Genomic DNA, 57,671 nt, shown 5'->3' with positions numbered 1-57,671 from the left:
AGGTTGCATTGCCATCATCGTGGCAGCCGGCACACCAGTTTTCCAGGCCGGGCTTTAATACCTGCCGTCCCTGGCCCGAATCATACACCCCTCCATCCCGCCAATGAGCCTTGGCTCCAATCACGGGATCATTCGCGCCATCGAAGGCACCGCCCGGACTATGGCAGGGGTCACAGATGGTAGTTTGAGCTAATGGTAAACAATCTTTCAGCATGCCCGGGGCACCATTCGAGCAGCCATGTGCCTGGTGGCAGTCAGTACAGGTAAGATTCGCCCCACGAGGGTCTCTTGGATCCAGGGAACCACTCTTCCTCAGGTGGGTATCATGAACAGTCGCCTCAGAAGGAATATACGTGGTCAATACTCCTGCCAATAGTGCTACCAGCCCACAGGATGCATACATGACTAACATTTTTTTCATGGTTTTCATTTTCCCTTCCTTCCCACTCAAAAACCTATACATAGAGAGGATATTCGCTGATGCTGGGGCAGCTTAACATAATTCGCTTATGGATTTTTCAAGTACGATAGTTTTACCTCCTAACTCGTTAGTGCCATAAATATTGTGGTTGATAATGATAAAAATAAACCGGAAATTGATACCTTTTTTGTAGATTCTATCTCCTTTAATTTGGGATACATGTAAGATGTTTTGTCGAGAACCTCCGGGAACAGGTAATTGACCAATATACAAGCGCATATTTCTATTATTAACAATATACTAACTTTAAATAAGCGCGTCAAATTCAAAAATTCAGTTCATTATTATAGTGCAACAGAAACCTTTATACAGCATTTCATCGCCGAATTTCCTTGAATAGAGCATACATTCGTAACCTGGATAGCTATTTCTGCCGTTGTATGCTAAACTTTTTCTCTCTCGCCATAATAATAGGGGATTTCTGGAGGACAGAATTTTTCAAATCCATTATGATCGGCGGTATTTTGCAATAAAGATACGATAAATTTGATAGCTTATAAAGCTCAGGGGTAAAAAATTTTTTTCCTTAATCATCTTTGAACGGGAGAGACGATCCTAAAGGAACGTCGCGTGCACTACATTATTGAAGCGGAAAATTTGAGAAAGGCATTCGATAGTCTTGTAGCTGTTGACGGTATTTCCTTTCAGGTCTATCCTGGGGAGTGTTTCGGCATACTTGGCCCCAATGGGGCCGGAAAGACATCGACGATTCGCATGACCTATGGGTTTTCTCCCATAACCAGCGGCAGATTGAAGGTCTTCGGCCTCGACATAACCCAAAAATGGCGTGAGATCAGAGCCCGTATCGGGGTCTGCCAGCAGGAGGACAGCCTCGATCCGGACCTGAGTGTGCTGGAAAACCTGGAAACCTTTGCCCGGTATTTCAATATTCCCGGGAAGCTGGCCCGCGCCAAAGCTCTCAGTCTCCTTGAGTTTATCGCTCTCGATCACCGGCAGGACGCTGAAGTGGTCGAGCTTTCAGGTGGAATGAAGCGCAGGCTGGTTCTGGCCCGCGCCCTGATCAATGACCCGGACCTTTTAATTCTCGATGAGCCTACCACTGGCCTTGATCCTCAATCCCGTCATCAGGTTTGGGCACGGATGGAAGAGCTCAGATCAAAAGGTCTTTCCATTCTGCTGACCACCCACTATATGGAGGAAGCCTCACGCCTCTGCGACCGGCTGATTATCATGGATCATGGCCGGATCCTGGTGCAGGGCAAGCCCGGTGAGCTTATCCGCAACCACGTGGGCCATGCTGTTATCGAAGTCGATGGCCCAAGCCATGAATTGCGAACCTTTGTCCAGGCCCAGAACCTGGAACATGAAGATCTGGGCCATCGCCTGATCGTCTACAGCCAGTGCAGGGAGAGTGACAAACTGTTCCACCGGATATGCGATAATTATACCAAAGAGAACTGCATCCTGCGCATGGCTACTCTGGAAGATGTGTTTCTCAAATTGACCGGCAGGGAGTTGAGAGAATAAAATCAGAGGGCTGAAAAGAATGAGACAGAGAATGATGATGGCAGTATCACCCTTCAATATCTCAAGACGGTTTATCCGGGTCTGGCAGCGAAACTGGGACGTTTACCGAAAAACCTGGAAAGTCAGCTTCCTCCCGCCGCTTCTCGAACCGCTTTTCTACTTACTGGCCTTTGGGGTCGGATTAAGCTCATTGGTCGGAGAGGTTCCCTATCACGGCTCTCAGGTCTCGTATATCAGCTTTATTGCTCCGGCATTGATTGCAGTCAATATCATGTATAATGCCTTCTTTGAAAATACCTACACTTCTTTCGTAAGAATGTACTATCAAAAAACCTTTGACGCCATGCTGGCCACGCCTCTCTCCCTGGAAGAAATCATTACCGGAGAAATCATGTGGGGTGCGACCAAATCAGCCATCGCCACCCTGATCATGCTGACGGTAATCAGCCTGCTCGGCTTCATTCGCTATCCGCAGGGCATTCTCATCCTGCCGCTGTCCTTCTTCGGCGGCTTTGCTTTCGGATCTCTCGGCATGTTCATCACCAGTATCATACCAAATATTGAAATATTCAACATTCCCGTATTCCTGCTCATAACTCCCATGTTTCTTTTCAGTGAGACCTTCTTTCCGATCGATAATCTGCCCCGCTGGGGTCAAAGGCTTTCTCTCTTTTTTCCCCTGACCCACCTGGTGAAGCTTACGAGGTCTTTGAGCTTCGGACTGATCAGTCCCGGCCTGCTCTGGAATGTTGCCTACCTCCTGATTTTTACACTCATTTTCTTCCCTCTGGCATTGGTGAGAATGCACCGGCGACTTATCAAGTGAAAAGCAAGTGATCAATGGCCAGAAGGCAGAGTGGCCGGAAGGAGTTAAAATTCCTCGAACACCTTCTTGAGATCAATCTTCAGGCCGGGGAAAAGAGGGGATACCAGTTCCTGACATCCCTGGTAAGTTTTCAGCAGCTTCAGGCCGGTCTTTTTCATTCTGAATATCTCAACCTGATCGATAGCCGGGTCAACCAGCCAGTATTCCTCCACCCCAAACTTGCCATAGGTCTTCATTTTGATGAGCCGGTCCAGTCTCCGAGACGATTCCGACAGAATTTCAATGAGTAAATCCGGTGCTCCCTGAATATTCTGAGTTGTAATAATTCCGTAATTCTTCTTTGAGATAAAGAGAATATCAGGCTGGACAATGTTCTCGTCCGACAGAATCACATCCATCGGGGCATCAAATACTTTACCTAGATCGTGCTCTTCAACATATTGGTTAATAACGAATTCCAGGTTTCTGGAAATACTCTGGTGCCGGACATTCGGGGACGGGGCCATATAATGCTCTCCTTCAATGATTTCATGCCGCTTCCCGTCATCAGGAAAAAGGATGTAATCCTGGTAATTCAGTCTCAGACTTTTAGGCAGCATCACTGTCTCCATACTTTCCAATTTTAATAAAAGGTAAATACATCATATAAGCCATAGGAAATATCTAACTTATTATATTGCCCCTCACAGGCCGCTGTCAAGAGCGGCCTGCCTCGGATTGCCTGCCCAGAGTTTTTCGGCTTATGATCCATCCCCCAGGTGGTCTAATGCTTGAAAGCCCGCTGCCCGGTATAGACCATGGTCACCTGCGGCCTGGCCTCGTTGCAGGCCTGAATGGCTTCAAAATCCCGCAGGGATCCTCCGGGCTGCACAATGCCTGAGATTCCCTCGCGGATGGCAACATCCACACCATCCCGGAAGGGGAAGAAGGCATCGGAGACCATCACTGATCCGATCAGGTTCCCTTTTTCCGCTCTCACCTGCCGGTCAATTTCTTCCTTATCGCTGACCGGCCGCTTCCCGCCGGCAATTTCCATTTCCAGGGTTTTGTAGGGGACAGCATGCTTTTGAAAGCACAGGGCATCCGCATACTTGGTGTAGGCCTTGAAAATGGCTATTTCAGCGACTCCCACCCGGTCCTGCTCTCCGGTACCGATCCCCACGGTTACTCCATCCTTGACATAAATGACCGAGTTGGAGGTAATCCCCTGCTCCACTCCCCAGCCAAAAAGCATGTCATCATATTCCCGTTCCGTGGGCAGACGTTCGATCCGGTATTCTTTTCCCTGATACCTGGATGCGGCCGGCTTTAAGTCATCCCTGGAATAGATGATATTCAGAGGAGACTGCTGAACAATGATGCCGCCATCGATCAGACTCTTGAAGTCCACAAACCGCAGGTTCCGGTATTGTTCCAGAAGGTCGATACGGTCAAGCCGGATAATCCGCAGGTTCTTCCATTGTCTGAGGATCTCCACACTGCCCTCTTCATACTCAGGGGCTACAACCACCTCAAGGTAATTACGGCCAATCTCTTCGGCCAAGGATTTGTCAACCGGCCGGTTAAAAGCCGCACATCCGCCGAAGGCCGCGATCCGGTCAGCCATGTTGGCCCTGGCATAGGCCTCGGCAATTGTCTCTCCGTAAGCCGCACCGCTGGGATTATTATGCTTCATGATGCAGGCGGCTGGTTTCCGGTTGATATATCGCAGGATATTCAGAGCATTGTCAACATCAGTCAGGTTGGTTTTGCCGGGGTGTTTGCCGAATTGCAGCAAATTTTCCTCACTCAGCGCACTGACCAGGCCCTTTTGAGGGTCGATAAACTTGCACTCTCCGAGCACCAGATTCCCGTTGACCAATTCGTATAAGGCCGCTTCCTGGCCTGGGTTTTCTCCATAGCGCAAACCCTTTTCGATCAATTCTCCCTCGTCGAGAATCTTCCAGGTCCGTTTCTGATAAACCAGAGTCTGGTTGCCGAAAGTAATGGTCATGGTTTCAGGAAAATGATCATCCATGATAGTTCTGTAAGCTTGCCGATAATCTGCCATGCAGATAGGTACCTCCTTTCAGGATTCTGAAAACTGTTCAGGGTCCATAATAAGCAGGAAAGTTCCAGGAATATCTGGAGTAATGGCGTACCAATATCCCCTCTGGAAATACTGGTTAATTAAATATGAAATATTTTTCATAATATGTGCAATCTGCTGCATAAAATGTGCAAATATAAAAAGAATATTATATTATAACCAGTAAGCAGTCACAAGGCAATTATAATCCTCAGCCTGGCATCCTGCTGAAATTAAAGTAGTAACATACCGAGTATCTTATTTCAATAAAAGAATATCTAATAATGGAATGAATTTTGCATTAATATTACCCAAATTACTTGAAAGCAAAACCCGGCAGTAAAATAATGAGTCTCTACCATAACCAAATCCAGCCATAAAAATATGAATAAATAACCTGGAGGAGGCAGGAACGGCTGAATATTAGTTATAAGGTTGGAATAAAAATCAGGAAACTTTTTTCCAACCGAGAATAACAAAACAGTAAGTTAGAGTCAATCAAAAAGGACCCTCTGACATCGTTGTCCCATTCTTTCACCTCGGAAAGGTCCTGTCTTTATTTTTCATTATTTAAAAAACTCCTGTCCCAAAGTTTTTCCATCTAAGATCTTCAACAATTGGAATCAAGAAAAAGGATTATTCATGCGCCTGAAAATCCCCGGCGTTGTGCTTTATCTTTGTTTGACAATGTCAACCGCCTGGTGTTCGACAGAACCGGGTATCAAGATAACCGTCTCTCATGACCTTATCAGCTTCCATTTTATCAGCGGCCAGACGGGCATGATTGAACCTGATATATCAGCCGTGCGGGTTGTTCTTCAGTCAGGCACCGGAGGATGGGTTTTCAGCTATCTGGCCGGTATAGTAACCGGTCCGTCAGGGAACATAATGCCTGATCGGCTGCTGATGAAAACTCCATACACCAATGGATTTGAAAGCCTTGAGTTGCCAAGGCTTGTCGGAAAAGGTGATGGGGGAGAGCCCCCTCCTCTCGATGTGGCGGCCATACAGTTCAGGTACATGGCTACCGGCCATGAAAAACCGGGCGTTTATGAGGGGAATATCTACTCAGTCGATATGGACATGACAATCCCGACCATCCACGTAAGGTTAATTATCGATGCGCCGGTGCCAGGGGCCGAATTTGCCCCCTCCTCCAAGATGGAGGAGGTTACCAAGGAGACTATGGTCAATGTGACCTTATCATCTCAGGAGATCCATTTTTCCGGTATGCGGTCCCGGAAGGAATGCGATGCTGACAGTACCATTCTTCTTACGGTCAAATCAAAAGATGGATTTATTGTCAAGGCACATGCCACTTCCCTTGTGGGCAAGTACAGTAATATTTCCGCTGACAGGCTCTCGGTGAACCCGGGCAATGGAAATTATTACAGCCTCGAATCGGATGTGGTGATTCTCGAACAGCCATCAGGACATCAGCCTGATAATAAGGAAAAAACCGTTACCACTGAGCTTAGTTTCAGATTAAAGACCGGATTACAGGACGCGGCAGGAGACTATCGGGGGGAGATTGTTATTACCTGTATACCTGAGCTATGAAATTCTGCCCAACAAAAAGCCTTCCGTACCGGCTGAGAAAGGAGGTGGATGAGAAAGATCAAGGTTATTCAGGAATTTCAAATTTGTCATGCTGCGCGAATCAACAATAATATCAGTTTTTTAAAATAACTATCTTACCTAAGAGGAATAAACTATGAAAAAATATGTAATTGCATTACTGGCTGCAATCGTCTTAGTTGGTTTTTCGGGAATGTCAAAGGCTGTAGACCTGGATAGCAAGACAATCAATGTCACAGCTACCGTATTGGAATATGCTGAAATCACTGGTGATTTATCAGCGATGGAACTCGCTTTTTCCGGTGCGGCGAATGAATCGTTGTCCGATACGAACATCATTCATGTCGAGACAAACTGTGCGGCTACGGTATCAGTAACTGCAACTCCGCTGACCCATATGAATGGCGGTACTATTACTACAGAGGTTACTATCGATGGTACATCAAGCATTGATGTCGATGTCCAGCACAACGGGGACCATTCAGTTACCATCACGGGAACAACCGGTGCTATTTCCGCTCAGGAAGCTGGTGAATACGGCTCCGTAATTACCATAACAGTGGCCGGGTAAGATATCGACCTTGATCGATAAGGAGAGAAATACATGAAACAGGTTAAGAAAAGAGTACCGTTACTATCTCTCCTCGCTGCTGCTGTGGTAGTGACAGGAGTTGTCGTGCTTTGCGGTTCGTCTGCTTTCGCCCAGTCTGATGTGGAGAACATCATTGTTAACGGGACAGTTGCAGAGTATGCTCAAATTGATATCGTGGCCCAGCATATGAATTTCGGAGCATTTACCGGACAGGCCAACCAGACGATAGGGCCGAAAAATCATTCGATATTCAGGGTCGAAACCAACACGATAGTCAACCTTGAATTCAAAGCGGATGACCTGGCGGCATCGAATGGGCAATCGACTCTCCAGACCAAGTACCTCGTTCAGGACGAAGTCAGTGATCTTGGCTATACGAACCGGGACGATACCTGGGCACCGGTGGGAGCACTTTTCAGCAGCCAGGGAGCATGTACCGTTGAGGACTATTCGATACTTGGTTGGGCAAGGACAGGTGATCAGATTTCCGATCAGCAGGCTGGAGATTATGCCGCCGGTATTACGTTAACGGTGTCAGCACTTTAGGTAAAATTGGGATTTGAAAGGGGGGAAGGGGAAAGTTCTCCTCCCCGCTTCCTTATTTCTATTAAGGATGGAAGAATGATCTCCCGCAGAGACGCAAGAGGCGCAGAGAATGACTGAAAATAATATCCTCTGCGTCTCAGCGTCTCCGCGGGAGAAATACCACGATTTGTAAAGGTCCTTATGACAGGAAAAACTACCTTTCGGCATGCACAATACAGCCTCTATCTCCTGCTGCTTCTGTGCCTCCTTTCCCTGATATATCCTGCATTATCTCAGGCTGCGGGAAGTATCGGGGTAAAACCGCTGACTTTGGATCTTGAGCTTTCCCCGAATAAAAAGGGTGAATTCGAAATTGAAATCTATTCTACTTCGCCGAACGAAGATGCCGTTGTCCATCTCACCCTGTTCGATGCTCTGCAAAAAGAGGATGGAAGCATGGATTTTGTCGAGGTCGGCAAAAATCCCTATTCATGTGCCCAATGGATTAAACTGGCAAAATCCGAGATCACCATACCTGCTGGAGAAATTGTCCAGGTCAAAGGTGAAATTTTGGTTCCCGCCACCAGCTCGGGGAGTAAAACAGCGGCCATAATGGTTGAAACCGGCTCGGAGAAAAAGGTCAAAGGGATAACCATCCGGGTGAGGTATGCCGTTACCCTTCATCTGAAAGTCAGGGGAAAACCGGTCATAGAGCAGGCGGAACTGGATAGAATCGGGATAAAAAAGCTCGAAGACGGCTCACCTGCCATAGAAGCGGTTATGGTGAATAAATCAGAGGCTGTTTTCACGGCCACAGGACAGGTGACCCTGCAGGATGCCGCAGGCAGGATCGTCACCAGTGTCCATCTCACTACCGAATCGCTTGAGAGAAAAAAGAAAGTGAGGGAAAAGGAAGAACAGAAATCAAAGGATCTCAACCGGAAAAAAGATGAAAACCAAAAAATTTTCCCTGGTGCACGGGTGGCTTTTTTGGGGAAAGTAAATAAACCGCTCGCCCCTGGTGAATATACAGCCATGGTTGCCTTAAAATACGGCAGGCGAAGCCTTTCGGCCAGGCAAAAGATAGCCATTACCAAAGACCCGGCTTTCGCCTCCAGGGTGCCGGCTGATAATCAATCCTTCGAAGTAAGACCGACAAACATCGAGATCAAGGGTCAGGCCGGTGGGGTGAGGTCTTCAGTCTTTACCGTCACGAATCTTACCCAGGAGCCGATTACGATAACCCTCTCGGTGAAAGATCTTGGATACAGCCCTGATGGACGAACCATTGTCAAGGAGAAGGGCTCGACACCCTATTCATCTTCAAACTGGATAGCGCTGCAAGAGATGAATTATACCATCGGACCGAGGCTCTCTCAGAGTATACCGTTTACGATTACCCTGCCTGCTTCGGCCCAGCCTGGAGATAAATATTCGCTGGTTGTTATTGAAGGAACCGGAAATACCGGAGCACAGCGGATTGAAAAAAAGCAGGTTGAGGTGATTACTGCTATCCCGGGGCAGGTTGAGTCAACAGCCGAGGTAGCTACGTTCAAACGATCGAACGGCACAGGGGGGAAGGCAGAGTTTGCTCTGGAGCTCAGGAATAAAAGCCCGCTGCACCTTGTGCCAAAAGGCAGAGTCATCATCAGGGATATGTATAACCATGAGGTTGAACAGATAGATCTTAAACTTGAAGCCAGGGCCATTCTTCCGCAAACAACGGGAAGAATGACAGCAACCACAGGCAGAAAGCTCATCCCCGGAAAATACCTGGCCCTTGCCGAGACCGATTACGGCGGGAAAGAAAAAGCAACAGCCAAGATAAATTTTACCGTTAAATAATGAAAACTCTTATTGTTAGTACCATTGTTCCGTTTTTGTTGATTATTGGAGCCCGATCTGCAACCTGCGGCCAGGCATTGAATACCAGACACCTGGCGGTTACGGGTACTGTGCGGCCAATGCTGGCTGCCCACCTTACCCAGGATACCCTCCAGCTCGATACTGTCATATCTCCCGGAGTATACACCAGTACCATACCTATTATTCTGTCGGGAGAAACCAATAATCCCCCCCTAACCATAAGCTTCAGGTCAGAAACTCCTGATGGAAATCTTTCCAGCGAAGCAGCGGATTATCTTCCCACATTCTACGCCATTGCGCCCTCAGGCTCACCCCCGCCGGATATTCAAGGGCCTCGGCGGCGGTGGATGAGCGGAAAAAACCTGTGCTCCTCCGTCGAAGAAATCCAATCAAAAACGTGCGAGATGAATATCTATGTCAAGGCATACCGGCCATCGGGTAAACAACCCTCGATGAGAAAGAAGAAATATTCCACCCGGATCATAGCCACAGTCAGTGACAAAAACAGCAACAATATCAGCAGCATGGAGTTTACACTATGGACAGAAGCGGCAAATTAGGTTCTCCATTTTTCTCTCTCCCCAATACCCTGCGCATTACCTTGTACCTTTCTCTCTCCTTTATGATATCTATGATATCTCTCTCCGGTTGTGCTTATCGAAACCTTGCCGACCCCAAGTATCAATCCAGCCCGCGGTCAGTCAATTTTCAATCACGATCCAGCGGCTCTCCATCGAATGCTCACCATTCCCCGGCCCAATCCGGCGGTATTCTGAGGGGAATCTGGAGATCGAGCGACTATACGGTTTTTAAAAAAGGCAAAGAGCTGTATCAAAAGCAAAGATATGAAGAAGCCAGAGCAAAATTCCTCGAAATTACCGAAAATTATCCCAACAGCAGCCTGACTGAACTGGCCCAGAATTATATAACCAGGATTGAGGAGATTACCGGAGAAAACGATCGGCCCTCGACAACCGGAGCCCTCCCCAGGGCAGATACACCTGCATCTCAGCCGGCATCCAATACAGCAGGCTCTTCTTCCAGCACACCGGAAAAACTCCTGAGCAATGAATTTTACGATACCGACCTGCGGGAAATCATCAGAAATATCGCTACCGAGACCGGCATCAGCCTGATTACCGATGATACGGTACAGGGTTTTATTTCCGTCCGGTACAAAAACCTGCCGCTTGAGGAGGTACTCAAGATAATACTGAGCGCAGGAGGGTATACCTTCAGGAAGATGAATGGTTACTACCTCATCGGCTCGGCTGATTCCCGCAGCCCTCTATTCAATTACTTAAGCCGGACTGAATACGTCAAACCAAAGTTCCTCAAGGCCAGGGAACTGGTAAAGCTCATCTCACCATCCTTTGCTTCAGCCATTCAGGTGAATGAGGAGCGGAACGTGCTCACCATTACCGCATCCCCGGAGATGGTGGAGAGAATACTCGCCGACATCCGCAAGGTCGATACCCTGCCCAAGCAGGTAAGGCTTGAGGCCATCATTGTGGACCTTTCATCGGAAGCCAAGAAGAACCTCGGTATTGACTGGTCAGGTCAATCGGGCAAATTTTCCGGGTCCATGCAGGAGCTGGGGGTAACTTTCGGCTACCTCAATTCATCATCCGTCGTAACCGATCAGATAACGGCCAAGCTCCAGGAACTGGTTGCGAAAGGCCAGGCCACGCTCAGAGCTACACCGCACGTGACCACTATGGATGGGGAGGAGGCCACCATCAATATCGGCCTTGAGCAGTATGTGTCCCTCACCAGCGGCCCGGTCACCTATTCATATACGACGGTACAGACCATAAAGGCCGGGATCACCCTCAATATCATCCCCTTTGTTTCAGAAGACAATACCATTACCGTGAAGATAAAACCGGCCGAGGTGAGTGATTTTGTCGAGACAGGTGCCAATGGTCTTCCCCTGATTAACAAGCGCTCGGTTACTACAACCGTCGTGGTTAATGACCAGGAAACTATCACCATCGGAGGATTCCTGAAGAAACGGGAGATCGACAAGATCACCCGGGTACCGATCTTGGGTTATATACCAATTCTCAATCTTATTTTCAGCAAGAAGGATAAAATAACCGAGGACTCGGAGGTACTTATTTTAATTACCCCCCGCATAGTCAATGCAACCTTTGCCGCTCAAGGCTGATCCCTGGTAATTTTTTCCCGCCCTCCCCTTCCTGTATCCTGTCTGTTGGTTCGTAGCCGTCTGTCAGGGTTTTCAGGAAGGCAACCAGGTCTTTTTCTTCCTCTTCGCTCAGGCCGAGGTCGCCTATTTTGCTTCTATTGACATTTTCCGGCACTTCCGGAGAAGGCCACATACCCGGAATACCGGCCGTGTTGTAGAAATGGACGACCTCCTCCAGGGTCTTGAAGAGACCATTATGCCCATAGGGAGGTGCAACGGCAACGTTTCTGAGAGTCGGTACCTTGAATTTTCCATTTTCGGCAGGATCTTTCACTGTATCTCCGAGCCCGTAATCGATAAAGTTTTCTCCATCGGGGTTAAGAGAAGGAGACATGCGGTACCAGGGATTATCGGGATTCTTCGGCAGACCGAGATTATCATAGGTATAGTCGGTGAACAGGGGCTGGTCGCAGTAAGGCCCCGCCGTATTCGGATGGCAGGAGAAGCAGTTGCCTTTGGTCTCGAAGAGCAAACGACCGCGCGCCTCCTGCTCGCTTAAGGGATACCGGGCCGGATCTTTAAGGTACCAGTCATACTTTGAGCTGAAGCGGTTCGACTCAAAGGAGGACTCATAGGCGGCAATGGCATCGGCTATATAATCGTAAGCCCTGGTGAGATCATCGCAGGCATTCGGCCCATATACCTCTTTGAAGAGATCAGCATACGGGGATTGGCAGACCTTCCTGGCTACCTCTTCTCCGCTTGGGTTATTCTGCTCCACCGGGTTCAGGAACGGCCCTTTCGCCTGTTCCACAAGGTCTTTTGCCCGGCCGTCCCAGAACTGGCCTCCGATATATTCGCCTTCTTCCCTGCCAAAGTGGAACGGCGGGCTGAAGGAGGCATAAGCAGAGCTTGGGGGATTGCGAAAACCGAACCGGCCGGATACCGCACCTTCATAGACGGCGATATTGGGGTCTCCTGCGCCGTTAAAACCATTTTCCGGAAAATGGCAAGCTGAACAGGACTGTCCCTTTGGCTCAGAGAGCCGCTCATCGAAATAGATGAGCTTGCCCAGCCTTTCCTTGCTGGACAGGTCCGCGGCCACAGCAGTTCTCGCTGCCGTGCAGGCCAGGGAAAGGATACAGAGACATGCCAATAACCATAGACCGCTCATGCTCCTGCTCTTGTTATTCATAATTGCATCTACTCCTTCATCCTGCCGATCTTCAGGAAGGGAAAGGACCTTTCCCTGTTCTGCAAAAGGCAGCCTTTCCCTTCCCGGTAGTTTTTCCTGCTTTCTCCCTCTCCACATCTCTCCTGCTATCTCTGCTTTCCATATCGGGTGATTTCCGGAAAAAGGCTTACGGTGCGGACAGTAATAGTTCAGTGGAACTTGACCGCAGGGTATACAAGTCCATTTTAATCACCTTATTGCTGTGTAACGGCTTTTTTTATATTAATCCGAAATAGTAGGCAAAATGATCCCTTATTTTTATTAACCAACAACAGTACAAGTCTAAAAGGAGGATAGACAAATGAAAAAGAAGTTTCAGTTTTTCCTGGTTCTTTTCCTGACGTACAGTTTTATGTGCTGCCCGGTTTTCGGCAGGGTGTCTTATGCCGCCGAGGAGGAAGAGGGGCAAAGACCGGTCAAGGCGTTCCTGCAACAGACAATGAGTTCAATCAAGAGCACCGCGCAATTTATCATTGACAGTTTTCCCCAATGGGTTGAAGATTACTCATTCCCTACATCACTTGATGATGTAAAGGCTAACATGGAGAAAAGGAAAGGTATAAGAAACGAGATCCTTGAAAAGCTTGGCTTCCCGTTAACACGCTCAAAGTAAGACATTACTGAGCACAAAAAGGCCATCAATAACATATTGATGGCCTTTGTTTTATAAGCAGCTATTCAGGCTGTTATAGTAAACCCCCGGATAGCAAAAGAGGGAGGAACCGTGAGGAACCTCCCTCTCTCATACCTTCACCAGGAATGATTACTGTGGCCGTACATTAACTGCCTGGGATCCTTTAGGACCTTGCTGGATGTCGAATTCGACAAGCTGATTTTCCTGGAGGCTTTTGAAGCCTGACCCGGCAATCGCTGTATAATGTACAAACACATCCTTATCTTCACCTGCAATCTTGATGAAACCAAAGCCTTTCTGGTCATTGAACCATTTCACTCGTCCTTGAGCCATACTAAATATCCCTCCTTTCTTACATGTTTCTTAAGTTGGGATATCTCTGTAAAGCTCAGGAAAAGCTATAGGCCTCCAAAGTCCAGATAACCTATCCACAACTTAATGCTCTCTCAAGGGAGATAAACTTCCTCCCTGGAGTAATTCTTTGATCTATCTGGGTAAATAACTCCTTCTCGCTATCCGGAAGGATAGCAAAAATTTTATTTACAGTTAATTTCTTATTATACCCCAAAAACAAAATTGCGTCAAGGAAATTATTGCACCCCTTTTTCCACGGGTTCGGCAGTAAAGGTGATGACATCTTTGCCTACACTGTCAAGCCGAATCCCGTACGTTCCGATCACCATCTTACTCAGCTCGGAAGCAAGAAGCTCGGCTGGTACGTAAACCTCATAGAGCCCCTCGGATTGGCTTTTAATATACTCCGATTTTCTCTGAATAGCAGCAAAAAATCGATCCTTGAATTCCCCGTACAAATTGGAGCACTGCAACTGAACCCTGGCAGGAGTAAACTGATATCCCAGCTTCGTGAGCTGCTCTTTCAGGTTTTGAACATCAATCCTGGCTTCCAGAGAGAGTCGAACGTATTTTTTATCTTCCTCGATACTCAATACCTGAATGGAAGGGACAGCCCTCTGGATGTCCACCTTCTGCGGTAACTGGGGAAGATCAATGCCCCACTCTTTCATAAAGTCGTTGACGAGCTGCCGCAGCAGGATGGTCTCAGCTTCCTTTGGATAATCGATAAAATCGGTGATTTTTTGCCTTTCCTCACGCAGCTTGGCCCGTGCTTCGGCGATATTGTTCGTCAGCGAAGATCCCCTGGCCAGAGCCAGTTCATTAAACTTTTGAATGAACCCCTCCCGCTGCCAGACTGCGAGCTTAATGGTATATTTTAAAACCCTCTCGTTAATTGTCCGGGAAACGAACTGCTCGGATGGCGCAAATTCTGATGGGTGCCTGACCTTTCCCGACTGAGATGGTTTTTGTTTCACCCTGGCATCAATTTCCTGGATATCAACCATCTTCGCTGTCTTACGGGTATCATCTTTCTTATAGACGTCATCTGACTTCATCGCCTTATCGCCAGTAATTATTTTATCGGCAGTTTTCAGCTCGGCTTCGGTTGTGCGGCCAATATTGTCGGAATCCTTTCTTTCCGTATCAGGTGTCTTGACCGGCTGTATCGGCGGGGCAGGAGACGGGGGAGTGGAGGGAGGCTGCGGGGCCGGGGCGGACTGTGAAGATGAAGGAGGCACAGAAGCCGGAAGAGTCTGTGAGATCGAAGGAGGCTGTGCAGTCGGGGAGGGTGAAGACGTGGCCTGTTGGGCACTTTCAAGTAATAAACGAACATCCCTGGCCTCTGTCGCATTGGGGGCCAGCTCCAGAAATTTCTGATAACAGGCTATGGCTTTTTCAAGGTTTCCCTGCTGCAGATCGTAGATCAGGCCGAGCAGATAATACACGTCAGCGTAGTCCGGATAAGCCCGCAGTGCCTGCTCATAGGCCTCGACTGCCTTCTGAATGTCTCCCTGTTTCGAGAAGGAATCACCGGCCTGTCTGGCAGCCAGGGCTTCCCGGTTTGGACCTGCTGTATCCAGGGTAGAAAGTTTCTCCTGTCCGGATGATATGCCTGCTAAAAAGAAAACCATCGACCCGGCACACAAAGCCAGGTATACGAATTTCACGACCAAGGAACTTTTCATGGCAATCCCGTCTCTATCAGTCCTCTGATCTTCTTTACGGTGGCCACAGGATCAGGGGTGTGGAAAATTCCGGAGCCTAAGACAATGATGTTGGCTCCCGCCTGGGTCACACTCAGGCAATTATCCAGCTTGATCCCCCCATCAACCAGGATATCGACCCTGTCATCAAGCTCAGCCCGGATGATCATGTCACGCAGGGCTCTGATTTTCGAGAGTGCAAAGGGAATAAACTGCTGCCCGCCGAATCCCGGATTGACCGACATGACAACAACCTGATCAACGTCAGGCAGCACGCAATCCAGGGCATGGACAGGAGTCGATGGATTAATGGCCACCCCGGCCTTCATTCCCTTTTCTTTGATGACCTGGATGCTTCGATGCAGATGATGACACGCTTCCCAGTGAATAGTCAGGATATCAGCCCCTGCCTGCCGGAAATCTTCACAGTACGCATCCGGATGCTCGATCATGAGATGCACATCCAGCGGAATTCTGGTCACCGCTTTTAAAGATTGAACCACCGGAGGACCGATGGTAATATTCGGCACAAAGTGCCCGTCCATAACATCAATATGCAGCAGATCCGCTCCACCCTCTTCCACTTTCCGAATTTCATCAGCCAGCGATGCAAAATTGGCCGACAGCAGAGAAGGTGCAATCCGGACCGGTCGGGTCTTGTTCATCAGAATTGTTCCTCCTTTATAAAATTGTCATCCACATAGATCAGGGCCACAGCTTTTGGGGTCGCTTTTACCAGAAGCTCGATTTGATCGCCGGGATTTTTTTCCTCATGGAAGATTTCCTTCACTCCCTGATCATCCCGCAGAACGATCCGTACCCTTTTGCGGCCCGATCCCGCTGGAACCGTGTACTGGAGAACCTTATAGGTGCCAATCTCATCCTCGATGGATTTATCCTTACTGACCCTGAGATTGACCTTTTCGCCCTGGAGAACCCGATACCCATTTTCAGGAAACTGGGCAATGATCACATCCGGCTTCAATTCAGTGTGAAACTCGTAGTCAATATTTCCAATCGCCAGGTGAAGGCCCTGGATAGTCTGTTCCGCCTCGGTCAAACTCTTTCCGATCAGTTCGGGCATGCAGTAATGGACAGGCTCCTGGCCCTGGCTTACCAGAAGGCTTACCAATCCGCCCCGCCGTATCTTGTCGCCGGCAGGCGGGTCCTGACTGATGATGATATTCTCCTCAATGTTCCGGCGGTAGATCTTGGCCAGGTATCCGGTCTTGAGGTTGTTTTCCTGCAGAATGCTCTGAGCGCGCACCAGCGGCTCCCCCTTGACATCCGGGATGATGACCATCTGCGTCCCCTTGCTCAGAGCTACCTTGATATCCCGTCCGCTCTTCAGCAGTTTCCCTCCGGCAGGACTTTGAGAAATAATTGTATTGGTCGGCATTGTCTGATGAAATTCACGGCTTTCCACAACCAGATTGAGTCCCAGAGAGTTCAGTATCTCCAGCGCATCCACCACATCCTTGCCGATCAGGGGAGGAACCTTGACCTGCTCTTTTTGCATTACCAGGTTTATGGTAATCAGGGCGCTCAAGAATCCCAGAATAAAAAGCCCGCTGACAAATACCAGCAATTTCAGGAAACCCAGGAAAAACCCTCTGATTGACATTGGTTAGCGTTCCTTTATGTTCACCGTGGAATAATAGCCATTTTTTCGAGCCTATGACTGCCGCTTTTTCAATCTGGCGATAAAAAAACCATCCAGATCAGCATATCGATGCGGATAAATCCGCACATATCCATCCTCTCCTGCGGCATCACGGAGAGGCTCCGGCAGGTATGGCCGCACATCGTCCCGGATAAAGGCCGGGTGCTGGTCGAGAAACCGGTTCACCACCAGACTCGTCTCTTCGGGTTCAAGTGTGCAGGCGCTGTACAGCATAACACCCTTTTCAGCCACCAGACATGAACCCTGCTCAAGAATACCAAGTTGCAGGGAGGAAAGGCTGGCCAGGTCAGACTCAGTCCTGATCCACTTGATCTCAGGGTGCCTTCGGATAATTCCCAGCGATGAGCAGGGTACATCGAGCAAAAGCCGGTCAAATCGGCTCCGCACAGGGCTGAAGCGGGCATCAGCGCAAACCTCCCGGATAATACCGGCCCCCAGCCTGCGGCTGTTCTCCCGCAGAAGTCCCAGTTTCCGGAACGAAGGATCAAGGGCCAGCAGAAATCCCCGGTTATCCATGAGTTGAGCCAGAAAGGTCGTTTTTCCACCTCTTCCGGCGCAGGCATCCAGAACCTTCTCTTCAGGCCGGGGAGCAAGAGCCCGCACTGCCAGCATGGAGCTTAACCCCTGAATCTCGAAGTACCCTTCCCGAAAAGCGGAAGACTCGATCAGCGGCCGTGGACCCTCCAGATACCACCCTTCAGGCACTATTCCTGAAGGCTGTAAATCCTGAAGCTCCTGAGCCAGCGACAGTATTGCCTGCTCAACGGGCATTTTCAGGGTATTCAGACGGATTGTCAGACGGGGCTGCCGGTTATTGGCCTGACACAGCGCCTTGCATCCCTCACGGCCCAGGTGCTGTATCCACCGCCTTACCATCCATTCGGGATGGGCATAGACCAGGGCGATGTGCCGGACAGGATCCGTGCTCTCGGCAGGAAACCTGATCGCTGCCTTCCTCCTGTGGAGCTGGCGAAGAATGGCGTTTACGAAACCGGCCACTCCCCGCCTGCCATAGTTATAGGTCAGATTGACCGCCTCGTTGATCGCTGCCGAAGGCGGCACCCGGCTCAGGAAAAGGAGCTGATATACACCGGAGCGCAGAATGGCTTTGACCGCGGCAGGCATTTCAGCCACCGGACGGCTGGCTACCTGCTCGATCCACCAGTCCAGTTGATTCCGGTAGCGCAGGACACCATAGGTAATGGCAGTAACCAGATGTCTGTCCCGGAGAGAGAGGGAAGAACCCTTCAGTGCTTCGGCCAGCAGAATATCGAGGTAGGCGGATTCCTCATCCGCCCGGATCAGAATCCCGACCGAAAGGCCTCTGGCGGTACCGAGATTTCGGACATCACGCTCCGAGCCTTTCACCTTCGGTGATCTTCGAGCCTTGCTATGGGCTGGTTGTTGAGCTTTGAATACTGGCATAATCGTGTTAAGTTATCAGTGGTCAGTGGTCAGTGGCCAGCGGCGCAAGGCGTTAGCCTGCGCAGTGGCCGAAAAACCATATTTGTTAAGTAGATGCTAGATAAAATAATAATTTTATTCTTTATTTAACAGTTTTGCACGATGAGAAATTACAACCTGCTTGAGGAAATAATGCAATATCCTTGACAAGTACAGTAATTTTCTTTGCAAACATTGATGCGTAATATTCTGAATCTTTAGCAATGAAATCACATATTTCTTCAAGGCTATCAGCAGCCCTTGGAGACCATCTTATATTTTTAGCCATCTTTCCATCCGTTTTTCCACTTCTTCATGAGGAATCCCCTTATCTTCGTCTAGTTGTTTCAGTCCTTCATCTACCTGGTATCGAAAATATAATTCTGCCATGATATCTTCAATAGAAGTATCTTTTGGCATATTTTGAATCATTTTAATTACTTCTTCCTTAACAACCGCCATAAGTATCCTCCTTAATAAGTACCATAATTTTTTGGGGAGAATTTTTTATATTTAACTGATAATTTTTTATCCGCATCTACAAAAAGAATTAGCTTCTCAATTTCTTCAAGATCGAGAGAAACCAGATATCATAAATATATGATACCTGATTTTTAGGATATTTACCATCAGGATATCTGACTAACAGATGTTCCCTATCTTGTATGGGAGCCTCCACTATTCTCCTCCCCCTTGATGGGGGATGTTGGATGGGGGTGATGGTTATTTTCACCATCCTCATGGAGAAGAAGGAAATGGGAAACATCTATCTGGTGCCTATTATTGTCTTTTGAATAATTGTTCTCGATGATATTCAAGGTATTTTTTATGCCTATCATCAAGCTTTACTTTCATACTTTCACTAATACCTAATAGTTTTGCCTCTTTTTGAATTAGAGAGGAAATCATAATTAATCCATTATCATCAAATGTAATTAGTGCTTGATCAAAGGCGGTATCAAGATTTGGAATAAGTAAAAGGCCATTAAATAAATCCAACCGCTCGTCATTATTACAATCTTTCCAAGGCTTGATATGGGACGCTCTTAGCATCCTTTCCTCTTGACATCCAGTAACTGAGCAACGTCTTTTCCAATACTTCATTAAATCGTCTCTAAAACGGCCTTGACCTTTACGACTACGAATAAGACTTTCTTTTACCGTTTCAGAAATGAAACTATTATTTACTACCTTACTTAATTCATCAAATTCCTCATTACTATCCACTGTCTTAGCTAAAACATCAACTAATTGATTTTGGGGTGAATATCTAATAAGGTTGGGAACTTCATTAGGATGTGCGATACTTTGGTTGGATCGATGGTGCCAGAAATCCGATAAACGTATCTTACCATATTGAAGTTGCCTATTCTCTCGGCCATAAGCGATAGGAGCTTGAAGAACCCTTTTCGTTGCATCCGCATAGGATTTCCATACTCCCGGAGCTGAAATCAGCTCATTAAGATTATTGAGTGGCCAGAGGTGTGCCCAAGTTAGCGGCACATCAAAAGTCTTAGTGGATGCGACAGGCGAGAAGCTGACTCCTGAAACAGAAAAGTCAGGTCGATCGACAAGTAGCCAAATTCCCTTATCATTAGCATTAGCCCAATTGATTGCAGCTAAATAAATCCCTCCGATAACCAGACTTACCATAGATTTGTGAACGCCAAACCAGGCACGATCTGGACAATGTGTGTAGTCAAAGGCCAGGCTAAAAAAGTGGCATAGCTGTTCAGTCAAATCTGGAGAGAGTTTTTTCTTTGAGTGAGCCCATACCTGAACTTGCGATTGCCAGGAATATTGTGGATCATATGGCATTGTATAATTACCACTACCATAAAAATAAAGGCAATATTTACAAAGCTCCCTACCGAAAAATTATCCCAGATGTTCCCCCTTCTTTTATCGATGAGGAAGGTGAAAACAACCATCACCCCTACCCAACCTCCCCTGCCACAGGAGCTCCCTGCCTCAAGGGGGGAGGAGAATAGTAGAAGTTCCCATACAGGATGGGGACATCTGCCCACTTATTAATCCGAAAGGGCCTGAATGATCCTCTCGGCAAATGAATCAGCCGCATCGGGCCCGGAGGCGGTAATGATTCTGCCATCTCTTACTACCGGCTCCCTCATATAGACAGCTCCCCTCGCCTTCAGAAGCCCGATCTCCTCCGGGGAGGAGAAAACCGTTGCCTTCCGCCCCTCAAGAAGTCCTGCCTCGGCCAGGATTACCGGAGCAATGCAGATGGCAGCCACAATCCTGTTCTCCTCCAGGGCACTTCGGGCAATCCGATGAGCCTGAGCACTTTTCCAATATTCACTGCTTCCTGAACCTCCCACAAAAACCACCAGATCATACTCGCTTGTTTTCACCTGATCGATAAGCATGTCCGGCTGAACGATCATACCGAGCATGCCTTTGGCCTTTTTCAGGGACGAGGAGGCCACAGTAACCTGAACGCCTTTCTTTTCCAGAGCCTGTCGTGGCTCTGCGTACTCCTCGTCCCGGAAATTCTGATGAGCAATAATGAACAGTGCCTTTTTCCCTTTCAGCATTCTATTCTCTCCCTGTCCTTCCCTTATTTTAAAAAATCCCATTGGATTCCTCCTTCCGGAATTCGGATAATACCTTATACAAGCTCGCAGCTTCTCCTGCCTTCATTCCTTTGTGGGGGATGCCAAGGACCATGACCGTCACTGTCCGGTTCCAGAATTTCAGGGTGATCTCATCACCGATCCGGACCTCTTTGGCTGCCTTGGCAGGCTGATGGTTTACCTCCACCAGATTATGCCCGCAATATTCTTTGGCCATGTTCCGGCGTTTAATCAATCGACTCAGCTTTAAGAAAAGATCCAGGCGCATACGATTTTGGGAGAAGACAGGAATACTGAAAACCGATCACCTGCTTTTACTGGCCACTGACCACTGATCACTGACCATTTGCTTCCGGCTTCCCTGCTTTAATCTCGATGTATGACTGTTTCCGAAGCTCTTCACGCCATTGCTGATAGATCTTTTGTGCCTTTTGGCTGAGGAGCTCCGCCTTGATTTCGTTCCATAACTCCGACCCTTTGACGAGCTGGTTGGCTTTTCGGTCGGTAATCTGAATCAGATGAAAACCGAACGGGGTCCTGACCGGCTGACTGATCTGGCCGGTTTGCAGACGGGCAACTTCCTGCTGGAAAGGGAGGCTCATCTGGTCCAATCTCAGGTAGCCCAAATCCCCTCCCCGCTGTGCAGAATCCGGATCCTGCGAGTATTGCCTGGCAGCCTGGGAAAATTCCCTGCCCTTGTGCACCTCTTCCCGAACCCGCTGCGCTTCGTCCCGAATCCGGGCTACTGCTGCCGGGTCAGCATTTTCGGGCAGAGAGAACAGGATATGGCTGATGCGGATACTCTCGGTTCCCCCATTATTCTGCCGGGTAAAGTAGTCGGTAATCTCGGCATCGGAAAGCTGAACTTTCGAGCGCACAGCCCGATCCTGAAGTTTCATCAGCATAATTCCTGTCTTGATCTTTTGGCGCAGGGATTCCATAGTCATATGCTGGCTGGCGATGACTCTCTCAAGATCCTGATCGCTGTTCAATCTGTTTTTTACCCGTATCTCCCGGATACTTTCATCGATCTCTTCAGGACGAACAGTAATATCCTCCCGTTCGGCTTCCTGTAATTGCAGTCTTTCATCGATCAATGCCCACAGTGCTTCCTCTCCCATTCGGTGAGAATCGAAATTGGGATCGGCAAGAGAGGGGTATATCTCGGTGCGGAACGACTCTATCATGGACTGAAGCTCTTTTTGGGTCAAAATTTCCTGATTGACAATAGCTACAATCTGATTGCAGATTTCTCCCCGGGCTTGCTGTGGTGCATAAGGGAATAAAAAGAAAAGAAAGAAAGCGGATACGGCTATCACCAAGGCAATTCCCTGCTTTTGCCTGCCTGAGATAATCTTCTTTCCTCCCTTATAGTGAAAATTTTGACCTTCTCTTGACCGCAGGGGGATTTCCATTTTCTGTGTGCGACTTCCAGGCGGTCTGAAAAGTCCGAAGGCTTTTATCTACCAATAGTTAACCAGCGAACAGAATGTACCATAATCATGAGTGCCTGTGCAACAATTTTATTATCAATTCGGGTTACCGAAAGCACCGAAAGTACGGCAAGGGTATTTCTCAGCCGGAGAAATACCCTTGCTCTACTTCCTGGCAGCCAATCGCTTAGGACGATGGTCCCCGGAAAACTCTCTCGACGATTTGAGTCTGGATGTCAGTGGCATACGAAGTGAAATGCTCTTTCATCTGCCGGGTTTCAGGTGAAGCCAGTATCCGCTGCAGGCAGGACAGATCGTCAACTTCCACCACCAGCATTCTTTCAGGCCAGCCGATAAATGAATCCTCGTACAGTTCGACACAGCGGACCTCATTGTGAGAAGTCCAGTAGGGAATCATCTCTTGCTCGAGGTAAGTATCCAGTTCATGGGTCTTACCAGGGAGGATATCAAATCTGATGACAAATTGCATTGTCATACACCTCCTTCATATGACTCTTTCATATAACTCCTTCCATACTCAATTATAACTCCCATCAAGGAAAGGAGGCAAGAAAAATGATATAAAAACAGATGGATGCTCTCTATGTTCAGAAAACAAAAAGGGCACCTCTCATTTGGAGAGATACCCTTTGCCCCCCGGGGAAATTACTATGGTTTCTGAGCAACCTTATCCATAATCTGGGTCTGGATATCTGCGGCGTAGCAGGTAAATTGCTCCTTCATATGTTTCGTCTCAGGTGAGGACAGAATTCGCTCCAAAGCGCACAGGTCATCAATCTCGATCATCACTGTTCGCTCAGGCCACCCGATGAATTTGTCTTCGAACACCTGAACCGACCGGACTTCAGCGTGAGAAAGCCAGTAGGGCAGTAAATCCTTATCAAGGTATGAATCCACCTCACTCAGTTTCCCAGGGAGGATATCAAACCTCATGATGAAATACATGGCTTTTTGCACCTCCTTTTATCTTTGACCTATCTCTATTATAACTCTTCTTATCACTAAGGAGGTAGTAAAAAAAATCATAAAGTCAGCGGCTTAGCGATGCAGGGCGGAATACTGTTTTTCAGTGAGCTTCCTTACCGGTTGAGCAGATCTTCGGGCCTTTCTGCTTCTGCTTTCCAAGCACGATGCAAATGATTCCAACAGGTACCATAGCCACTCCCATCCAGAAAGCGACATCAATCTGACCATTGTTGTAGCCAAAAGTCATTACCATACAACTGAAAAAAACGAGCACCCAGCCGATTACGGTTTCAGCAGGTGACTTGGATGCTTCTTTTTCTTTTGGCAGACTCATTAACGAATACCTCCATACTCGACCAAAGCTGGGGCAATTGCATGCGAAGCGGAAAAAAAGCAACTACTCCATGATAGACTCTATTTCTCATGAGCCCTTACGCTGTTTTATAGCCATATCTGTTCAAATCAACCTCGTATCTTGGGGTGAATTATTTGTTTGACGGCATCAGGTAATGTAGAGTACCATTCTCTTCGCGATAGAGCCTCGAAGAGACATAAAAGTACCGGAAATTTGCCTGTGGATCTGAAAAGTTTTCTCTCCGATATCCTGCGTGACCGCCGCCTGGCCAGGGACATTGTTCACCATGAGATACTGGCGGGCAGAGGCCCGCGTTTTGCCCGGCCTGATCCTCCGCTGCCCAAGTTGCTGGAGGAGGCCCTCTCTGCCGATGGGACCAGGAGCCTTTATCTGCATCAGGCCGAAGGCCTTCACCTTGCCCGCGAGGGCAGGCATGTGGTCACCGTCACCCCCACAGCCAGCGGAAAGACCCTGAGTTATACCCTGCCAGTGCTTGAAGAGGTCCTGCGGGAGCCGCAAGCGCGTGCTCTTTTGCTCTTTCCACTCAAGGCCCTGGCCCAGGACCAGCTCAAGCGGCTTCAGAAGATGGCCGGCCTTCTTGGGTTGTCCGAATCACTGGCCGTCTTGTATGACGGCGACACTCCCCCGCATGTTCGCACCAGGATCCGCAGGAGTCCGCCGAATCTCGTTCTGACCAATCCTGACATGCTGCATCAGGCTATTCTGCCTTTCCATGCCCAGTGGGAGGCCATGTTCAGGAACCTTCGCTTTGTGGTCATCGATGAGCTCCACTCCTACAAGGGTGTTTTTGGCAGCCACGTGCTGCAGATTATCCGGCGGCTTCGCCGGGTGGCAGATTTTCATCAGGCCAGGCTGCAGTTTCTGGCCACCTCGGCAACCATCGCCAACCCCGCTGACCTGGCCGGGCAACTGACCGGGCTGCCCTTCAGCCTGGTGGATGAAAATGGAGCGCCTTCGGCTGCCCGGCATATTTTCCTGGTTAATCCTGCGGCCACGAGCCTCTATACCGTGGCCACGAGCCTTTTTACCGAAGCAGTCAAGGCCGGCCTGAAGACGATCCTCTTCACCAAAGCGCGCAAGATTACCGAATTGATCCACCAGTGGACCCTGGCCTCAAATCCAGGTCTGTCCGGCCGCATCAGCGCTTACCGCTCCGGCTACCTGCCGGAGGAGCGCCGCGAAATCGAGCACCGGCTTCAGTCCGGGGCACTGTACGGCGTGATTTCCACCAGTGCCCTGGAGCTGGGAATCGATATCGGCGGCCTTGATGTCTGCATCCTGGTCGGCTATCCCGGCACGATTACTGCAACCTGGCAGCGGGCTGGCCGGGTGGGACGAGGAGGCCGGGAGTCAGCCATTTTTCTGATTGCCCAGCCGGATGCCCTGGACCAGTATTTCATGCGCCATCCGCAGGACTTGTTCCAGCGCAGCGCAGAGGCCGGGGTGGTCGATGCGGCTAATCCCTGTATCGTGAAAAGCCACCTCGTCTGTGCGGCCCAGGAAGTGCCACTTCGGCCCGATGATCGGGTTTATCCCATGGAAGCCTATGAACGGATCATCGGGGAATTGACCCGGACCAGGGATCTGGTCGAGGCGGCAGACGGTGCAGTGTGGTTCAGCAATCGCAGGCAGCCCCAGCGTGAGGTGGATATCCGGGGTGCAGGCTCAGCCTATGCCATTCTGGAGGAGGAAAACCGCAGGCTCATCGGCCAGGTCAGCGGACTTTCGGCACTCACCGAAGCCCATCCTGGTGCGGTCTACCTTCATGCCGGGCAGAACTATCTGGTCAGACACCTCGATTTTGGCACCCGGCATATCCTGGTAAGCAGAGCCGGTGAAATCAATTACTATACCGTAGCCCGCACCCGGAAGGAGACCGAGATTCTCGAAATCCTCGACTGCCGGGAAAACAGCCGCTTTACAGCCCGGCTGGGACGGCTGAAAGTCACTGAGATGGTGATCGGCTACGAGAAGCGAAGGACTGCCAACCGGGATAAAATCAGTGAGCAGGAACTGGACCTTCCGCCAGTAACATTCGAGACTGTCGGCCTGTGGATCCAGCCATCCGCTCCGGCTGTGGAGGGCCTGACCGAGGAGAAATATCACCTGATGGGCTCCCTGCATGCCATTGAACATGCAAGCCTGGCCCTGTTTCCGCTCTTTGCCCTCTGCGACCGCACCGATGTCGGAGGGATCAGCTTCACCAGTCATCCCCAGACAAGCGGTGCAGCCGTATTTTTCTACGACGGTCATCCGGGCGGTGTGGGACTGAGCGCCAGGGTCTACCAGGTGATGGATGAGCTTCTGAGCAAGGTATTGGTTCTGGTCGAAGGATGTGCCTGCCAGGAAGGATGTCCTTCCTGCATTCATTCTCCCAAATGCGGGAACGGGAACTCACCCCTTGACAAGGCTGGCTGCCTTCGCCTGCTCCAGCATCTGACCGGCAGGAAGGAATTGATTGTCAAACCCAAAGCCCCAAAGTGCGCCAGACGGCAGGCAGCGCCCCCTGATGAGCCTGAGCCCACTGAGACTGCTGCTCGCGGATGGGAGGGAACGCTGGAGGCTTCTGATGGCTTCACGGCCAGTGAGCTTCCTTCGCCTTACAAGAGCAGGCTGCCTTTGGCCGAAGGCCGGGATATCGTGGTCTTTGATCTGGAAACTCAGCTCTCGGCCCAGGAAGTGGGAGGCTGGCACAATGCCCACCTGATGCGGATTTCTCTTGGCGTCCTCTTCGAGCGCCGCACCTGCCGGTATCATACCTATCCGGAAAACAAGGTGAAGGATCTGGTGAAGCGGCTTTCTGATGCGGAACTGGTGGTGGGTTTTAACCAGAAGCGCTTTGACTATACCGTACTGCAAGCTTATACCAGCCATAACCTCGCCAGCCTGCCAAGCCTCGACATCCTTGAAGAAATTTATCAACGCTCCGGTTTTCGCCTCAGCCTCCAGGCTATTGTTTCAGCCACCTTCGGCACCTCGAAATGCGGTGATGGCCTCGATGCCCTCCGGTGGTGGAAAGAGGGAAAAATCGAAGAAATCGAGCGCTACTGCCGGACGGATGTTGAGCTGACCGCCCGCCTTTTTGACCATATCCTCGAACACGGTTATCTCCTCTACGAGAAGAAAAACCATGGCCGCGTCCGCCTTCCCCTGGAACTGACTCTGGTGAAGTAAAAAGAAGTGGTCAGTGGCCAGTAAAAGCAAGCAGCCAGTGGCCTCTGGCCACTCATTTTTGGCAGTTGTGCTGTTTATGATTAATTAATTATTTCAATGGGATAGGAATTAAAAACCAGGTGACAGCACTATTTCTTCGATGTATAATAGGGTTATAATTGAAGGTTAAATTCGTGCAAAAGTAAATATGTAATAAACCTATGATGTACTAAGGTAAGGTATTATGACGGAAGAAGGAAAATCCCGATGGTGGCAGGCAAAAAGAAAGGTCATGCCTGAAGACGAAGAATCTTTTCGGACACTCGCCCAAAATCTCCCTGGTATTGTCTACCGGCTATACATCAGGGAGAACAACCGGATGCAGTTTCTCAACGATATGCTCCAGCCAATGACCGGATTCAAGGCCGAAGAGCTTTCGAGAGGTGAGTTATGCTCTATCGAACCTCTTATCCTGCCTGAAGACCGGCCCAAAGTGGTGGATACGATCAGGCAGGCCGTTATCCGTAATCAGCCTTTCGAGGTTGAATACCGTTTGAGGACCAAGGAAGGAGAGATACGGCATTTCATCGAACGGGGAAAGCCGATTTACGGGGCAGATGGAAAGCCTCTCTCCATTGACGGGATAATTATTGATATAACCGCGCGGAGAAAGGCTGAGGAGAAGGTGAGGCAATACCGTCAGCATCTTGAGCAGCTTGTTCAACAGCGCACTGCCCAACTGGCCGCAACCGGTGAACAGCTTCAGCAGCAGATCACCGGCAGACAGCAGGCTGAGAGGGAAATCACCCTGAGCCGGGAGCGCCTCCATCATCTGCTCAACTCCAGCCCGGCGGTTATCTATAGCTGCAAGCCATCCGGCGACTTCAAAACTACTTTTATCAGTGATAACATGAAGTTACAGACCGGCTATGAGCCCTGGGAAATCACGGAGGATACAAACTTCTGGGCTGATCACATTCATCCCGATGACAGGCAGCGGGCCCTTACTGACGCGCACCAGGTGTTCGAAACGGATCATCAGGCTCTCGAATACCGCTTTCAGCACAAGGATGGAAGCTACCGGTGGATACATGATGAGATGAAGCTGTTACGGGACAGGAAGGGAAATCCGTTAGAGATTCTCGGCAGCATGATCGACATCAGTGACCGCAAGCGGGCCGAGGATGAAACCCGTATTGCTTACACGGAACTGAATCAGATATTCAATGCCGCAGTTGATGGTATGTGTATAACTGATAATGAATTCAATGTGCGTCGGGTCAATGATACGTTCTGCAAGCTTTTTGGCATAAGCAGGAGCGAGATAGAAGGGAAAAACTGCTGCCAGGTGCTCCGCTGTCCTTTTTGTGATGATACCTCCCGCTGCCCGCTCACTTTGATCCATAGCGGACAGATAAAGCAGTATAAGGGCGATCTCGAAATAGGATGTATTAGCGGCAGGAAAGCATTCTGTGATCTGACGGTCGAACCTCTGCGCAACCCTGATGGAGAATTGATCGGGGTAATCGAGAATTTCCGGGATATTACCGAACGCAGGCAGGCAGATGAGCTGCTTCGTGAATCGGAAGAAAAATATTCGACCCTGGTCGAGCAGTCCAAGGATGTCGTAGGAATTATCGATGAGGGAATCATTAAGTTCGCCAACAGGGCATCTGCGGAACTGACCGGCTATGCAGTCGAAGAACTGGTCGGTAAGCCTATTTTCGACTTTGTTGTCCCGGAACTGAAAGAAGAAGCTATCCAAATATACCTGTCAGGTCTGGCCAGTGGAGAATTTCCTCCCGTCTTCGAGACAAAGGCTCTCTGTAAGGGTGGAATAATCAAGGACGTGGAAGTTTCCGCAAGTCTCATCCATTATCAGGGGAAGGCCGTGGCTATGGTTATTATCCACGACATCACCGAGCACAAGCAGAGGGAGGAAGAGCTGGAGAGGCTTCAAAAAATCGAGTCCCTCGGAGTTCTTGCCGGCGGCATCGCCCATGATTTTAACAACCTGTTGACCGCTATCACTGGTAACTTGTCCCTGGTTCAGGAGAACGCCCGGTCAGGATATGGTCTTTTTGGAATCGTGGAAGAAATCCAAAAGGCAGCCATGCAGGCCAGAAGCCTGACCCAGCAGCTCCTTACCTTTAGCCGGCAAGGAAAGCCGGTCAGAAAACCGGTGCGTCTTCCGGCGTTGATCAAGGATACGGCCATTTTCGCCGTGAGCGGCACCAGGGCACGGTGTGAATTTACCCTTCCGGAAGACCTCTGGCCAGCCGAAGTCGATGCAGGGCAGATCACCCAGGTCATCAACAATCTGGTTATCAATGGCAACCAGGCTATGCCCGAAGGCGGGATAATCGAGATACATGCTGAAAATATAATGGTCAGAGGAGAGGATAATCTCCCTCTCAAAGAGGGAAGATATGTCAAAATATCGGTAAAAGACCATGGAGTCGGTATCCGGAAGGAACATCTGCGGAAGATATTCGATCCGTATTTTACCACCAAGCAAAAAGGAAGTGGCCTTGGCCTGGCCATTACCTATTCCATTGTCAAAAAACATGAAGGGCACATTACGGTTGAGTCCAGGGCAGGAGCGGGAACCACATTTCATATTTACCTTCCTGCCGTGGCGGGAAAGGTCCCGGCTGAGGAGGAAAGGCCCAGGAGAGTGATGCAAAGCGGCGAGGGTAGAATCCTGTTCATGGATGATCAGAAGCTGGTAAGAGATATGGTTGGCAGGATGCTGACCGGCCTCGGCTATGAGGTTGTGCTTGCCAAAGAAGGTGATGAAGCGGTAGAGCTCTACAAAAGAGCCAGAGAGACAGGGCGGGCTTTTGCGGCTGTCATCCTTGACCTGACCATACCCGGAGGCATGGGAGGCGAAGAAGTCATTCAGAGACTCCACGAAATCGATCCTGGAGTGAAAGCGATTGTTTCGAGCGGCTATGCCGATGATCCCGTCATGGCCGAATACCAGGAACACGGATTCAGAGGTGTGGTAGCCAAACCTTATGAAATCAAGGAGTTGAGCGAGACGCTGTCCCGAATCATCCAGGAAGGGGAAAAGCCTTATTAGTGATCAGTGGTCAGTAAAAACCTGTGCCCCGCTGTGCCTGCCTGAAAAGTAATCGACCAGTATTCTGGGGTCGTTGCTTCCGATGCCATCGACTCCCATTTCCGCATACGGTTTCAACATTTCAGGACGATCGATATTCCAGATGAAAACCTTTATTGCTTCCCGGTGGGCCGCGTCAACTATGCCTTTGTTGACGAAGGCATAGTTCATGACCAGTGCGTCTGCGGACGCACTTTTGGCCAGGCAGGTGTCTACCGGGCAGCCAACCAGAAGGACGCCTGTCTTCAGGCGGCTGTCCATCTCCTTTACCCTCTTGACCAGGGTATGCCAGAAGGAAATGACGTAAACGCTGTCATGAAGTTCGCTCTTCCTGATCAGTTCGACCACTCCCTGCTCGGTGCCCTCCTCTTTCAATTCAACGATCAGACTGGCCCTGCCACGGACAAGATCGATTACTTCCTGCAGGCTGGGTATGCGCTCGCCCTTACCGGCATCGAATTTTTTAATCTGTGAAAGCGTGTAGTTGCCTACCAGTCCGGTTCCATTGGTAGTACGGTCAAGGGTAGCGTCATGGATGACTGCAAGCTCCCGGTCTCTGGTCAGATGAACATCAATCTCTACCGCATTGACACCGATTTCCAAAGCCCGGCTGATTGACAGCAGGGTATTTTCAGGCTCAAGAGCCGCGGCCCCGCGATGTCCCATAAGCAGCATGACAATCTCCTTTTTTCAGTTTTTATGGTTTTCTCCTTGTTTGTTCATCTTCTAACAAATGGGCCGGATTGTCAAGTGTAGTGCATTCAGACAAAGAAGAAACTAAACACTTCATAAAAAATATCAATATCTTAAGAAGTAAAGCGGGCACAAATTTCAAAAACAATTGTAGCTTATGGCTACAGTTTTATGAGCATAGGCATGTTCAATATACATTCAATACATGATTAATATTTATAAATATCAATAACTTATATTTTGGCATCTGAAATGCATTATATAGCTCTGACTGCTCCTCATCGATAAAAATTAATGGAGAATGGAGGTGGAAAAGCGGGAAATACGGTAAGAATCAAGAGAGTTACTAAGGAGATCAAAAAAAATGGAACATACTAAAAAATTAATATTTTTATTGATAATTTCAATTTTTTTGTTTACTACCACACCAAGCTATGCCACTCAATTTGGTTTTGATGCCATTAGTGCCAACTCGACGGTAGACCCTGCTATAGGAGAAGCGCAGCTTTGGGTCAATGTAACAGACAATGGCAGCCAACAAGTTTTATTTACCTTTGGAAACACAGGACCGGCGGCGTGTTCTATTACTGATGTGTATTTTGATGGTGATTCTCTCTTGGGGATAGCAAATATCATCAATACCCAAGGCCTCGTTCAATTTTCGCAAGGTGCCAATCCTTCAAACTTACCAGGGGGAGCACCTTATAATTTCGATGCAGACTTTTCCGCTGATTCGGATAATCCTATCTCCTCGATGGGTGTTAATCCGAACGAATCTTTAGGAATAGTGTTCAATCTTGAAAATTCTAAAACCTATGATAATGTCTTGGCCGATTTGTATAGTGGTGATCTGCGGATCGGTATTCACGTCCAGGCTTTTGCCGACGGTAAAAGTGAATCTTTTATAAATGAGAAGGGTAATCCTCCTGTACCCGAGCCGGCCACGGTTCTTCTTCTTGGCGTTGGAATTTTGGGACTTGGATTTATCAGCAGAAAGAAATCCTAGCCAGGTGAATCTGAAAGCCCAATCCGGGCATCGGTATTTCTCAAGATAACCGGGTCATAAGAAAAAGCCAGGGACCGATAAAGTCCCTGGCTTTTCATGTCTCCATGCCTTTCCCGGTCATTCGCCTTTGAAAAGAATTGTCTTATACCCGCCTGAATAGGTTGGGGTATCGTCAGTGCTTTTCTCCAGGAGGATCAAATTGTCTTCCTTATAGGTCCGCATGTCAACAGCCTTGATCTTGCTTTCGGATATGGTATAGAAATGATCGCCGATGTAGATGATCCTCTTGATGTCATCCTCATTGCCATAGTAGTAGTAGCCTGCTTTTGTAAACTCCTCCTGATCGTCATAGTGGGTGATGGCGGCTTTTTTCTCGAATCCGGTCTTTAAGTCAATGTTGTAGAAGTACGCTCCCTGGAAGGTATATTTATAATTGTCGTAACTGCTGGCTGAATCTTCGACCTCTTCCGTAACCGTAATGGGGAAGGCCATGAAATTCTTTGCCTTGCTGAATAACAGGGCTTTATGGTCCCTCAGCAGCTCAGAGTCAGTGTTGCGGAAGCCGATAACCTCCTTGTGCAATTCCTTTGGATGTGCAACGTCAGACACATCGAACAGGGAAATCTTCATGCCCAAAAGGGCTGTATAGTAGACCGCACCGGGTGTATGAATCTTGTCGGCGTCGATGCTGGCGTCAACCTCCCGGCCAAAGCCGATCAGGTGGTCCTCGTCGTAGGGGTGCAGGTATTCACTGTAGCCGGGGATCTTCAACTCTCCAAGGATCTTAGGCTTTTTGGGATCTTTCAGTGAGATGACAAACAGCGGGTCAACCTGAACGAAGGTCACCATATAGGCTTTCTCGCCCATAAACCTGACCGATTTGATGCTCTCCCCGCGGGCGATACCCTCGATGCTTCCCACCTGTTTCATATCCTTATCCAGAACATAGAGATTATTGCTGGAAAGGTTTTCCTCGTCCCAGGTCTGCCCCTTGGTAGTGGCTATCCTGAAGTAGTCGTCATACTCATCCATGGAGAACTGATTGAGGATCGTTCCCGGCACTTTGCCCCTGCCTGCATAGCTGATCTTTTCAGCATCGAAGCTGAACTTGTAAACCAGAGTATCGGGATTGGATGAATAATACCGGATGGACTCCCCGCTTTCCTCATCCGTATAGCTGGTCTGGGCAACATATAAATTGCTTATGGATGAGTAAACGTTCTGGCTTGACCCCAGAATAACCTCTTTGCCGATCTCGCCGTCAGGATCATCGACCGGAATTGCGGCCACGATAAGATAGCGGGATTCCGTGGAACCAGGGAAATAGGACACCCGCTCGCAGTCACAGATGGCCTGATCACGGGAAGCCTCCGTGGAATCGGCATACTTGGGAAGCAGGGTCTGGGGAGTATCCTCAGAAGCTTTCGTGTCCATCGGGATATACGGAGGATACTGATTCATGATCAGATAGAGGGTATCATCCACCTTTCTCGATTGCAGATAGTCAGCTTCAAACTTGACGTTTCTGCGCTCTTTCACGCTGCTGCGGTTGGTTATATCGTAAATAATGACCCTGGTCAGTGAGGTGTTCGGGATATAAGGGGGATAAATGGCAGGGACACGGATTGCAGCCGTGGTCATGACCTCAGCCTTCAGCGGACCGCCGCCGCTGCTTTCTTCAACCCGCACGGGAGAGTAGTCGCGGCCAATGACAATCAGGGTATTCCCATCGACGAATAACTGGTCGGGAGTAAAAGTGGAGTCTGCATAGTCGATCCTGGGCAGCTCCTTCATCCCGTTGGCAGGGTAAGCCTTGATAATCCTGACACTCTTTCCCTTCACCATATAAATATAAGAACCATCGTTCTTGATCTGATCGGATTCATCCACACCGGCTACCTGGATATTGGTGGTCGAATAATCATTCGCCCCGCCTGCCCCGCTCTCGGCCTGGGGAGCAAAGGCAGCAGCTACCCTTACGGCATCGACAGCCATACCAGTTGCAAACCCTCCATACGCATAGTACGGCCCGCTCTTGGCAGTGTTGGTTATCTCATTCAATTTCTCCCGTAATTTCTGGCAACTGGAAAATCTGGGCAATGTGTCCGCCGATGCTGTCACTGCCGGAAGAATCGTTATCCGGGTTGTGGCGCTCTTCCCGTAATTCTTGTCGCTGGAGGTCAGGAATGCCTCAACCGTATACGTACCGGCGGCCACTGACTGGCCCTGATCGTTTTTCTGGTTCCAGCGGGCGTGAAACTCTTTGCTCTCTCCCCTGGCCAGTTGAAGAGTGCCAAGGGCCATGGTATAGGCCGAACCCGAGGACATCTGCCAGACCTTGGATTTTCCGGCACTGGTGATGGTAACATCGAACTGCCTGCCGGAAGTAAAATTGAGGGTCACCGGCACGGTGTCCGCGTTGGTTACGGTAAAAGTGATCTCAACCGTCTCTCCCGCCTCATACTCGGCCTGATCGGTTTTAACCTGATAATCCAGTTTTACCACCTTCTGGTTTTGCTGGTCGGAGGGGAAAGTGATGGGCTGAGACCAGAAACTGCTTCCCCATCCTCCTGGGGTAATCACCGAAGCCGCAGTCCGGGACCAGGGGAGATATTGATCATTGCCAAAGGAAAACTGATTCACGGGAGACTGCACCACCGGATAGGCGGGGGAATAAGCGGGAGAAAAATAGGAAGGCGTGGCAGAAGGCCATGAGAGATTGATGGTCAGATTGATGGCTGGCCATGAACCTGCCGGGTTATAGCCCCAGGAGGAGCTTGAGCCCGTAGAGAAGGGAGTGAATGGGGATGAAACAAAGGATGTGGATGAGAACGGCGCACTGGAACCGGACCAGGTATTACTGACAGCCCAACTGGTGCCAAATGTATCGTAACTCAGATTATAGTTATAAGGAACGGAACCTCCTGTGGTCGTATAGAGCGATCCTTTATAAAACAGTGCCGCAGAGGTTCCTGGAAACAGCGAAAAGCCCAGCAGCAGAAAAATAATGAAAGATACTAAAGACACTAATGCTCTGTTACTTCTTTTCATCTTACTCTCCTCCTTAAAAGAAGCTGGCATGGTGGATAACTTTCTGAAAATGACCTCAAGTCAGCTCTCTCAAAGGGGATAGCCTTGAAAGCTATCCCCCGCCCAACTGGCTGGGCAATTACCCTGTCCAGCATTTTAATACCACCCAAACCCTGTATAATTCCAATTGCCCGATCCAAGCGGAGAATACGGATTCAGTGTATACGGTCGATAAGTATAGGTATTATAAAGTGTGTAAGGTGTATACTGCGGAATCGTGCTTACTTCCGTACCCTCCGAAACTGTGGTTGTAACTTCACCTCCCGGCACATAAACAGTGCGGCTCTGCTCGACAGTATACTCCTTGCTGTTTACCTGCCCAAAGGGATAGGTATATGCGGTATTCCCCCATAGGGGAGTTACAAAAGTATTACCATATCCGTATGGCTGATTAAAAGTATACAGACCGGAATACGAGGAAGGCAATAGGGATGAATAGGTCGGATAAGAATATACCGGGGAAGATATATAGCCCGGATAAGTACCAACGATGGTTCCAGTCCGTCCGTTCTGGTTATACCAGGGGTATGAATAATACGAATCATAGGTATAATAGGTATCCTGGCCGCAGCAGCCTCCTCCCCCACCCATGCTGCCCATGCCGCCATGCCCGCCGGCCATGCATGCTGGCGGAATGCCAAGCAGGATTATCCCGGTGCAAGCTGCTGCCACGAATACTATCAAATGCTTCTTACGTGCGGTGATCTTTTCTCTCAACATCTCTAATCCCCCTTAAAAAGTCATTTGCTGGTAAGAGTTTACTTCAGGACTGCACTTTAAACGTGTTCTAATAGTCGCTCAAGGCATCACCTCCCTCTTCAGCCCCCCTGGCAGGGGAAAATATCCAGTCAGATTCTCTTGAAAATTGATAAAGTGATAAAATAATAATGATAAAGTGATAATTAGACAGGCAAGATTATGGCGGATACACAAGATTGCCGTCATCTTGCTTGAATAGGGGGGCCTTTGCTTATTTCCTGCCTCGTAAGACGGCTGTACAGGTTGACTCGTTACGTAATATTTGCGCAGGCTTTGCTGAGCAATTCCTGAGTGCAGACTGACTATTATCTTTACTGTCCACTGACCACTGGCCACTGACCACTGTCTTTACTCCCCATTGCCAAGCAGACTGGCGATTTCCCCATCCCGGCGTTCACTGCACCAGGAGCGGAATGTCTGTCCCTTATGGCGGCGTGTGGTCTGGTAGGCTCTCACCAGGCTGGCTATGACCTGGGGCAGTTTATCTGCGGCTATCCCGGAAGCAATCTTGCGGGCAAAGGCGGCATCTTCACCCAGGTGGCCGCAGACGAAAAAATCATAAGCCTCAATCCTCTCCTGGCCGCCCCTGGCCGTAGTGCCCAGAAGTCCGATGTCTGCCGTCTGGTGATGGCCGCAGGCATTCGGGCAGCCATTCATATGTATCCTGATATGCTGGTCCCAGGTGAGGTTTTCTTCGAGAAAGGCGATTATTCTTTTCATCAGGGTCTTGGTTTCCGTAATGGCCAGATTGCAGAATTCCCTGCCGATGCAGACCACGCAGTCGCCGCTGACCGAAAGCTCTTCCACGGTCAGCCCGGCTGCGCGGATATCATCGATGGCTTCCGGCAGATGGCTCTCCAGGACATCCGGAATGACCAGGTTCTGATAACAGGTATTGGCAAGATGGCTGCTGCCGTACCGGTCGGCGATGTCTGCCAGGGCCAGCATCTGCTTTGCACTGATGCGGCCAACAGGTATGGGGATGCCGATGAAGCTGCGGCCAGGCTCCTTCTGCTGAAAGACGCCAAGGTGGTCATGGCCGCATTCGGCCAGTTGATGGGGGCTCGCAGGAGGGGGGATAAACGAGATGCGCCGGGCGATCTCCTCCCTGAACCTCTCCAGTCCCCAGTCGTCCATCATGAATTTCAGGCGACTGCGGCTGCGGTCCTCCCGATGGCCATAATCACGAAAGATTTCGGCCACAGCCACGGCCACTTCGAGCACCTGATCGCGGCTTACAAAAATATCCACCGGCCTGGCCAGATGAGGAGACCGGGAAAGCCCGCCGCCCAGGTAAAGGTTATAGCCTTGCCGGTCGAAGTTGCCGGGGCCGTGCGGAACACCGACAAATGCAATGCAGTTAATCTGTGCCAGGCAGCAATTGATCCCGCAGGCGGAAATGGAGAGTTTGAACTTGCGCGGCAAGTTCGAATAGTCTCTATGGCCGCGAAAATACCCGCTGACAAGCTGTGCATCCAACCGGGCATTAAAAACTTCCCTGCGGTCACGTCCGGCTACCGGACATCCGGTAACGTTGCGCAGGGTATCCCCTCCTGCGCCGATGGTGCTCAGGCCCGCAACCTGCAATCTCTCCAGGATATCGGGTATATCCTGAATGCTCAGCCAGTGAAACTCGTATGCCTGGCGGGTGGTGATATCCGAAAAGCCACGGCCGTATTCCCTGCTGATTGTTGCCAGCACTCTCATCTGCTGCGAGCTGTAGTGGCCGCCCGGCACATTAACCCTCAGCATAAAGTGGCCGGTTTTTGGCCGCTGCTGATAGACCCCATACCACCTGAAGCGGGCAAAATCATCAGCGGTTATGGATTCAAAGCCCTCTTTGGCGCACCGGTAGAGGTCATCAATGGCTTTGAGCCCGTCTTTTTCCCGTTTGATTATTTCCATCCGGTTGACTGCCGCCAAACCCTGACGCTCCTTTCCAGGGATACTTCTGTTGAACTAAAATCGGAACAAGCGTAAGGATTTCTTGACAGTCGAGACTGCCTTACGATATAAATAGAGAGCCTGCACCATATCAGAATATGCAACCTTGCATATCGGGCAACCGCGCATCCTGCATAAGCCGGATACCAAGGCTTTTAAATCTTTATCAGACCAGTTTCAGAGAATACCCAGACCAACCGTAACCAGGTCATTTTTTCAGGAAGGAGCAACAACCATGAGCCGAATCTATAATTTCAGTGCTGGTCCGGCAGTTCTGCCGGAGGAAGTTTTGAAGAAGGCGGGTGAGGAAGCTCTTGACTGGCATGGCAGTGGCATGTCAGTCATGGAGATGAGTCACCGGGGTAAGGAGTTTATCAGCATCGCAGCCCAGGCGGAAGCCGATCTTCGCAGCCTGATGAATGTTCCGGCCAATTACAGGATACTCTTCCTTCAGGGAGGAGCAACCGCCCAGTTCGCTGCCGTGCCGATGAATCTTTTGCGGGGCAGAAAGAAGGCTGACTATGTCAACACCGGCCAGTGGTCCAAAAAAGCCATAGCCGAGGCCAAGAAATACTGCGAGGTAAACGTTGCAGCCACCAGCGCGGATGCCAACTTTACCTATGTACCAGCTCTGGATACATGGCGGTTGAACAAAGATGCCGCCTACCTGCATTACACCTCGAACGAGACGATCGGCGGCGTCGAATTCAACTGGGTGCCGGATGCAGGTGATGTACCGCTGGCCTGCGACATGTCATCCAACATTCTCTCGCGGCCAATCGATGTATCCAAATATGGTGTTATTTACGCCGGTGCTCAGAAAAATATCGGGCCGGCAGGTCTGACTGTAGTTATTGTCCGGGAAGACCTGATGGGGGATGTGCTTCCCTGCACACCCACGATTTTCGACTATAAGACCCAGGCCGAGAATGACTCGATGTATAACACGCCGCCAACCTATGCCATCTACATCGCCGGTCTGGTGTTTCAGTGGCTGATCAGCCAGGGAGGACTGGAAACAATGGAGCAGAAAAACATCCGCAAGGCAAAAATGCTCTACGACCTGATCGATGCCAGTTCCCTGTATCAGTCGCCGGTAGCCAGAGAGAACCGCTCCCGGATGAACGTGCCATTCACCCTGAAAAAGCCGGACCTGGATGAACAGTTCCTGAAAGAAGCCAAGGCCCACGGCCTGGTGCAACTGAAGGGGCACCGGTCGGTTGGAGGAATGCGGGCTTCTATCTACAATGCCATGCCGGAAGAGGGTGTTAAGGCGTTGTGTAACTTCATGCGGGATTTTGAGGCCAGAAACAGCTAAAAAATAAAGGCTACCACCCAAGATACAGAGGCACAGAGAAAAGCACGGAGTGAAAATCTCTGTGCCTCTGGAGTTACCGGTTGCGAAAAAAGCGACCCCAGGCAATCCATTCTTCTTCTGCCTTTCTCCCGCGTTCCGCTCAGCCGCTTTTCACAGATCACCTTCCAGCCGCCTCTTGTTAGGGGGCAGCCGGAAGTTACCCATAACCCGCGACCTTCCAGAACCGTTCAAAAAGGCTGAAGATTCTGAATTACCTGGGGTCTTGCTGTAATGATCGGTTGAAAGGAAAGACGGCAGCTACATTTTACCCGGTCATAAAATCAGGCAATGCTCTCCAGGTTATCCCAGACGAGTAATGACAGCCAGCCGGGCATGCCGAAAAGATCAAAAAAAACACAGGAGATAATATAAAGCATCAATTTTCCGAAGATGGAGAACCGAGCTGCCGATAGAAATAATGGGTATAGGGTTTTTGACGCTCGGCTAATGGTTTGTTTTTTATCCTCGCGGAGGAGGGGATAAGAAACCATTAGCCGTTTTTTGTTGCCTCCGCCTTCCCCCCAGACAATATCTTTTCCCTAAACCAAATAAATAAAGAAACGGGCCCGCCGTAAAGTTTATAATTGCAATAGGATAGCGCCACGGTTATAATAGTGGCCATGATAAATATCCATGTTTTTCTCCTGAAATCATAAACAAGGAAGTGGCAGTGACTGAAGTCTTACTGAGCCTGATCCTGATACTGGTGCTTATCCTGGTCTTCTTATCCCTGAGAGGCAACAGGAGCGGGGATGTGGAGTCTGCCATATCGAAAGCCTGGGTGAAGCTGGGTATCGATGACAAGGTTGGCATGCTCACCATTTACGCCCGCGATATCCGGGACAATTACAAGTCCCTGGAGCAGATGCTTCGCGTATCAACGGAGCGCTCGTCTTTGGGTGAGCTGAGTCTGGAAACGATCCTTGCTGATCAACTGCCTCCGGATATGTTCGGCATCCGGAAAAAAATCCTGGATGGAAAAATCCCCGATGCCTATATCAGATCGACCGTGGGAATTATCTGCATCGACTCGAAGTTCCCTCTCGATAACTACCGCAAAGCCCTTGAAAAGGAAAATCCTTCGGAAAGAGAGCCATTCAGGAAGCAGTTTGCCAGGGATGCTCAGGCGCATCTGAAAAAAATCCTGGATGATTACGTCTGCCCGGACAGAGGATCTGCCGAATTTGCTTTCGCTTACATTCCATCGGAAGGGGTTTATTACTGTCTGGTCAATGAGCACTACGAAATGCTTCGCGATTTCGCCAAAAAGGGAGTTCAGACTGTTTCTCCGCTGACCCTTTCGCATAAGGTTGAGTTGATCAAAGCGGGAGTCCACGCCAAAAAGCTTTCCGAGGAGGCAGAGATGGTCAGGGAAAACCTCTGGAAGATTTCGCGGGGATTTCGGGAAATCGATGAGAAATGGCGGGTATTCTACGAGACCCATCTGCGAAATGCCGGAAAGAAAGCGGAAGAGCTGGATACCGCCTATCAGAGGCTCAGAGAGGAATTCGACCGGGTTTCCAAACTCTCTGAAGGAGAATGACTATCAGCCAGCAGGACGACAGGCTTTATCGGGTGAAACTCGGCGATCAGGTTATCGAATATTCCGTCAGGCGAAGGGTCCGCAAGACTATCGGCATTCTCGTTGACCCGGTCAGGGGAGTTATCGTTACCGCACACCCCAGATTCAGTATCGGGGAATTACAGGGAATTGTACTCAGGCGGGCAGACTGGATCATCAGGAAACAAAACCAGATGAAAGACAGGGCTGCCGCCAGGGCTCCCAGAAGGTTCATCGAGGGTGAGTATTTCTGGTATCTGGGAAAGCAGTATCCTTTAAGCATCATCCGGCAGGAGCACGATCATCATTCCTGCACCGGTATTCTTCCCAGAATTGACTTTGCCGGGGATGCATTCCGGGTTTTCCTCCCGGCCAGAATTGGCCGGGAAGAACAGGTATCTTTTATCCGGTCGGCTTTTCTCCGCTGGTATCTGGCCCGGGCTGATGAGGTCATCCGGCAGCGGATCGAAATCTACCGGAAAGCGGCTGCGGTTGTATCTGTCGGTCCACTCACCATCCGGGTTCGCCACCAGAAAAGCTGCTGGGGGAGCTGCACAGCCAAAAATGCCCTCCATTTCAACTGGCGGCTCGTTCTCTCACCCCTGCCGGTCATCGACTATGTGGTCGTCCACGAGCTTTGCCACCTGAAAATAAAAAACCATTCCCCAAAATTCTGGAGCTTCGTCGGCTCGATCCTCCCTGATTACCGGGACCGGAAAGCCTGGCTCCGCCAAAATGGCACGCAGCTGGATATCTGACGAAAAAAGTTATCAGCTGTCAGTTTTTACTGATTCACTGACCACTGATCACTAATCACTGATAGATAGTGCCTCATTTTTATTTCCATTGACCGATCAGTAGAGGATGCATGGACTGCAAATCCTGATTTCAATACGAGAATCCAGATTAACATCCAATGAGAAAATATTTCCTGTTTTTAGGGACTTGGCTGCTGATTTTCCGGTGCTCCCTGCTCTGGGCCGAAGACCTGGGGCGGATCACGTTGCCGCAGGCGATTGACCTGGCCGTGAAAAAGAATGTCACCCTGAAATCTCATGAGGCTCAAGTGGAAAGTGCCAGGGCCAGGGTTCTCGTTTCCCGGTCAGGTTATTTCCCGAAGATTACCGCCAGCGGTGGAGTTCGGAAAACCAGGATCCTGTCCGATACCCAGAAGGAAGTTGCCACTTTCGGGGGACTCCCTCTGACTATCACGGAAGAGAAGGATGTCAATCAGGGGACAATTGGCCTTGCGCTCTCTCAGGATATTTACGATTTCGGGAAGCGGTATTACACCGTACAGCAGAGCCAAAGCAGCCTGAAGGCGAGCGGTGAGAGCCTGGCCATGACCAGGAGAAGGATTATCTATGAAGTGGAGCGGGCATTTTACGGATATTTTCAATCCCTCAACCTCCTGGATGTAGCCAGGGAATCTGTCCGTCAGTTTGAGCTTCAACTGCAACAAGCCAAGGTCAGAAACGAGAGCGGGCTTGCCCCGCTGATCGATGTGACCACCGCCCGGATGAATCTGGCCAATGCCCGCAGCAGATTGCAGCAGGCACAGGCGGAAGTCACGATGGCGAAAGCGACGCTGGGCACGGTAATCGGGCTTGACCCCGCCGATACCTATGAACCTGTTGAAACGATCCGGGCCTCAAGGCCAGCTCCGGTGCTGGAGGATATCTTACCGCTGATGCTCCGGCACAACCCCCTTATCCGCCAGGCTAAAGAGAATGTACGCCTGGCACAATTGACGCTCAAGACCGTGGAAAGCGAATACTGGCCTACAGTTTCCGGGCAGGTGAATTATCTGGCTGAAGGAGATGATTTTCCCCTGGAGAGCAGGATTATTTTCGGCCTTCAGGTCGATGTCCCGCTGGCAAGCGGCGGGTCAACCTATTATCGGCTCAAGGAGGCACGGTCCAATGTGCAGCAGAGCGAAGCGGTTTTGGAGCAGACCATCAGGGATGCCCGCCTGACCGTGGTGGAAGATATCACCAACTATCAGAAAACGCTCTCTCAACTGGACTCTCTCAAAGAAGCGGGGGATGCTGCCGAAGCAAATCTTGAGATGGCCAGTGCCCGCTATCAGGTCGGATTGGGAGACATCATCGAATGGACCAATGCCAGCCTCAGTCTGATTGTAACCAAGACCGATTTTGTGAATGCCAATTACAGCCTGCTGATTATCTTTGCCAAGCTGAAACAGGATGTCGGGGTAGATGAGCTGGAGCCATGCAGGTAGAATAGTGAAAAATCTCCTCTCAGATCATTTGACAAAATCGTTATAAGATGGTATTACCTAAAGGAAGAAGATAAAGAAGGGAATTGCAGTTATCTATGGGTATGACAGTTAGAGCGGGAAATCGAGGTGGCCTCATTTCTCGTTCTCTGTCTGCACGCTCTGTTTTCCTCGTCTTCTGCCTCTTTTTCTCCTTCTGGCTGCGGTCAGATCATAGTTGCGCCCAATCTCCCGGCAGTGACAGGGAGAGGCAGGATATCGACCAATCGCAGATGCGGTCCTGGCTTAACCAGGAGATCGCCGTACTGTTTAACCGCAGGGACAACTCGCGCCGCTATTCCTCTGCCGGTGCAGCGCCTTCCTTCTTTCCCCGCTGCGCGACCCCCCTTGTTCAGACAGCCCGCAGGCATCCTGAGCTGCTGGATGAGCAAAACCGGTTCATTCTTTACCGTCCGACAGATGCCACCTATCAGGATAACTATTATGGCAAGGCGCTGGTTTTGGCCTATACTACTGCGGATGGACATTGCCGGGTCCATTATACCGAAGATAACAGGCAGGGGGATGCGATCATTGGCTCCGACGGTCTCGTCCGGACTGTTCCCTCCTATGTCCTGGCTGTGGCCAAAGCCCTCGAAACGGCCTGGTCCAGGGAGGTGGAGACCCTTGGATACAGCCCGCCTGCTCTCGTCAGTCCATCTGACAGCAGCATCCGCCTCGATTGCTATATCATGGGTATTCCTTTTTACGGGTATTCCACGGTTGATCCCAATAGTCATCCCTATATGGTTATCAGCAATGATTACAGCGTGTTAGCTGATCTTTCTCCGAACCAGGACCCCGAGGGAAGCGCCCTTGGAGCGATGAAAGTTTCGGTAGCTCATGAGCTTTTTCACGCCATCCAGTATGGGTATACCGACTGGAGTGACCAGTGGTGGGAGGAAAACAGCGCTGTCTGGATGGAAGATGAGGTTTTTGACTCTGTTAACGACTACCTGCACTACCTGGGAAATCCTTACGATGACCTGAACCTGAATGGCCGCTGGGACAGCGGAGAACCTTACTACAACAGCCTCGGCGAATTGGCCGGTTTCTTTGACCGGAAGATGTCCGGCTGGTTCGACTGGCCTTTCCTGCCGATCGAGGCCAGCAGTGCCACCCATTCGAGAGCCCAATACCAGGAGTATGGAGGTTCGATCTGGGTCAAATACCTGGCTGAAAAATATGGGCCAAACATCGTGCGAAGCATATTCGAGCGGGGCAAAAGGCTCCGCCAGCAGGGGAGACGGGCCGATGCCCTGTCTTTAATCAAGGCCGAGCTTGCATCCCGCGAGAGCAGCCTGGACCTGGAAATTGAGGAATTCAAAGTCAAGCTCCTGACCAGGGAATTTGAAGAAGGAGAATTCTACCCCCAGGTCTGGCACGCCGCCTCCTTTGAGCGATACCCGGTCCTGTTCAACAGCCAGGACTTCGATGAACCGAACCGTGGAGGACCGATCGGCAATCTGAAGCACCTTGCAGCCCATTACTTCCGGTTTCAGGCACCTGAAGGCGTGGGAACCCTGCACCTCGAATTCAACCGGACCTATGGGACCGCACCGATGTCCTGTCCCCTGGTCCTGACCGCTCAAAACGGCCTGACCGAGAGAATCGATATCCCCCTGGATCCCAACTGCTCAGGGGAAATAATCCTGCCGGGTTTTGGAAAACAGGGGGAATTTCACGGGCTGACAGCCATTCCCGTCAACACAGCCGAGTTTGTGCAGGGTGATCTGGCCAGCTTTACCCTGAAAGCTGATTTTACCGCTGCGCTTTCCTTCTCCAGCATTTCCTTCCTGGCAGGGATGAATCTTTTTTCTCCCCCTTTTGGGCAAGAACCGCCCCTGGATTCACACCAGTTCCTGCTCCATTATTTCGCCCCGGATTCAGTCCATTCACTGAGTGCCTATGACCGGGAGACCGGACAGTGGATCACCAACACCCTGGTCAGAGACTCGCAGAACTCCCCGATCACCCTGAGCTCTCAAGCCTCTCAAGCCTATTCGGTTTCCGGCCCCTCCTTTCCTCTCATCCCCGGAGGCATCTATGTCCTGAACCTCAAGGCACCCCAGACAATCACCCTGCCCTCTTCCTCCCCCGATTCCGGACTCCGGCTCCAGCTCCAGTTGTTCAGGCAGGGAGTAAACTTTTTTTCCCTCCCCTCGCAGGCAGCCCGGATTCCGGGCTTGCCCGAAAGCGCCTTTGAACTTCTCCACGACCTGGCAGGAAAGGTTTCGGCAATTACCCAGCGGAACCAGAGAAACGGGAAGTGGCTCTCTGCCTATTACTTTTTCCAAAAGCCATCAGGACGGGATTTCGCCATTCCCGGAGAGGAAACCTCTATCGTGAATATGGTTCAGGAAGAGATGTGGCGAGGTAAATAGGCAATAGGCAATGAAAGGTAAATACTGCCCTCCTGTCTAAAGGCGAGTGAAGAGTTTTCTGTAATCTCATGGAACTTTAATTGCCGGGAAAATCAGTTCTTGCCTGAGCTTTGACCTGTTCCACCTTTTGGTGGTTTAGGTGGGGAATTGCTGGAGCTGCCACTTGTCGGTGTATACCCCTGCTTTTCCCTCGGCTGATAGCCTTCTCTTATCGGTTGATATCCGCCGTCTAACGGTATCTGATAAAAGAGAACATCCTCTGCTTCCTCATTAAGCTCATCAGCATGTCTATTGATGATCTCAAGGTCTCTGGCATTCTGCTCATTGCGAATCGCCTCAGCAATAAAAGACCGTACGGCGGTCTCAATAAACTCGGAACGGTTTTTGTACCGCCCTGATCGTGATCGCTGATCAAGGGCTCTCAATAGGTCTTCCGATAGGGTGATAGACGTCTTGACTTTCATACTACCAACATAATCCAGAGTAGTAACACTGCTCTTATTTATAACATTCGAATGGATTGAGCAGGGATAAAGCTGGAATCCAATTGAAATCTTTCACGTTCCGAGTGACGAGAGTAAGATCGTGCGCCAATGCTGTACCGGCAACGAGGGCATCACCAAGAGTCATTTTTCTGAGCTGACGAAGTTTCACGGCATGTTCCAGGACAGCTTGAGAAATGTCCAACACGGAAGCTGCGGCAAAAAATAATTCAAAATACTGCCGATCTTGCTCGCTGAGCCGATGATAGCCGAGCACCTCCACATAGCTGATGGCTGATACTGCTGGGGCATGCTGAGCGATAAATTGCCGCAGCATTGTCTGCTCTGGTTTCGTGGCATAAATAATGATGTTACTATCAATGAGCATCATTATGAGTCTCGGTCAGGAAGAGGCCGGTCTTCTCTGATATCTCGTTCCCAGGCTGCCGGATCGGTCATTTCGGCACATGCATGGATAGCGGCAAGCTGTTCCAAGGCCGCAGCCATTCGTTGCCCTTGATTCAGGCCGGATCCGGTCGGCAAAGACTCCTCATCCAAAACTGTAACCTGAACTGCGACAGCGTGTTCCGGAGCCAGGCATGAAGGAGCATCATCGCTCCACTCTATACGGTTCCCTCGTAAAATCGCTTTATATGTACGAGGCATGATATAATTTCACCCTTTCATAGAAAACATTGCATTCTATCCTCTCCACATGTATTATACAGGATGTAACTCCTGAATACTATATCAATTAAAAGGTGATAAATCGGGATAGGCTGAACAGACTTCTGATACTCTCTGAGTTTCAACGAATATGTTACCCGCGAAAAACACGAGGGAAAAACACTTTCGTGTGTTTCGTGGTTAAGAACGCTTTTTCACTCACCTTCACATGGTTCAGGCTGACATCCGACGCCTCAACTGGCGCATTCTGTGCAGCCCGGCATAAATCAGCCTCCCCGAAAGCTTCCGGTGGAGATGAATGGCCCCGAAGCGGCAGGCTTCATGGCAGCACATGCAGGCAATACACTGCTGGCTGCTGATCCTGGCCAGGCCGGATGCAACCGTGATGGCCCCTGCCGGGCAGACCTTCTCGCAGGCCCCGCAGCCCTGGCATGCGGCAGGGATCACCCTGGGCCGCGACCCCAGTTGCCGGCAAATGGCGTGGAAGAGAAAATCCGGCACCCGTTTTCTGATAATCCCCAATGAAACACGGCTGGTCTTGAAGTCCGGGATATGGACATCCGAAAGCCGCTCGCCCAGTATCCGGATGGAGTCCAACTGGTAGACTCCCAGCCCTCTTTGCCCGGCATCATTGAGGTACACCACCTGGTCCGGATCGATTCCGGCAACAGCCAGTGCCACCCTGTCAAGGGCCACGGCATCGGAGGATGCCAGCACCAGCCCGATCTTCCGGCTATCTCCGTTGGCCGGGCCATCCCCCTCCATACCCACCACCGCATCCATGATGGTGAGTCCGGGCCGGACCACGGAGAAAAGATCAGCCAGGAGGCCATTGAACTGAGCCTCTTCCCGGAACCGGGCATGATAGCCGACTCGGAGTCCATGAGGCAGGCAGCCGTAGATATTTTTGACCCCGCCGGTGAATACGGCCAGAGAGTGGGTTTTGAATTTCGGCAGGTTGACCACAACATCTGCCTCCATGACTGCCCTGGCCAGATGGGTTTCCTTCAGCACCCTTCCCTGCGGGATCGCAACCTGCCGGAACCCTTCCTGACAAAAGTTAACCAGCTCAACCCCAAGCCGCTCACAGACCTGGCGCAGTCCGGAAATGCTGAACCCATCACCTGCGGCGGAGGCCGGACCAAGATCATCCCCGACCCTTATCCTGGCTCCGCTCTCCTTGAGGATCAGCAAAACCTGCTCTACGAAGGCGGGATGAGTCACGATCCCCCGCTCAGCCGGAGAAGGCGGCGAGAGGTGATTGACCTTGACCAGGACGTTCTGCCGGGGCTTGATAAACTGCCCCGTACCGCCAAGGAGGACAATCGCCTCCCGGATGGCCGCGGAGAGCTTCTCCTCCTCGTAGGCCGGACAGCGGATCAGACTGACTGTGGTGGTCGGATGATGGTTCATAGCAAAATCGTTCACCCCTCTTTTTCATGCATTCCCAAAACGTTCACTCAGGATCTGCATCAGATTGCGGCGGCGCTTATAAAACTGGCGGATAGAGAGGAGCTGCCGGCGGCTCTCCTCCTGATCGACGGCCTGCAACTGAGCCAGTGCCTCTGCAACTTCGTAATAATGCGTGTCTCCGGTATAGTTCGACTCTGCCTGAATATAAGCTAAAAATACCCTGGCCGCATCCTGGGGAAACCGGGACTTGTGCCTTTTAAAGAATTCGTATTTATCATGCAGGGTAATTGTATTGCCGAAACGAGGGCCGTATACCGCGCCGGATTCAGCCTCCTTCGGCTCCTTCATCTCTTTGCGGTTGAAAATATCCACGACCTCCACCAGCCGTCCCGCATTCTCCAGATAATGGACGTAGGCTAAATTGCTGAGCTGGTACAGAAGCTTTTCAAAATCAGGCAACTCATTCTCCGGCACAAGGGAAGCTATAAGACTGAGCGCTTTTTCAGTCGGATGTGCCCGCAGCAGCTTCTCTGCCCAGGATCGTGGATCATCGCCGGTTGTTGCAAAGGCCAGCCGCAGCCGTTCTTCGTAAACCTCGAAAGTATCCCACGGGTACGGCTTGTCTAAATAACTTTCCAGGGCACTTTTGGCCTTTGCTTCCTCATCGCAGGCTGCGTAATACCGGGAAGCGGCCAGAGTCATCTTCGAGCTGACTCTGGCAAATTTCTCAAAAAACCGCTGCATTTCACTGCCGGTCAGAAAATCCCGGTAGGTTTCGTATAATGACTCGATGAGCTTGGCATCGTAATCTTCGAGAGCGAACAGGTCAGACTTAAAGTCCTCCTTTTCCCGGTCAGTAACGATGATCGAGCCCACTTCCCGGAGGAGCGGATCAAGAAAAGAGTAGCCGCTGCCGGATGAGAAATCAAGGACCTGGCGAAGGAACCGAAGCTTTCTGCCGGAGTCCATGCTTCGGAGGAAATCGGCGATATAGGTATTCAGCCTGCCCTCGTCCAGGTTATGATCGGAATAATCATCATAAAGCTTTCCATCCTCATAGGCTTCGTCAATATCATTCAGCACCTGCAGAAGAATGGCAAAAATTTCATCCGGGTCTTTATTCCATGCGCCGCGAAGCAGTTCCAGATTCCTCATGAGCTCCTCTTCGAAGCCGTCAGGATCATAAACTATATCAGAGGTGAAAAGCCTGCTGATTTTTTTGCGGATGGAGGAAACAAGTTTCATTATTTCAGAATTTGAAGCAAATTTGAGACGCAGATCCTGCAGGAAAGAATCGGAAGCATGTTCCATCACCAGGGCCACCAGTTCTTCCTTTGGCCGCGACAGTAAATAATCCCTGATCTGCTGGTCCCTGCCTTCTGCTGTCTCCTGCCGTCGGGAAATCCCTTTGTGGATGATAAACAGCAGCGAGGCGATAATATGCTTGCACACACCTTCAAATGGGCAGGTACAGTCAGCGCTTACCGTGCTGCCGGATTTCTCAAAGCGAACCGTATAGCGCACACCTACTTCATTTTCTATTTCACATTCAACGCTCCTGTCCCGCACCGACGCTGCCTTGACATTGCCCTGCTGATAGTAGCCCTTCCCCCGGTCGATAATCCTGCTGTAGGTCAATCCCTCGATATCTTCCGGGGACAGGTATTCCAGAAACTCTTTTAATGAGGTATCCTTCTCTCCTGAAGTGAATATTTCCATCATGGTCAATCCCCCCTTCAACCAAAAGGTTATTCGCCGTCTGCCGCCTGGCAAGACGTACGCTTGCCTGTTATATAATACAGGTGAAGAACCTTGATCTCGGTATAACTGATCGCCTCATTCAGCGCCTCAAAGATAGGCTTGAGATATCCCGTGCCGACCTGGTCGATGGTTTTCAGCACCAGGGCCTGCTGTTCGGCGGATAATGTGGAAAGCTTCAGGAGACCATCGGACCGGACCGGATGTCCTTCCTGCAGGTACCTGGAGAGATGATCCAGAATCGTATCCTGTTTGACACCAAATTCCTCCATAAGCTCTTCGACGGATTTTCCTTCATTATATGCCTCTCCCACGATAGTATGCTTTCGTTTTGATATCGGCTTTGAAGTGCCGGTGGTTTGCCTGCCTGTGTACTTTGGCCGCTCTTGAATACCGTGTTCCTGGCAGTATTGCTCAATGATAGCTAAAAAAATGCCGCCATATTTTTCAAATTTCGCTAGTCCAATGCCTTGTATATTCAGCAGACTCTCCTTGGAATGCGGAAAAAACGTGGCTATTTCCATGAGAGTTTTATCCGGGAAGACGATATACGGGGGGACATTTGCCGTATCGGCCAATTCCTTTCGTTTTGCTCTCAACAGTTCAAACAAACCCTGGTCGTATTCGGCAGCACCTCCTTTCACCTGCCCGTCAGCCGCCTCCTGTTGTTCGATTCTCCCCATAACCTTTTCGGTGCCCTGAAACACCTCATAGGTTTTCCCGGTCAGTTTCAAGCTGCCGAATTCCATATCCTGAACCATCAGGCCCTGCTGGATAAATTGCCGGGCAAGATTGAACCACTGCCTCTTCGAATACTCCTTGCCGATACCATAGGTCGATAAATTCTGGTGCCGGTATTTCAGTACGTTCTGCGATTGTGATCCCCGCAGGACATCGATGATATGGTTAATGCCGAATCTCTCGCCGGTCCGCTTGACACAGGAAAGAAATTTCTGGGCAGGGATGGTAATATCTACCAGCTCCTTTTCTCCTTCCCGGCAATTATCGCAGGCATCGCAGGCCGGAGCAGAATAATCTTCGCCAAAATAGGTAAGCAAGGGAACGCGGCGGCAGGCATCGGTTTCGATAAACCGCAGCAAATCATTCAGGTGCAGAGTAGCAACTTTCTGCTCCTGCTCGCTCTTCTGGGCGATAAAATATTTAATTTTCTGGACATCTCCATAGCCGTACAGCAGCAGGCAGTGGGACGGTAAGCCATCGCGCCCTGCCCTTCCGATCTCCTGATAATAGGTCTCGATATCTTTGGGAAGATCATAATGGATGACAAAGCGGACATTCGGCTTATTGATTCCCATGCCAAAAGCAATGGTGGCGACAATAATCTGCACATCATCCCTGATAAACAATTCCTGATTCTGCTTGCGCTCCGTTTCCGATAAACCCGCATGATACGGCCTGACGGAAAATCCCTGTTCCTGCAATACCTCGTACAGATCATCCACCTGTTTGCGGGAAAAGCAGTATATGATACCGGACTGGTTGGGGAATTTTTGCAAAAATTGGAGCGATTGTGCAAGAGGATCATTTTTGGATTTGATTTGGATGACCAGGTTCTTCCGGTTAAAACTGCCAATAAATTCATTCGCCCGGTCAAATCCGAGGTTGCCTGCGATATCTTCCCGTACCCGTGGCGTTGCCGTTGCCGTGAGGGCAATGCATACTGCCGAGGGGAACCGGCGCCTGATTTCGATAAGCTTGCGGTATTCAGGCCGGAAGTCATGTCCCCATTCTGAAATACAGTGCGCCTCGTCGATGGTCAGGCAGTCAACCTTTACTGATGAAAGGAGTATCAGGGTTTTTTCTTTGAACAATGTTTCAGGGGCAAGGTACAGCAGCCTGACTTCATTTCTCACGATTCGCCCGACCGTTTGCCGATAAAGCTCCCACGACAACGAGCTGTTTAAAAATGCGGCTTGAACCCCAAGCTCCGTCAATTGCTCGACCTGATCCTTCATCAGCGAAATCAAGGGAGAGACGACCACCGTCATTCCCGGAAAAATGAGGGCGGGAATTTGATAGCAGAGCGATTTCCCTCCGCCGGTCGGCATAACGACCAAGGTATCGTTTTTTTTGAGAACATTCTGAATGATCTCTCGTTGAAGAGGCCTGAATTCATCATACCCGAATGTGTTTTTAAGAATGGTTTGTGCCTGATCGATCATAAGATGATTACCTTAGTTGATGGAAGTTAAGGGATAATCCCCATTCTTTTGAGGTTAATATTAATAATCCCTATTCTTTTGAGGTTAATATTAATATAGTAGAGCCGATTGACACAGGTATTCAAATGTCCGTTGTTCAACAGGAGTCGTGCTTCATCCATAGATTCTCTCGCCCGTTCCAGGCGATAACAGATCAATTCTATCTGCTCAGGCTTCAAAGGACAACTCCTTCACGATCGACATTCTGGTGGAAAGGCGAAGCTCTAAATTGCTTATGGTCCCAGCTCTTGCGGTCAAAAATAAATGCAGGGATAACTACCTCCCACTCCAGCTCGACTTCATAAAGAGCGTTTCCTATCATGTTTTCCAGATCCGATGAGACTTCACCGTCTACAAGGATCAATAGATCATAGTCTGATTCTGACTTTGCCTCACCCCGTGCCCGGCTTCCATATAAGATGACCGTTGCCCCTGGTAACAAGCGGTTTATCACCGTCTTACAATGCTCTAAAAGAGCTCTTTCTTCTGTTTTGTCAGTTTGCCACTCAGTAAAATTTTTCATGAAAGCTTTCGCTCTGGAATCAGGTTCATACAAATTCCCTTTAAAAAGTCCAACATATTTCTCACCTGCTGGTATGGAGCGCAGCGAAACATCAGACAGATGCAGAAAAATGTTTGGGTGTAATCATTTTATTGCTATGATCAGGATGATACCTAAAATGATGACCCCAATCACGACGAGTACGGGCACAATAAACTTCGTGTCTCCTCCTTTAATATTGAGATCGTAAGTTCCCGAACCGGTTTCGCCTTTCTGGTGGTGTGAGTATATCTTCCGCTCGTGATCAAGGCGTTGAACGACAGATATCCCAACAGAAAGGTCGTGTTCAGCCACTTCGCTCTTCCCGATCTTGCGCAGCCATTCAGCACGCAACTCAATGTCTTGCTCTTGAAGCTTCTTGAGCACATTGAGTTGTTCTTCTTTCGTCAGTTCATGAAATCCAGCCGGGAGATTATTTCTGATATCAAAGCGTCTTAAGCCGTGTTGCTCGTCTTCGCTCATATTCTTTTACCTCTGTTTTGAGTTCATTAAATTTTCCCCATATGGAGCCGATGCTTCCGATACAGATAAAGCCAAGACAGATAAGAATAGGCCAATATCCCTTAACGCAAAGCCAAACAACGACCAAGCCACTGATGCAAATAGCAATCAGCAACTTGACGGTCTGTTTCGCTATGGCATACCGAAGGCGAAGCAAGTTCCTCTTCTTTAGATGTAAGCGTAACGTTCCGCCGTGCCCCTGAACTTCGATCGTCGAGTCGTACTCCTGATCTGACTTCGTGCGCTCCAATTGGGTAACAACCATCTGGACATCCGCAAGGGCAATCTGACGGTTCGCATGCCCGGCGGCTACCACCTTACACTGGGTAAGAGCGTGATCGAGAAGAATCGTTTTGTATTGATCTCGAAACTGTGTAACAAGGCGAGGTTCCGGTATGGAGATGTTCAAACCCGTGGTCTCATGTGGCGGGTACACATCAACATCGAGAGTGCAATCGAGCAATGCGATGTGATATGATATATCGACACTTGCGTTTATCTTCGGAAGGAAATCGTGCAAAAGCAAAAGATCTTCGCTAACCTGTGTGAACGACTGCCGCAAGCAGTCAATCGCGGTGTACTTAAATACATTGAGGAACTCGGCGAGTTCCTCTGAGGGGAAGACTTCATTCACAAACCAATCAAGCTTGTACTCGCGTTCTAAAATGCTTTTCGCTAGGTTGTGATAGGTTGCCTCCAGTTCCGGCATCCGAGTGCTACGTACTTTCAGTTCGGAATTCTGCTGTTGGATTACCGCTGGAATTTGGAAGGAAAGCAACTCAAACTGCTTAACTTTGTCAAGGAACGGGGGAACACAAACCAGTATACGACGCTCAGTTTGACTCGCCATGTTAGTCGTTCCCGATCGCCAATGTGGGTACGTTCGTTGCAGATAACGCTTCGGTCCATCGCCGTACTTTCGAGCATAGAAATCCATGAATCGTTCAAAAATCAATGGATCAAGTTGGAAGAACTCAGATCGTACGAAAGAGAGCGACCTCCCGTATGACGATGAGGATGAGCACGATGTATTGGAGTACGATCGGAAGTGCCGGTTACGACGCTGTCGAGGATACCATTTTCTGCTATAATAACTCATTTATGTTCAGCCCTCCACACCCAGGGAGGAACAGGGTCTTGGGTGCCCCAAAGGCCTAGCTTACGCTGTTTGGCCTCATGCTCTGCGGTGTATAAGACGATATCGAAAGCATTCACTTGGTCACACCAAGCATGACCGCCCGCAATCATTGCTTTATTTACCCATATCTCACCTGCGAAGATGGTTGCCACATAACGTCCATATTTACCCTTTTGGGGTTCGTTAAGTGTCACAGGTACTGAGACAAGCAACCCTTGCAATGCCTCCTTGGATTCAAGTCCGTAGGGTTGGCCAAGCTCAGGAGCGTCAATTCCACGAAGACGAACGCTGAGTTCAATCCCATCAGAACCGACAAGAGTCAAGCTGTCACCGTCCACAACTCGCACCACCCGGAATTTACCTAATTCGGTCAAGCGTGGTCCCGGAACAGAAGACGTGCTAATAGATATGTCCTCGCTACGCTTCTGACTGCGTACGATGGCGAATGCGAACACTGCAATTGAAACCAGAACGAAGACACCCGTGAGCCAAAGAACCCATGTGTCGTGGCTGCGTTTTTTATTCATTCTCTTGCCTTAACCTTACAACGCTAATTTCGTTATACGCCGATGCGTCGGGCTTCCTCAACCAGAACTTCCAGCTCGGCAGCGATGTCATCATTGAGCCAATCCGCCCCGCACTGAGAACAAACAGTTGCCGGGACATCCCTGACCACAACAACACCAAAACCAAGATCGACCGTAAAGGTTGTCTTTCCTGCTGTCTTCGTGCCTCCACATAAGGGACAGACTGTTGATGGATGTAACCCTTTCATCTCTTTCTCCTTAAGTTGTTCTCGCGCCAAGTAAATACCAGCGGAAGAGTCCGGCCAGTTAGGTGTTAACCACCCAGCCCCTCACCCCAACCCTCTCCCCAGAGGGGTGAGGGAGTTGAAGAGTTTTCGCTCCCTGCGCTTGGCCGCTGACTCATCCACTGAACGAGAGAACCACTTAGATTCCCAATTTCAACCATCACCAGTGATTATACCACTTTCCGCTTCCCCAGGGGAGCGATAAACAAATTATACTCTATTCGCCTGTGATTTTTCCACACTTTTTAATCTTTGCTGAAAAAGCTTACCTGAGAAATTTTTGTCCCGGCCATTTTCCTCTCTTGACTATCGGAGAGTGATCCGGCTAAACTTACAGAATTGTGATCACCTTCTGGCACCTCAGTCAGGCAGGTGGTATACCAGGTGATATCAAAAGAGCATCATCAGCTCATTGAGGTGTTTTCCCTTCAAACCAAGGAGAGAGCCGTGTATATAGTCCATGTTTTTGCCCATGTCAAACCTGATCAGGTCGAGGCATTCAAGGCAGCCACCATTGAAAATGCCCGCAGCAGCCTGAAAGAGCCCGGCATTGCCCGCTTTGATCTCATCCAGCAGCAGGATGATCCGACGCGCTTTGTCCTGCTGGAGGTCTACCGCACACCTGATGATCCGGCCCGGCATAAGGAGACCGCGCATTATCAAAAATGGCGCGATGCTGTGGCTGGCATGATGGCCGAGCCGCGCACCAGCATCAAATATGGGAATGTGTTTCCTGATGATCGGGGCTGGGGCTGACCATGCGGTTTGAGTTTGCCACAGCCACCCGGATCATTTTCGGCCCTGGTACCCTGCTGGAGGCAGCTCCCCTGGCAGCGGGCATGGGAAGCCGTGCCCTGGTGGTCACCGGCCAGAGCCTGGAGCGCGCTCAGCCGCTCCTTTCCCGGCTGAGTGAGCAGCATATGGAGGTCCACACCTTTCAGGTGCCCGGCGAGCCAACCACGGCCCTGGCTCTTGGCGGTGTGCGGGCCGCCCGCGAAGCCGGGTGCGATCTGGTGATCGGCCTTGGGGGCGGGAGCGTTCTTGATACAGGCAAGGTGATTGCCGCTCTTTTGACCAACAGCGGCCAATTGATGGATTATCTTGAGATCATCGGTCGCGGACAGCCGCTCACCCGGCCATCTGCTCCCTACATCGCCATTCCGACCACTGCCGGAACAGGTGCCGAAGTGGCCTGGAACGCGGTCCTGATCTCACCTGAGCACCGGGTCAAGATCAGCATGCGAAGCCCCCTGATGATGGCCCGGCTGGCGGTGATCGATCCCACCCTGACCTACAGCATGCCGCCAGCCATAACCGCCAGCACCGGCCTGGATGCACTGACCCAGGTCATGGAGCCTTTCGTCTCCCTCAAGGCCAATCCCCTGACTGACGGCCTCTGCCGGGAGGGAATGCAGCGGGCAGGCCGCTCGCTGCTGCGGGCCTTCGAGGAGGCATCCGATGCGGCCATCCGCTCACGGGATACTACCCCGGCAATGGATACCCGGGCAATGGACATCAGCGCACAGGGCAGCCGGGAGGATATGGCCCTGGCCAGCCTCTTTGGCGGCCTGGCCCTGGCCAATGCCAAACTCGGAGCAGTGCACGGTCTGGCAGGACCTCTGGGAGGCATGATCCATGCACCGCATGGAGTGATCTGCGCCCGCCTGCTGCCGCTGGTCATGGAAGCCAATGTGCGGGCCTGCACGGCCCGGACGCCTGACTCTCCTGCCCTGGCCAGATATGATGAGGTAGCCAGGATTTTGACCGGCAACCCCTCAGCCCGTGCCGCTGACGGCATCCTGTGGGTGAAAGAGCTTTGTGCAGCCTTAAAGGTGCCGCCGCTTCGGGAATTCGGCCTGACCGAAGATGTTTTTCCGGAAGCAGTGGACAAAGCCCAGCGGGCCAGCAGCATGAAAGGAAATCCCGTCACCTTGACCGCAGAGGAACTGACCGGGATATTGCGAGATGCGTTGTAAAGTGGTCAGTGGTTAGTGGTCAGTGGTTAGTAGTTAAAAGGCCAGAAAGGGGAATATCCGGTTGATTCCGAAATATATTGCAGGTTTTAAGCACTTATGGTAAATTTACAACAAAGAGGGGAACGGTATGTTGATAAGGAGATTGAAAATTCTACCATGCTTTCAATAGCTAGAATGATCGATATTGGCTGTACCTCGGGGCCATCGCACTATGATTTCAAAGATCCGGTAACTGTCTCATCGGAGGCACTCAGGTCAGATTGGGCGATAATCGGTAAAGATATGAGTACCGCCCTGTCTATTGTTGGTGAGCGCATTAAAGCGAATAAGCCCACTAATAGAAACCAAAGTAATTAGAAACATACATCGTCTCGCCTGTCGCCGACGAATCCATCCGCGCTAGCAAATCCATTCGAAAAAGCATTACCGTAGTACACAAATCAGCAAACTGCCGATCAGTACATATCCTTAATATCGATTTGATTCTTCCATTAGACTATTTTTCAACACCCTGAAAAGTTCACCAAAGTTAAAATTAACAATAACCCGCTATAACACTGTATGAGTGAATGGGGGAATGATCTGCCGCAGAGACGCAGAGGCGCAGAGAATGACCGAAAATGACAGAGGGACAATTATAGTTGATTGTGCCATTGCCGTACATCGCGAGCTTGGTCCGGGGCTCCTTGAAACCGTGTACGAAATCGTCTTGGCTCGAGAGTTGCAGGATCGAGGGCTAAAGGTGGAACGGCAG

The 57,671-nt window shown here is 50.1% G+C and carries 54 protein-coding genes (1 of these 54 running past the window's edge); 20 read left to right on the top strand and 34 right to left on the bottom strand.

Annotated elements, in window-relative coordinates:
- Positions 1-430 carry the 5' portion of a hypothetical protein gene (locus AB1611_03640; protein MEW6378686.1) on the bottom strand. Its footprint begins 1,898 nt before the window's first position, so only the first 430 of its 2,328 coding nucleotides appear in the window; the start codon lies at positions 428-430; the stop codon falls past the left edge of the window.
- 621 nt (positions 431-1,051) lie between these two features.
- Between AB1611_03640 and AB1611_03635 the strand changes: the two genes are divergently transcribed.
- Entirely contained in the window at positions 1,052-1,969 is a 918-nt protein-coding gene (locus tag AB1611_03635) for an ATP-binding cassette domain-containing protein (GenBank protein MEW6378685.1), read from the top strand.
- A 19-nt stretch (positions 1,970-1,988) separates the two neighbouring features.
- Positions 1,989-2,795 carry an ABC transporter permease gene (locus AB1611_03630; GenBank protein ID MEW6378684.1) on the top strand — a complete coding sequence of 269 codons (807 nt, stop codon included), beginning with the start codon at positions 1,989-1,991 and terminating at the stop codon, positions 2,793-2,795.
- Between the two features lie 44 nt (positions 2,796-2,839).
- Here the strand turns inward: AB1611_03630 and AB1611_03625 are convergent, their stop codons facing one another.
- From AB1611_03625 to AB1611_03615, 3 genes are all read right to left on the bottom strand, one after another.
- Positions 2,840-3,394, bottom strand: coding sequence for a Uma2 family endonuclease (locus AB1611_03625; protein MEW6378683.1), 555 nt, complete (start codon positions 3,392-3,394; stop codon positions 2,840-2,842).
- Positions 3,395-3,558: 164 nt separating this feature from the next.
- On the bottom strand, positions 3,559-4,845 hold the full coding sequence (locus AB1611_03620; GenBank protein MEW6378682.1) for an IMP cyclohydrolase: 1,287 nt from the start codon (positions 4,843-4,845) through the stop codon (positions 3,559-3,561).
- Positions 4,846-4,863: 18 nt separating this feature from the next.
- Positions 4,864-5,007, bottom strand: coding sequence for a hypothetical protein (locus AB1611_03615; GenBank protein MEW6378681.1), 144 nt, complete (start codon positions 5,005-5,007; stop codon positions 4,864-4,866).
- Between the two features lie 498 nt (positions 5,008-5,505).
- Between AB1611_03615 and AB1611_03610 the strand changes: the two genes are divergently transcribed.
- From AB1611_03610 to AB1611_03585, 6 genes are all read left to right on the top strand, one after another.
- Positions 5,506-6,423 (top strand): hypothetical protein, encoded by a 918-nt coding sequence (locus AB1611_03610; protein ID MEW6378680.1) that lies wholly within the window; start codon positions 5,506-5,508, stop codon positions 6,421-6,423.
- A 211-nt stretch (positions 6,424-6,634) separates the two neighbouring features.
- Entirely contained in the window at positions 6,635-7,012 is a 378-nt protein-coding gene (locus AB1611_03605; protein MEW6378679.1) for a hypothetical protein, read from the top strand.
- Between the two features lie 33 nt (positions 7,013-7,045).
- Positions 7,046-7,579 (top strand): hypothetical protein, encoded by a 534-nt coding sequence (locus tag AB1611_03600; GenBank protein ID MEW6378678.1) that lies wholly within the window; start codon positions 7,046-7,048, stop codon positions 7,577-7,579.
- 180 nt (positions 7,580-7,759) lie between these two features.
- Positions 7,760-9,403, top strand: a complete 1,644-nt coding sequence (locus tag AB1611_03595; GenBank protein ID MEW6378677.1) for a DUF916 domain-containing protein — start codon at positions 7,760-7,762, stop codon at positions 9,401-9,403.
- Entirely contained in the window at positions 9,403-9,984 is a 582-nt protein-coding gene (locus tag AB1611_03590; protein MEW6378676.1) for a hypothetical protein, read from the top strand. Before AB1611_03595 ends, AB1611_03590 begins: the two co-directional genes overlap by 1 nt.
- The gene (locus tag AB1611_03585) at positions 9,963-11,594 is read left to right on the top strand and encodes a hypothetical protein (protein MEW6378675.1); all 1,632 of its coding nucleotides are present in this window, start codon (positions 9,963-9,965) and stop codon (positions 11,592-11,594) included. Before AB1611_03590 ends, AB1611_03585 begins: the two co-directional genes overlap by 22 nt.
- Here the strand turns inward: AB1611_03585 and AB1611_03580 are convergent.
- Positions 11,566-12,885, bottom strand: a complete 1,320-nt coding sequence (locus AB1611_03580) for a cytochrome c peroxidase (protein MEW6378674.1) — start codon at positions 12,883-12,885, stop codon at positions 11,566-11,568. The genes AB1611_03585 and AB1611_03580 overlap by 29 nt on opposite strands.
- Before the next feature lie 223 nt (positions 12,886-13,108).
- On the opposite strand from AB1611_03580, the gene AB1611_03575 reads away from it, so the two are divergent.
- Positions 13,109-13,420: a hypothetical protein gene (locus tag AB1611_03575; GenBank protein ID MEW6378673.1), complete on the top strand. Its 312-nt coding sequence runs from the start codon at positions 13,109-13,111 to the stop codon at positions 13,418-13,420.
- Between the two features lie 150 nt (positions 13,421-13,570).
- On the opposite strand, the gene AB1611_03570 is transcribed toward AB1611_03575, so the two are convergent.
- The 14 genes from AB1611_03570 to AB1611_03505 all read right to left on the bottom strand — a co-directional run bounded on the left by AB1611_03570 (position 13,571) and on the right by AB1611_03505 (position 23,976).
- Positions 13,571-13,774 (bottom strand): cold-shock protein, encoded by a 204-nt coding sequence (locus AB1611_03570; GenBank protein MEW6378672.1) that lies wholly within the window; start codon positions 13,772-13,774, stop codon positions 13,571-13,573.
- A 257-nt stretch (positions 13,775-14,031) separates the two neighbouring features.
- The gene (locus AB1611_03565; protein ID MEW6378671.1) at positions 14,032-15,465 is read right to left on the bottom strand and encodes a tetratricopeptide repeat protein; all 1,434 of its coding nucleotides are present in this window, start codon (positions 15,463-15,465) and stop codon (positions 14,032-14,034) included.
- Positions 15,466-15,479: 14 nt separating this feature from the next.
- Positions 15,480-16,166 (bottom strand): ribulose-phosphate 3-epimerase, encoded by a 687-nt coding sequence (gene rpe, locus AB1611_03560; protein ID MEW6378670.1) that lies wholly within the window; start codon positions 16,164-16,166, stop codon positions 15,480-15,482.
- Positions 16,166-17,125: a PASTA domain-containing protein gene (locus AB1611_03555; protein ID MEW6378669.1), complete on the bottom strand. Its 960-nt coding sequence runs from the start codon at positions 17,123-17,125 to the stop codon at positions 16,166-16,168. The genes rpe and AB1611_03555 overlap by 1 nt, the downstream gene beginning before the upstream one ends.
- A 51-nt stretch (positions 17,126-17,176) precedes the next feature.
- Positions 17,177-18,610: a 16S rRNA (cytosine(967)-C(5))-methyltransferase RsmB gene (gene rsmB / locus AB1611_03550; GenBank protein ID MEW6378668.1), complete on the bottom strand. Its 1,434-nt coding sequence runs from the start codon at positions 18,608-18,610 to the stop codon at positions 17,177-17,179.
- A 121-nt stretch (positions 18,611-18,731) separates the two neighbouring features.
- Positions 18,732-18,917: a type II toxin-antitoxin system RelE/ParE family toxin gene (locus AB1611_03545; protein MEW6378667.1), complete on the bottom strand. Its 186-nt coding sequence runs from the start codon at positions 18,915-18,917 to the stop codon at positions 18,732-18,734.
- Positions 18,902-19,090 carry a hypothetical protein gene (locus AB1611_03540; protein MEW6378666.1) on the bottom strand — a complete coding sequence of 63 codons (189 nt, stop codon included), beginning with the start codon at positions 19,088-19,090 and terminating at the stop codon, positions 18,902-18,904. Before AB1611_03540 ends, AB1611_03545 begins: the two co-directional genes overlap by 16 nt.
- A gap of 318 nt (positions 19,091-19,408) precedes the next feature.
- Complete coding sequence (locus tag AB1611_03535) at positions 19,409-20,446, bottom strand: HNH endonuclease (GenBank protein ID MEW6378665.1); 1,038 nt, start codon at positions 20,444-20,446, stop codon at positions 19,409-19,411.
- Between the two features lie 212 nt (positions 20,447-20,658).
- Entirely contained in the window at positions 20,659-21,225 is a 567-nt protein-coding gene (locus tag AB1611_03530) for a DJ-1/PfpI family protein (GenBank protein ID MEW6378664.1), read from the bottom strand.
- Entirely contained in the window at positions 21,212-21,490 is a 279-nt protein-coding gene (locus AB1611_03525) for an RNA-binding S4 domain-containing protein (protein ID MEW6378663.1), read from the bottom strand. The genes AB1611_03530 and AB1611_03525 overlap by 14 nt, the downstream gene beginning before the upstream one ends.
- A 67-nt stretch (positions 21,491-21,557) precedes the next feature.
- The gene (locus AB1611_03520; GenBank protein ID MEW6378662.1) at positions 21,558-22,637 is read right to left on the bottom strand and encodes a peptidylprolyl isomerase; all 1,080 of its coding nucleotides are present in this window, start codon (positions 22,635-22,637) and stop codon (positions 21,558-21,560) included.
- Positions 22,638-22,842: 205 nt separating this feature from the next.
- Positions 22,843-23,151 (bottom strand): hypothetical protein, encoded by a 309-nt coding sequence (locus tag AB1611_03515; protein ID MEW6378661.1) that lies wholly within the window; start codon positions 23,149-23,151, stop codon positions 22,843-22,845.
- A gap of 173 nt (positions 23,152-23,324) precedes the next feature.
- Complete coding sequence (locus AB1611_03510; GenBank protein MEW6378660.1) at positions 23,325-23,621, bottom strand: hypothetical protein; 297 nt, start codon at positions 23,619-23,621, stop codon at positions 23,325-23,327.
- Positions 23,622-23,742: 121 nt separating this feature from the next.
- Positions 23,743-23,976 carry a hypothetical protein gene (locus AB1611_03505; protein MEW6378659.1) on the bottom strand — a complete coding sequence of 78 codons (234 nt, stop codon included), beginning with the start codon at positions 23,974-23,976 and terminating at the stop codon, positions 23,743-23,745.
- A 240-nt stretch (positions 23,977-24,216) separates the two neighbouring features.
- Here AB1611_03505 and AB1611_03500 point away from each other — a divergent pair, with 240 nt between their 5' ends.
- Positions 24,217-27,192 (top strand): DEAD/DEAH box helicase, encoded by a 2,976-nt coding sequence (locus tag AB1611_03500; GenBank protein ID MEW6378658.1) that lies wholly within the window; start codon positions 24,217-24,219, stop codon positions 27,190-27,192.
- 223 nt (positions 27,193-27,415) lie between these two features.
- Positions 27,416-30,256, top strand: a complete 2,841-nt coding sequence (locus AB1611_03495) for a PAS domain S-box protein (protein ID MEW6378657.1) — start codon at positions 27,416-27,418, stop codon at positions 30,254-30,256.
- A gap of 3 nt (positions 30,257-30,259) precedes the next feature.
- Here AB1611_03495 and AB1611_03490 read toward each other — a convergent pair whose 3' ends face one another.
- Positions 30,260-30,970: a glycerophosphodiester phosphodiesterase family protein gene (locus AB1611_03490; GenBank protein ID MEW6378656.1), complete on the bottom strand. Its 711-nt coding sequence runs from the start codon at positions 30,968-30,970 to the stop codon at positions 30,260-30,262.
- 382 nt (positions 30,971-31,352) lie between these two features.
- Between AB1611_03490 and AB1611_03485 the strand changes: the two genes are divergently transcribed.
- Entirely contained in the window at positions 31,353-31,994 is a 642-nt protein-coding gene (locus tag AB1611_03485; GenBank protein ID MEW6378655.1) for a PEP-CTERM sorting domain-containing protein, read from the top strand.
- Between the two features lie 117 nt (positions 31,995-32,111).
- On the opposite strand, the gene AB1611_03480 is transcribed toward AB1611_03485, so the two are convergent.
- From AB1611_03480 to AB1611_03470, 3 genes are all read right to left on the bottom strand, one after another.
- A complete protein-coding gene (locus tag AB1611_03480) occupies positions 32,112-35,045 on the bottom strand; it encodes a beta-propeller domain-containing protein (GenBank protein MEW6378654.1) in 2,934 nt (977 codons plus the stop codon).
- 135 nt (positions 35,046-35,180) lie between these two features.
- The gene (locus AB1611_03475) at positions 35,181-35,804 is read right to left on the bottom strand and encodes a hypothetical protein (protein ID MEW6378653.1); all 624 of its coding nucleotides are present in this window, start codon (positions 35,802-35,804) and stop codon (positions 35,181-35,183) included.
- Between the two features lie 387 nt (positions 35,805-36,191).
- Positions 36,192-37,766, bottom strand: a complete 1,575-nt coding sequence (locus tag AB1611_03470; protein MEW6378652.1) for a nitrite/sulfite reductase — start codon at positions 37,764-37,766, stop codon at positions 36,192-36,194.
- Between the two features lie 256 nt (positions 37,767-38,022).
- Here AB1611_03470 and serC point away from each other — a divergent pair, with 256 nt between their 5' ends.
- The 5 genes from serC (at position 38,023) to AB1611_03445 (ending at position 45,367) form a co-directional block, all read left to right on the top strand.
- Positions 38,023-39,105 (top strand): 3-phosphoserine/phosphohydroxythreonine transaminase, encoded by a 1,083-nt coding sequence (gene serC / locus AB1611_03465; protein MEW6378651.1) that lies wholly within the window; start codon positions 38,023-38,025, stop codon positions 39,103-39,105.
- Between the two features lie 709 nt (positions 39,106-39,814).
- The gene (gene rmuC / locus AB1611_03460; GenBank protein MEW6378650.1) at positions 39,815-40,687 is read left to right on the top strand and encodes a DNA recombination protein RmuC; all 873 of its coding nucleotides are present in this window, start codon (positions 39,815-39,817) and stop codon (positions 40,685-40,687) included.
- Positions 40,684-41,463 carry a SprT family zinc-dependent metalloprotease gene (locus tag AB1611_03455; protein MEW6378649.1) on the top strand — a complete coding sequence of 260 codons (780 nt, stop codon included), beginning with the start codon at positions 40,684-40,686 and terminating at the stop codon, positions 41,461-41,463. The genes rmuC and AB1611_03455 overlap by 4 nt, the downstream gene beginning before the upstream one ends.
- Positions 41,464-41,621: 158 nt before the next feature.
- Positions 41,622-42,947: a TolC family protein gene (locus AB1611_03450; protein ID MEW6378648.1), complete on the top strand. Its 1,326-nt coding sequence runs from the start codon at positions 41,622-41,624 to the stop codon at positions 42,945-42,947.
- 95 nt (positions 42,948-43,042) lie between these two features.
- Positions 43,043-45,367, top strand: a complete 2,325-nt coding sequence (locus tag AB1611_03445; protein MEW6378647.1) for an MXAN_6640 family putative metalloprotease — start codon at positions 43,043-43,045, stop codon at positions 45,365-45,367.
- Positions 45,368-45,459: 92 nt separating this feature from the next.
- Here AB1611_03445 and AB1611_03440 read toward each other — a convergent pair whose 3' ends face one another.
- From AB1611_03440 to AB1611_03390, 11 genes are all read right to left on the bottom strand, one after another.
- Positions 45,460-45,831 carry a ribbon-helix-helix domain-containing protein gene (locus AB1611_03440; protein ID MEW6378646.1) on the bottom strand — a complete coding sequence of 124 codons (372 nt, stop codon included), beginning with the start codon at positions 45,829-45,831 and terminating at the stop codon, positions 45,460-45,462.
- 34 nt (positions 45,832-45,865) lie between these two features.
- Positions 45,866-46,240, bottom strand: coding sequence for a type II toxin-antitoxin system VapC family toxin (locus AB1611_03435; GenBank protein MEW6378645.1), 375 nt, complete (start codon positions 46,238-46,240; stop codon positions 45,866-45,868).
- Complete coding sequence (locus tag AB1611_03430) at positions 46,240-46,515, bottom strand: hypothetical protein (GenBank protein ID MEW6378644.1); 276 nt, start codon at positions 46,513-46,515, stop codon at positions 46,240-46,242. Before AB1611_03430 ends, AB1611_03435 begins: the two co-directional genes overlap by 1 nt.
- 234 nt (positions 46,516-46,749) lie before the next feature.
- Positions 46,750-47,964 carry a DUF362 domain-containing protein gene (locus AB1611_03425; protein MEW6378643.1) on the bottom strand — a complete coding sequence of 405 codons (1,215 nt, stop codon included), beginning with the start codon at positions 47,962-47,964 and terminating at the stop codon, positions 46,750-46,752.
- 9 nt (positions 47,965-47,973) lie between these two features.
- Entirely contained in the window at positions 47,974-49,671 is a 1,698-nt protein-coding gene (locus AB1611_03420; protein MEW6378642.1) for an SWIM zinc finger family protein, read from the bottom strand.
- Positions 49,672-49,697: 26 nt separating this feature from the next.
- Positions 49,698-51,890, bottom strand: coding sequence for a DNA helicase RecQ (recQ, locus tag AB1611_03415; GenBank protein MEW6378641.1), 2,193 nt, complete (start codon positions 51,888-51,890; stop codon positions 49,698-49,700).
- A gap of 214 nt (positions 51,891-52,104) precedes the next feature.
- The gene (locus tag AB1611_03410) at positions 52,105-52,452 is read right to left on the bottom strand and encodes a nucleotidyltransferase domain-containing protein (protein MEW6378640.1); all 348 of its coding nucleotides are present in this window, start codon (positions 52,450-52,452) and stop codon (positions 52,105-52,107) included.
- 123 nt (positions 52,453-52,575) lie between these two features.
- Positions 52,576-52,953: a hypothetical protein gene (locus AB1611_03405; GenBank protein MEW6378639.1), complete on the bottom strand. Its 378-nt coding sequence runs from the start codon at positions 52,951-52,953 to the stop codon at positions 52,576-52,578.
- The gene (locus AB1611_03400; protein ID MEW6378638.1) at positions 52,916-53,842 is read right to left on the bottom strand and encodes a hypothetical protein; all 927 of its coding nucleotides are present in this window, start codon (positions 53,840-53,842) and stop codon (positions 52,916-52,918) included. The genes AB1611_03405 and AB1611_03400 overlap by 38 nt, the downstream gene beginning before the upstream one ends.
- A 245-nt stretch (positions 53,843-54,087) precedes the next feature.
- Entirely contained in the window at positions 54,088-54,657 is a 570-nt protein-coding gene (locus tag AB1611_03395; GenBank protein MEW6378637.1) for a thermonuclease family protein, read from the bottom strand.
- A 32-nt stretch (positions 54,658-54,689) separates the two neighbouring features.
- The gene (locus AB1611_03390) at positions 54,690-54,905 is read right to left on the bottom strand and encodes a type II toxin-antitoxin system MqsA family antitoxin (GenBank protein MEW6378636.1); all 216 of its coding nucleotides are present in this window, start codon (positions 54,903-54,905) and stop codon (positions 54,690-54,692) included.
- A 423-nt stretch (positions 54,906-55,328) separates the two neighbouring features.
- Here AB1611_03390 and AB1611_03385 point away from each other — a divergent pair, with 423 nt between their 5' ends.
- The 3 genes from AB1611_03385 to AB1611_03375 form a co-directional block, all read left to right on the top strand.
- Positions 55,329-55,697 carry a putative quinol monooxygenase gene (locus AB1611_03385; protein MEW6378635.1) on the top strand — a complete coding sequence of 123 codons (369 nt, stop codon included), beginning with the start codon at positions 55,329-55,331 and terminating at the stop codon, positions 55,695-55,697.
- A gap of 2 nt (positions 55,698-55,699) precedes the next feature.
- On the top strand, positions 55,700-56,917 hold the full coding sequence (locus AB1611_03380; protein MEW6378634.1) for an iron-containing alcohol dehydrogenase: 1,218 nt from the start codon (positions 55,700-55,702) through the stop codon (positions 56,915-56,917).
- 577 nt (positions 56,918-57,494) lie between these two features.
- A partial coding sequence (locus tag AB1611_03375) for a GxxExxY protein (protein ID MEW6378633.1) occupies positions 57,495-57,671 on the top strand: 177 nt, incomplete at its 3' end.

It is taken from the genome of bacterium, from assembly GCA_040755755.1.
Lineage (GTDB): Bacteria > SZUA-182 > SZUA-182 > DTGQ01 > DTGQ01 > DTGQ01.
Note: the sequence above shows the minus strand (reverse complement) of the source record. Positions and strands in the feature narration are given on the sequence as shown.

Bases quoted from the DNA above. Each gene is read 5' to 3' on its own strand.
- AB1611_03630 (MEW6378684.1), top strand. From the start codon at position 1,989: ATGAGACAGAGAATGATGATGGCAGTATCACCCTTCAATATCTCAAGA.
- AB1611_03625 (MEW6378683.1), bottom strand. From the start codon at position 3,394: ATGCTGCCTAAAAGTCTGAGACTGAATTACCAGGATTACATCCTTTTT.
- AB1611_03620 (MEW6378682.1), bottom strand. From the start codon at position 4,845: ATGGCAGATTATCGGCAAGCTTACAGAACTATCATGGATGATCATTTT.
- AB1611_03615 (MEW6378681.1), bottom strand. From the start codon at position 5,007: ATGCAGCAGATTGCACATATTATGAAAAATATTTCATATTTAATTAAC.
- AB1611_03610 (MEW6378680.1), top strand. From the start codon at position 5,506: ATGCGCCTGAAAATCCCCGGCGTTGTGCTTTATCTTTGTTTGACAATG.
- AB1611_03605 (MEW6378679.1), top strand. From the start codon at position 6,635: ATGTCAAAGGCTGTAGACCTGGATAGCAAGACAATCAATGTCACAGCT.
- AB1611_03600 (MEW6378678.1), top strand. From the start codon at position 7,046: ATGAAACAGGTTAAGAAAAGAGTACCGTTACTATCTCTCCTCGCTGCT.
- AB1611_03595 (MEW6378677.1), top strand. From the start codon at position 7,760: ATGACAGGAAAAACTACCTTTCGGCATGCACAATACAGCCTCTATCTC.
- AB1611_03590 (MEW6378676.1), top strand. From the start codon at position 9,403: ATGAAAACTCTTATTGTTAGTACCATTGTTCCGTTTTTGTTGATTATT.
- AB1611_03585 (MEW6378675.1), top strand. From the start codon at position 9,963: ATGGACAGAAGCGGCAAATTAGGTTCTCCATTTTTCTCTCTCCCCAAT.
- AB1611_03580 (MEW6378674.1), bottom strand. From the start codon at position 12,885: ATGTGGAGAGGGAGAAAGCAGGAAAAACTACCGGGAAGGGAAAGGCTG.
- AB1611_03575 (MEW6378673.1), top strand. From the start codon at position 13,109: ATGAAAAAGAAGTTTCAGTTTTTCCTGGTTCTTTTCCTGACGTACAGT.
- AB1611_03570 (MEW6378672.1), bottom strand. From the start codon at position 13,774: ATGGCTCAAGGACGAGTGAAATGGTTCAATGACCAGAAAGGCTTTGGT.
- rpe (MEW6378670.1), bottom strand. From the start codon at position 16,166: ATGAACAAGACCCGACCGGTCCGGATTGCACCTTCTCTGCTGTCGGCC.
- AB1611_03555 (MEW6378669.1), bottom strand. From the start codon at position 17,125: ATGTCAATCAGAGGGTTTTTCCTGGGTTTCCTGAAATTGCTGGTATTT.
- rsmB (MEW6378668.1), bottom strand. From the start codon at position 18,610: ATGCCAGTATTCAAAGCTCAACAACCAGCCCATAGCAAGGCTCGAAGA.
- AB1611_03545 (MEW6378667.1), bottom strand. From the start codon at position 18,917: ATGGCTAAAAATATAAGATGGTCTCCAAGGGCTGCTGATAGCCTTGAA.
- AB1611_03540 (MEW6378666.1), bottom strand. From the start codon at position 19,090: ATGGCGGTTGTTAAGGAAGAAGTAATTAAAATGATTCAAAATATGCCA.
- AB1611_03535 (MEW6378665.1), bottom strand. From the start codon at position 20,446: ATGCCATATGATCCACAATATTCCTGGCAATCGCAAGTTCAGGTATGG.
- AB1611_03530 (MEW6378664.1), bottom strand. From the start codon at position 21,225: ATGGGATTTTTTAAAATAAGGGAAGGACAGGGAGAGAATAGAATGCTG.
- AB1611_03525 (MEW6378663.1), bottom strand. From the start codon at position 21,490: ATGCGCCTGGATCTTTTCTTAAAGCTGAGTCGATTGATTAAACGCCGG.
- AB1611_03520 (MEW6378662.1), bottom strand. From the start codon at position 22,637: ATGGAAATCCCCCTGCGGTCAAGAGAAGGTCAAAATTTTCACTATAAG.
- AB1611_03515 (MEW6378661.1), bottom strand. From the start codon at position 23,151: ATGACAATGCAATTTGTCATCAGATTTGATATCCTCCCTGGTAAGACC.
- AB1611_03510 (MEW6378660.1), bottom strand. From the start codon at position 23,621: ATGTATTTCATCATGAGGTTTGATATCCTCCCTGGGAAACTGAGTGAG.
- AB1611_03505 (MEW6378659.1), bottom strand. From the start codon at position 23,976: ATGAGTCTGCCAAAAGAAAAAGAAGCATCCAAGTCACCTGCTGAAACC.
- AB1611_03495 (MEW6378657.1), top strand. From the start codon at position 27,416: ATGACGGAAGAAGGAAAATCCCGATGGTGGCAGGCAAAAAGAAAGGTC.
- AB1611_03490 (MEW6378656.1), bottom strand. From the start codon at position 30,970: ATGCTGCTTATGGGACATCGCGGGGCCGCGGCTCTTGAGCCTGAAAAT.
- AB1611_03485 (MEW6378655.1), top strand. From the start codon at position 31,353: ATGGAACATACTAAAAAATTAATATTTTTATTGATAATTTCAATTTTT.
- AB1611_03480 (MEW6378654.1), bottom strand. From the start codon at position 35,045: ATGAAAAGAAGTAACAGAGCATTAGTGTCTTTAGTATCTTTCATTATT.
- AB1611_03475 (MEW6378653.1), bottom strand. From the start codon at position 35,804: ATGTTGAGAGAAAAGATCACCGCACGTAAGAAGCATTTGATAGTATTC.
- serC (MEW6378651.1), top strand. From the start codon at position 38,023: ATGAGCCGAATCTATAATTTCAGTGCTGGTCCGGCAGTTCTGCCGGAG.
- AB1611_03455 (MEW6378649.1), top strand. From the start codon at position 40,684: ATGACTATCAGCCAGCAGGACGACAGGCTTTATCGGGTGAAACTCGGC.
- AB1611_03450 (MEW6378648.1), top strand. From the start codon at position 41,622: ATGAGAAAATATTTCCTGTTTTTAGGGACTTGGCTGCTGATTTTCCGG.
- AB1611_03445 (MEW6378647.1), top strand. From the start codon at position 43,043: ATGGGTATGACAGTTAGAGCGGGAAATCGAGGTGGCCTCATTTCTCGT.
- AB1611_03440 (MEW6378646.1), bottom strand. From the start codon at position 45,831: ATGAAAGTCAAGACGTCTATCACCCTATCGGAAGACCTATTGAGAGCC.
- AB1611_03435 (MEW6378645.1), bottom strand. From the start codon at position 46,240: ATGATGCTCATTGATAGTAACATCATTATTTATGCCACGAAACCAGAG.
- AB1611_03430 (MEW6378644.1), bottom strand. From the start codon at position 46,515: ATGCCTCGTACATATAAAGCGATTTTACGAGGGAACCGTATAGAGTGG.
- AB1611_03420 (MEW6378642.1), bottom strand. From the start codon at position 49,671: ATGATGGAAATATTCACTTCAGGAGAGAAGGATACCTCATTAAAAGAG.
- recQ (MEW6378641.1), bottom strand. From the start codon at position 51,890: ATGATCGATCAGGCACAAACCATTCTTAAAAACACATTCGGGTATGAT.
- AB1611_03410 (MEW6378640.1), bottom strand. From the start codon at position 52,452: ATGAAAAATTTTACTGAGTGGCAAACTGACAAAACAGAAGAAAGAGCT.
- AB1611_03405 (MEW6378639.1), bottom strand. From the start codon at position 52,953: ATGAGCGAAGACGAGCAACACGGCTTAAGACGCTTTGATATCAGAAAT.
- AB1611_03400 (MEW6378638.1), bottom strand. From the start codon at position 53,842: ATGGCGAGTCAAACTGAGCGTCGTATACTGGTTTGTGTTCCCCCGTTC.
- AB1611_03395 (MEW6378637.1), bottom strand. From the start codon at position 54,657: ATGAATAAAAAACGCAGCCACGACACATGGGTTCTTTGGCTCACGGGT.
- AB1611_03390 (MEW6378636.1), bottom strand. From the start codon at position 54,905: ATGAAAGGGTTACATCCATCAACAGTCTGTCCCTTATGTGGAGGCACG.
- AB1611_03380 (MEW6378634.1), top strand. From the start codon at position 55,700: ATGCGGTTTGAGTTTGCCACAGCCACCCGGATCATTTTCGGCCCTGGT.